This window comes from Chryseobacterium koreense CCUG 49689, from assembly GCF_001045435.1.
Taxonomy (GTDB): domain Bacteria; phylum Bacteroidota; class Bacteroidia; order Flavobacteriales; family Weeksellaceae; genus Kaistella; species Kaistella koreensis.
On record NZ_LFNG01000007.1, the window covers coordinates 1 to 57,671 of the forward strand.

The window sequence follows — 57,671 nt, forward strand, 5'->3', positions numbered from 1 at the left end:
TGCCACAAAAATGCTGCATATAAGGATTCATGATCCAGGCTTTTTCCAACGTCTCATCGCCCAAATTATACAAATGTTTCAGTAGCAAACAACCCACCATAAACCGAATCGGATGGCTCGGATTGCCCACTTTGGAATACAAGGGCGAAAATTCTTTCTCAAAATAATTCCAATCTATTTTTTCTGAAAGTAGAACAAGTTCATGCTCGTGGTCAATAAAATCCACCAACATTGGGCGGAATAATTCTGGCTTCTTTTCTGGATTTTTCCCCAACATATTTGCAAGGTTTTAAAGCTCTAAGATACAAATTCTTGCAATAAAAAACAAGCTATTTTAAACCCAAAATACTAATAATCAGTAAATTATAGGTGGTTTAAGGAGAGACCAATTAATACCCTTTGTTGAACATAACTTTCTTGTGGAATCACACTTTTATAAACTAACTCCAAATGATTAGGATCGCTAAGGTCGTCAACAACTTCTGAATATTTGATTTCATAATCGTTTTCAGAAATACCCAATTTCTTCAATTGAGATACTAATTCTTCTCTAAAATCAGAGATTACAAATTTTCCTGCGGTTTTACGCAGTTTCTTCATTTGTGTTTTCGTATCGGGATCTTCAGAAAATCCCAATAAATTTCTATCAATAATCAAATCAACATCTTCGGAAAAGCGTTCGATAATCTGATAGGCTTTACTCAAGGATGTCCCGCCTTTAAAAATTTATTGATTTTTAAATTTAGATTGAAAAACCGCACGCAACACCATACAAACCCACCAATCTTTTTCTATTGCAAACGGCATATAACCAGTAGATAAAGCTAACTGGTTTAAAGTTTCAATCCTTTGTTCCTTCGTAAGTTGCTGATGCCACATTTTATGATTGATGAATATTTTTTATTCTTTTTTGAATCCAAACCGGTGCAAATTTTAACTGAGAATTCAAGATATTGTCATCAATTCTTTTAATATATTGAATGAGTTTCTCTTCAAAGTCTTCTGAAATATGCTTTTCACCTGTAATTTTATATGCTTGAATGATCAATTGAAGCAATTCGTCTTTTACTGCTAAATTCCTTGGAGCGGTTTTCTTGAACTTAATTTTGCTTTTTCCTATATTGATTTCTCTTTGTGCACCATCTGTTAAATATACAGCGTGTAAAGGAATTTGAGTGGAAAGCCCTAAAAGGTACATTGCCATTACTCCTGTAGGTGCGATTCTGGCTTTATCTCTTTTTGCAATTTCTTCCGCTATTTTTTCTATGCTTGGATAAACAATTCCCAGAAGTTTATCTTTTTTTGGAACCAAATAAATTCCATGAGCCAAGCGAACTAAAACTCCTTGTCCTTCCAATCGACGAAGAACTTGACGGACGTTATCCGCACTACCAAATTTTTGAAAATCTTCTGCGAAAAATATTTTTCCCTTGGAAGATTTTCTTATTTTGGTTTGCATTTGACTGTGAGTGTTTTGCGTCACTTTTTTAAAAATTATTGTCACAAATTTAGTAAATATTTGTGACAAATTGTGATGAAATTTGCATCTTTTACCTACTCGTGCTAACTTTGCAACTACTGTTGCAAAGTTAGCACGAGTAGGTTATATCGAAGAATAACATTTAAATTACAAAACTACAATTTCCCAAAAGCATCTTCTACAACATTCGCAATCCTCTTTCTTCTTTCAGCTAGAAACTCTCTGTATTCCATTTCTTGCCAGTTTTCAGGCAAAGCATGCCAATATTTCATTCGTTCTAAATCAGATGCTACAAATCGCTCTTCATAAAATGGAAGATAAACTTTCGGCTCTTTATCACTAATGGCAATATTATCACTCCATTCTACCAAAGCAAAATTTGCAATTTGATTGTAGTCGCGCTGTTCGGTAATTCCATTTCGCATAAGCCAAGCTTTTGGAAACAAATGATGTCTTTCTAATGCAGATTTGTTTGCTCGTAAACCCGATTGAAGCAACTCATTTACTTTCAATTTTGAAAACAATCCGTAAGCATCATGAATATTTAGCGAAGCATAATACGCAAATAAAGAAGGTGAACGGAAAGATGATGTTGCTAAATCCATTGGTAAAGTAACTTCCCAAAAATCTTTCGTGAGTTGTGAATCAATGATTTCATTGATGGTGTGCAAAAATTCTTCTGCAGAATTTACAGAACGAAGTTTTGCCAAATCCATTTCCATCGCTGTTTCGGGTGAACCCGTGTAACGACCTGTAATGGAACACATGAAAAACCATCTTGCAATCAATTTTTTCAGCAAATACAAATCTACTTTGTAATCAATTCTTCCGATAAGGAAAAAAACATAGGAATATAGAATGTTGTTGTTGGAGCTTATAAAACTTTCATTGCTGTAACCTGCTTGTTTAATGGCTTTCAAGAATTCATGCCAATTAGTAATATCCAAAGCTTGGGCTTGAGAAACTTTCAACCTCTCAAACTGTTGATCTCTTCTTTCCTCGCTAAACAGACCTGTTTCCAAGTCTTTTCCTCTTAAGATACTATAAATGTATTGAAGTCTTGCTCTTCTAAAAGCCAAACCAACTGCAGCACGAAGCATTTGGTCTGGTTTCGGAACAATGATATAATTGAATGGAGTTCCATTTGTAGTTGAGGGAAGTCTTGCTGCACGACAAAATTCTTCTAAATTGGTTCTGCCTTCATCCCAAAACACACTCATCAAAGTCAAAATAAAATCTGCCTGATTTAGTGTTTTTCCTTGGGAATTGATTCTCACAAAAACATCTGCAACTTGTTCTTCATCAATTTCTTGTGAAAGTTCCAAAACTGAAAATGGATAAGTTTCCAGATTTTTTAGATTGTTGAAATTTCTTCGGATTGTTCTCACTTCGTCAGCCGACAATTCTCTCGACTTTCGCAGATTTTCAATATACTCGTCAGTGATTTCAAAAATATCAGCATCTGCTTTCCAAACTTCTGAAATGTTTTGAAAATATCGTGGATCTCTTCGTATTGCAGCATCTGGAACTTCAAATTTTTCTTCTAACGGATTGAAGGCGATAACAATTTTAGTTTTTGTATAATTCTCACGAATAACTTCCTGACCTTTAATCACCGCATAAAGTGAAGTCAATCGTTGTTGTCCATCAACGATAAGCAATTGTGCTGCTCTCTGTTTCTTTTCGGTTCCAATACTTTTGATCCCATTGATGTTTGCATTTTCCCAAAATAATAAATATCCAACCGGATAACCTTTGTACAAACTGTCGAAAAGTTGCCTCACCTTGGTATCGGGCCAAACGAATGGTCTTTGAATATCGGGAAGACCAATCGTTCCCATATCAATATTGTTGATTAATCCTTGAAGATTGTATTTTACGTCTTTGAAAAGTGTTGCCATAAATTATTTTCTTTTGCTTGCAGATTTTTTTGGAGTTCCATCAATAACTATAATCTCAGGTATTCTTTGATTTGGATTCTTGTTCAACATTACTTCTTGGACTTTTAGTAGGTTGTCAATTGAAGAACTTTTCTCCGTGGTTTTTATTACCAATAAAATGCTATGATCTGTTTTCTCAGCTCTATTATATGTCGGCAATTGTCGCTCAAACCCTTTCAGTAAATTTGGATTTGATGAATATTTTATTTCAACATTTACCTTTGCATTATATCCTTTAGAGATTTTGAAATCTAAGGAGCCAACACCTGCATTTGTTTCTCTGTTTAAATCCAAATTATTTGCTTCGCAATAAGCTTCAGATACTCCATAAAACAATAATTGCGATGCTCTCTCATGTTTGAGCTTGCCTTGTTCATTATATAAATATTCAAACCAACCATTATTCTCTATTAATGAACCAAATTGAAGACAGATTTTTTTCACAATATCAAATATGTTTTCAGATGTGAGATCAACCTGAATTAATAAAGGATATTTCTCTGCAACAACGCTTGATAAGTCAGCCCAAACAACTTCTCCCAATGGATCGTCTATAAAGTTATATGGATTTTTCGGCTTGTTTTTATAAGATTGAATTAAGTCTGATAAAACAATTGGATTATCAATGAGATATTTTCTCAAATCACTTTTGTGAATCTTCATTGCATCTTTCCATGTTGCACCGATGATTTCACTGACTTCTTTTCTTAATTGTTCATTATATGCACATACAACATCTATGTCCGACCATTTTTCTGCCATCGGCAAATCGTTTAGAATTGTTGTTGGGACAAAAATTAAGGGTTTTCGCAATTCACTTGGAAGCAAAAAAGTATCTTTACCATATTTAAATGTTGTTGTTTTTATTTGCAAATCCTTCGAAACTCTTTGAGTGTATTCTAGAAAATCACGAATCAATACGGCAAGTGTCATATCGCTAATTCGATCTGCGCCAACACCCTTCTCTAGTACCCCAATTAATTCAAAAATTTCTGGATCTTCAATTCCAGCATCTAATATTAATTTCGTAGTCGCTAATATATTTCCTGCCAAAACTTTTCCAATTGCGTTTCCTTTTGTTCCACTATCAGAATATCCAAGAGCGGTATTTCCAATCTCTTTGAAAGTAAGTCTTTTTTGACTATCCTTAAAGAACCTATCGTTAGGAAACTTTGAGAATTTTAGAATTTTTATTGTATCGGAAAAATACTTTCTAAACTTTTCATATGAACCAGAGAATTCGGGAATTTTACAATTTTTCAATAATGACGGATCAATATGTAATCTACTGTCAATATCTGTGAATCCATCAAATACTCCGTATTTAAGTAAATCCGAATGATTAACTCCCAATTTAACACTTAATCTTTTTGCCATGATTTTATATTTTGATACACATCTACCATTTCCTTAATACAATGATTAAGATTACAATTTAATAAAGCTTTTCCAAGGCTCAATTCTGTAATCCTATTTTAGTTTATCTTTATCCTTCCACCCCATCAATAAACACATTCACAAAATCCTGCACTTTTTGGATGATGCGTTTTCCAATATTATTTCGTTCGGTAATTTTCGGTTTTATTTCCAACAATTTCAATGCTTCACTAATTTTTGGCGTTTTGGCGGTAAAGAGAAAATCGTTGATGGTGTCCTGAAATTTTTCTTTATTTAAAGATTCTTCGGCGGCAATGCGTTCAAACGCTTCTACTTTTTCTTTGTTCCAAAAGCTTTCAAACTCATCGTTTACAGATTCGCTGTCGTTGATGTGAGGAAGGTTTTCATCGATGAATTTTTCAATCAGTTCTTTTTTGCTTCTTAACTGCACATCTCCCGAAATGATTTCCTTAATTTCTTTGATTTTTTGCGCCCGTTTTTCATCACTCGATTCTTTAAGATTTGCCAATAAAGAAAGGATGTACCGAACATTGATTTCATCTCGATGAATAAGTTCCAGCTCAAAATCAATATCATCTAAAATACTTACTTTATCCTTTGTTCCACCTGGTTTGATGGTTTGCCAAATATCAAGATACTTACTTTTATAACCATCAAATTCAAATTCAGTCATTTCCAATTGGTCAAAACTGAAATCTGAAAATGATTTCAAAACATTCAGCAAACGCATTAATTCACGGAAAGCAGTGATAAATTCAAACTTTTCTTCCTCCGTTTGATAACGGTCAACAGCTTCTATTTCAGGAGCAAGAAGTTTTAATTTTTGTAAAGCAAGATTAAAAAGTTCGATATAATCCTCAATCGGCTGAATGATGATTTCCTTAATCGCTTCTTTATTAGAGAAAAGTGTTACCGCATCGTCGGTTGCAGATTTTAGATTTCTAAAACAAACAATATTACCCTGGGATTTTTTCTCGTTCAAAATTCTGTTCGTTCTAGAAAATGCTTGAATTAAACCGTGATATTTCAGATTTTTATCTACAAAAAGCGTGTTGAGTTGCGGACTGTCGAAACCAGTAAGAAACATATTCACCACCAAAATCAAATCCAGTTCCCGATTTCTTACTCTCTTTGCAACATCATTGTAATAATTGTAGAAACTTTGTCCGTCTTTCGTAGTGAAATTCGTTCCGAACATTTCATTGTAATGTCCGATATATCGTTCCAAAACATCTCGGCTGTGCGTGGAAATGTATTCAGGTCTAGCTTCGGCAACCATTCGTAAATCATCGGGTTCTTCGTAATTACCGTCGGCTTCTTGGGAATCTTCGTTGGCAGCATAACTGAAAATCGTGGCAATTTTCAAATTGTGAGTTTCTTCCAATTTTTTCTGCTGAAACAAATCGTAATATTTTTTCAGAACATCAATACTGCTCACACAAAACATCGCATTAAAAGTTTTGTCGCCTGTTTTGCGGTTGTATTCGGAGATGATATAGTTTGAAATCTTATCTAATCGTTGCGGGCTTTCCAAAAGTTCCTGCGTATCAATTCCTTCAACTTCGGTATCGATATAGGTGTTGCTTCCCTCTTTTTCCTTGTAACGCCCAACATATTCTACTGAAAATTTCAAAACATTTTCATCACGAATGGCATCTGTAATCACATATTTATGAAGGCAATCTTCAAAAAGTCGGTTGGTTGTTGCAGGTTTTCCATCAATTTTACCTGTGGCATTCACTTCGGAAATTGGTGTTCCTGTGAAACCAATCATTTGAGCTTTCTCGAAATATTTCTTGATGTTTTGATGCGTTTCTCCAAACTGACTTCGGTGACATTCATCAAAAATGAAAACTACTTTTTTGTCTTTTAAATGTTCTATTCTTTTGCCGTGTTTTTCCTTTGTAACTGCGGTATTGAGTTTTTGCAAAGTCGTAACAATCAGTTTGGTATTATCCGAAAGTTGCTTTACCAAATGTCTTGTGTTCTCCGTCGCATCGACACTTCCTTTTTCAAAAGCATCAAATTCTTTTTGGGTTTGATAATCCAAATCCTTCCTGTCTACCACAAAAACCACTTTTTCAACCTTTGGAATTTCCCTTAAAATCTGACTTGCTTTAAAAGAAGTCAGCGTTTTCCCCGAACCTGTCGTATGCCAAATAAATCCGTTTTTATCAGTATTCCGAACTCTTTCCACAATTTTTTCAACGGCATAATATTGATACGGACGAAGAACCATCAATATTTTATAGGTTTGATTGAGGACGATGTACTTCGTAATCATCTTCGCGATGTGACACGGCTCCAAAAATTCGGGTGCAAATTTATCGAGTGCTTGAATGGTATTATTTTCTTCGTCGGACCAATAAAAAGTTTGTTTGAAAGATTGTTTCGCATTGTTAGAATAATATTTTGTATTCACACCATTGCTGATGACAAAAATCTGAACATAATTGAACAATCCGCTTCCCGAAGAAAAAGAATGTTTGTGATAACGGTTTACCTGATTGAAAGCCTCTTTCATCTCCAAACCACGGCGTTTCAACTCAATCTGAACCAAAGGCAGACCGTTGATTAAAATAGTGACATCGTAACGGTTTTTGTATTCACCGTGCTGCGAAATTTGATTGGTAACTTGAAATTGGTTTTGGCACCAATGTTCCTGATTAATGAACTCTATCCACTCCGAAGTACCGTCATCTTTTACAAAATGAAATCGGTCGCGAAGTATTTTTGCTTTTTCAAAAACATTTCCTTTCGACAAATGATTGAGGATTTTTTCAAATTCCTTATCAGAAAACGACTTTTTATTATGGATTTCAAGTTGGAATTTTAGATTTTTCAGTAAATCTTTTTCATCTTTTATGGTCACTTTTTTGTGTCCCAATTCTTGAAGTTGTTCTACAAGTTTTTGTTCTAAAATATATTCGGGTTGGCTTGACATGGATGGAGTTTTCAAGAAAATCTTTGTCAGATTACGAACCCGACAAAGATTTAAGGTTAATTACAAATTTAACAAAATTTACGCTTATTTCAGTGCCCGAAACATTTGGTCAATTGCTTTTTTCTTCTGTTCCAAATTGGGGTGCACATACAAATTCAAAGTTGTGGAAATATTGGAGTGCCCTAATAAAACGCTTACCGTTTTATAATCACATTTGCTTTCGATGCAACGAGTAGCAAAACTGTGTCGAAGTCCGTGAAACTTAATTTCAGGAATTTCCAATTGTCGCATCAGGTTTTTGTAATAACTGCGGTAGGTTCGAGGTTCCGTCGGTTTAGAATCGTTGGTTAAAACGAAAAAAGTTGGATTTACGATTTTCTTGAAAGGTTTCAACATTCGCAACAATTCTCTGCTCATCGGGATTTCACGGATGGAATTTTTTGTTTTTGGCGAATCCAAAAGCAATTCGGTTCTTCGTTCTCCATTTTCAATGACATAAATTCTTTGGATGGTTTTGCGAATATGTATAATTCCGTTGTCTGTATCAATATCTTCCCAAGTCAGAGCGCAAATTTCCCCAATCCGAATCCCCGACGAAAGACAAATATAAATTCCAAGATTTCGAAAAGTGAAATGCTCCTGAATAAAATTCATCACTTTTTTCTGATGCGTTCTGGAAAGCACTTCAATCTGTTGGTTTTCCCGAACTGTTGGGTATTGGATTTGAAAAGGCGAAAACTGAATCCACTTGTTTTTCGCTCCAAATTTGAGAATCATTTTCAGGACGATGAGAATGTCTTTCACTGTTTTCTGACTTAATCCCTGTTCCAATTTTTGGAAGACAAATTTTTGGACTTGTTCTTCTTCAATTTCAGAATTGCTTCCAAATTCGGGAATCAAGTGATTTTCAATCAGCAAGATATACGCTGAAAGTGTAGATTTTTTCACATACATTTTTTTGTCGGCTTTCCAAAATTCGACGATTTGGGAGATGGTTTTTTTGTTCATAAAGTTTGAATTAAGGTTTTAAATTGGAAAGTTAGTGGCTTTCCAAATTATCTTCTTCAAAACAAATTAATGGTGAAATTTCTCGCCAATTTCACACATTGAAGATAAAGTTTTCGACTCCCCAAATTCCCCAAATTATTTCCCTAAACTTCGTTTTCCTGAGTTTGTAGAGAATTGGGAGTCAAACAAGTTAGGTGATGTTTCTAATAACATAATGTATGGAATGAATGCAGCTGCAACAAATTATGATGGAGAAAATAAATATATAAGAATTACAGATATTGATGAAAGTACACGGCTATTTAATCCAAATCCCTTATGCTCTCCAAAAGGTAATTTAGAATCCAAATATTTGTTAAATGAAGGAGATGTTCTTTTTACAAGAACGGGAGCAAGTGTTGGAAAATCATACTTGTATAATAAAAACGATGGCAATGTTTTTTTCGCAGGTTTTCTTATTCGATTTAACATTAAAAATAACAATCCTTACTTTATTTTTTCACAAACATTGACTTATGAGTATGAAAAATGGGTATTATCAATGTCGATGCGCTCTGGTCAACCTGGAATAAATGCTGAAGAATATAAATCCTTACCGATTCATATTACTACAATTGAAGAGCAGAATAAAATAGCCAATTTTCTTTTTTTGTTAGATTCGAGAATTGAGTGTTCAATGAAAACGATTAATCAGTTAAACTCCCAAATCGAAATACTTGTTAACCTTTTTATGGAGGAAAAATTAAAATTGAAAGGGAGTTATGAAAAATGGAAAACTTTTAAATTAGCTGAAATAGGAGAAACATTTAATGGACTTACAGGTAAAAGCAAAGAAGATTTTGGTTCTGGAAAAAGATACATTCAATACAAACAAATTTTTGATTCGAGAACAATTGATATTAACGAATGTGGATTTGTAGAAATTGATGAAAATGAAAATCAGAGCAAGGTAAAATTTGGTGATGCTTTTTTTACAGTATCATCTGAAACCGCAAATGAAATCGGAATGTCTTCTGTTTTGCTACAGGAAGTTGACGATACATATATGAACAGTTTTTGCTTTGGTTTCCGAACATTTTCACATACAGCCCTAAATCCAAAATTTGCTAGTTTCCTTTTTAGAAGTAAAGTTTTTAGAAACACAATAGTGAAGCTTGCACAAGGAAGTACGAGATATAATATGAGCAAAAATGAATTCTTAAAATTAAAAATAAACTTACCTACTGAATCTGAACAAATAAAAATATCAAATATATTGGCAAGTCTCTCAGAAAAGCTTGAAACTGAAAAAAGAATTTTAGCGCTTCTCGAACAACAAAAAAAATACTTCCTTCAAAACCTTTTTATCTAAAAGGAATCTCAAAATAATTCAAAATTTCTTTATAACGATCTTGTGCAGATAAGCAAGTGTCCATCAAATATTCTTGAATATTTTGCCATTCTTGCAAACCGCGATAATAGAACATTTTGAGTTCGTCTGTTATGATGAAAGGAACAATATTGTTCGCAAGACATTCTTTAAACATAATCAATCTTCCAACACGACCGTTTCCGTCTTGGAACGGGTGAATCATTTCAAACCGATAATGAAAATCAATGATGTTTTCTAAAGTTTTATGTTTGATTATATGATATTCATAAAGAAGTTTTTTCATTTCGGAAGAAACATTTTTTGGAACACAAGTTTCATTTCCGCCAACTTCATTTGGAAGTTTTTTGTATTCACCTACATTAAACCAATCCTTTCGACTATCGGAAGTTCCCGATTTTAGAAGAAAATGTAATTCTTTAATAAGAGATTCTGAAAGTTTAGAACTTGCTTTATCAATAATGAAATCAATGCAACGAAAATGGTTTGAAGTTTCAATAATATCATCAACATTAATGCTATCTACAGACGCACCGATGGTATTGGTTTCAAAAATGTAGCGGGTTTGGTCTTGTGTTAATTTACTTCCCTCAATTCGGTTTGAGTTGTAAGTTAAATCAATTTGCGTGCGATGATAAATTCCACCTTTTAGTGTCATTTCTTTCTGCTCTTTCAAAATGTTGAGCAGAATACTTTTCTCTTTTTTATTAGATTTGTTTTTTTGAGGAGGAAGTGAATCTTCTGGAATATTCCATGTTTTTCCTGTAATAAAAGCACCTTTAATTTTTCCTAAAGCACAATAATTTCGAACCGTTCTTTCAGAAAGATTATATTTTCTCGCAAATTCGCTTACTGAAATATATTTCATTTTAAATCAAAATCTGCCGTTATCGGCAAAAGCAATACAAATATATAAATAACTTATATATTCATGCCGATAAAATTCTAAACGAAAAGATTTTGGAGGAAGAATTTCTTTTGCAAGTTGAGTTTTCCGAGGATTTGGGTTTCGATTTCTAGTTTCTTTTCGAGATTGCTGAACAACTGCACGATAAGTTTTTGCTTTTCTCCTTCGGGTATTGGAATTGAAATTGACTTTATAATATCAGCGGATAAATTTCCTTGTCCACCTTGAAGAAATGTTTTTAATATTTCTTCTTTTTTGAATTTTAGGTAATTTACGATAAATACAGGATTATATTCGGTTCGAATACATAAAATGGCTTGATTTATTGCACCTGAAATTTTGCTAACTCCTACTTCTCCGCTTGTAGCCCCATAAAGTGCAATTAAAACATCTCCTTTTTCTACTAATTTTGCCGATGAGTTCTTCAATCCTTCCAAGGATATAAATTGTTCTGTCGATTGAGAATTTATTTCGCCTGATTTAATAAAAGGAATTGTTCCTTCATAATAGTTTTTATTTGAGGTTAATGGAGTTCCTCCTGAAAAAAAAGTCCCAATTTCTTGAAGTTTCTTATTACCCAAAAACAAATCATTATCATTGAAAATTTTTGCTCTTACGCCATTCATTAGCGACTCCAAGTTTTGAATCGTTTTCTTTTGGGTTTCTATCCTGAAAATTATTTTAGATAAAAATGAAATAATCTTAATTTGTTCATCATTTTGTGGAACTTGCAAATCCATATTATAGAAATCATCGTTTTTGATATTCATTCTATCATCTCTCGCACCGTAGTTAGCAATTTCTCGCATATGACTGTGCCAATGCTTAGACTTGAAATAAATTTCTAAAAATTGAGGGGTTATTTTTGCAGATTTTATTCTGAAAACCGTATATAATGGGGAAACAAGTCCGGTTTTGAATGTGTTATTTATGTTCATTGCTCCGACTTCAGCATTTGCTGAAATCCTTGGATTATAAACAAAGTCTTGAGGTTTTACGATGTAATATCCTTGCAGATTATTTCTATTAGCAATACTCTTTTCAAAATAATCATTTTGTAAAACAATGCCTTGAACTGCAGAATTAGAAAAAACTAAGTCCAAATCATTATTTGTGTTTTTTTCATTTACTTTTTCAGAAATATCCCTCAATTTTAATGTCTCCCATGAATTTTGATATTCAGGAAATCTCAAATTTGGGGATTTTTTTACACTTTTATCTTTATCGCTCATCTTGACTTTTTTGAAAAATTAATTCTAAAACTTGAGGATTTTAAAAAACCAACCCCAATTCTTTTAAATACACATTAATTTCAGCATCAAGTTCGCTGCGTTTCGCCTCCAATTCTTTCAGTTCGTTCATCACCGCATGAATATCAATTTCTTCCTCTTCCTCAAAAGTATCCACATATCTTGGAATGTTCAAATTGTAATCGTTTTCTGCAACCTCTTCCAAACTCGCTTTATGACTGAATTTTTCAATTTCTGTTCGGTTTTGATAAGTTTCAACTATTTTGTCTATATGCTTGTTGAGCAACACATTCTGATTCTTTTGCTTCTCAAATTCCTTGCTCGCATCGATGAACAAAATATCCTCATCTTGCTCGCGACATTTCTTAAACACCAAAATACAGGTCGGAATACTTGTTCCATAGAAAATATTGGCAGGCAAACCAATTACGGCATCCAAATAATTTTTCTCTTTAATCAAATTTTTGCGAATTGTTAATTCCGCTGCACCTCTGAACAAAACTCCATGAGGCATTACCACCGCCATTATTCCGTTCTCGTCCAAATGATAAATCATATGTTGGATAAATGCAAAATCCGCTTTGGAAGCAGGAGCCAATTTTCCGTATTGCGAAAACCTCTCGTCAAGCAACAAAAGTTCATTGGAACTCCATTTTGCGGAAAAAGGTGGATTTGCAACAATGGCGTCAAAAGTTTTGTCCATGTGTTGCGGTTTCTCCAAAGTGTCTTCTTGCTTGATATCGAAATTACTGTAACTTACTCCGTGCAGAATCATGTTCATTCGTGCAAGGTTATAAGTCGTTCTGTTCATTTCCTGACCGTAGAAATCGCTCACTTTTGCTTCTCTCGCGACACGCAAAAGCAAAGAGCCACTTCCGCAAGTCGGATCATAAACCGATTTCAATTGATTTCTTCTACTGGTCACAATTCTCGATAAGATGGTGGAAACTTGTTGCGGAGTGTAAAATTCACCCGCTTTTTTTCCTGCACCACTCGCAAATTGTGCAATCAAATATTCATAAGCATCACCCAAAACATCGGCATTGGAATCGGATAAATTGAAATCAATTTCATCCAAATGATATAATACTTTGGAGATTAGAGTATTTTTCTCGTCTTCTGTTTTTCCAAGTTTGGAAGAAGTCAAATCCAAATCCTCAAAAAGATGTTCAAAATCGTCTTCACTACTTGTTCCAAGTGTAGATTGTTCAATATTGGTGAGGATTTTTGAAAGTTCAGGCAAAATAAAATTGGATTCTCCTTCAACCCTGTTGTAACCTTTTTTCGCAACATTGCTGAAAAGTTCAGATGGTTTCAGAAAATAACCCAAATCTTCTACGATTTCCTCATAAATTGCTTCTACAATTTCTTTTCCTTCTTCGGAATTTTCATCTACATCATTATAATCGGTTTCTTCTCCTGAATCGTGTAGTATTTTATTTGCAGTAAAATGGATTTTCTCGGAAAGATATTTATAGAAAATAAAACCCAAAATATAATCCCGAAATTCATCGGCATCCATTTTTCCGCGTAAAGTATTGGCGATATTCCAAAGTTGCTGCTGCAACTGTCTTTTCTGTTCTTCAGACATATTTTATCCTTAATGTAAAACCTCAAAGATAAAGAAAGTTGCTCGTCAAAGAAAAATTACTGGAAGAATGTTTTACAAAAAATTTTAATCTGTGTACATTCTATTTTAATCAAAATAAAAAATAATTTGCAATAGGTTTTCACATATTGAAAAAACAACTGTAAGTGAAATTTGTTTCCTTTAGCCAAATAAGATAATTATTCAGAATTAATCAATGTTTAAAATAGATATTTTTTGGGGTTCCAAAACAAAATGTCCAGTTTTTTAGTAAATAAACTGGACAAAATTGAACTTCAATTTTCATTTACTTTCAAACCCCTCTTTAAATTTCATAAACTTTTCCCCATCCCTCGGATTTTTCTTCATCCATTTGTTCATCAAATCTGTGTTGTATTTAAGTTGATTGTAGTCTTCAATTTTGTAAATCGCTTTTCCGCCTCTCTTGATTTCATCCAAAATTTCCTGCTTAATTTCACTTTTCGCTCGGATGCTTTCGGAGTACCATTGGAAAGCAAAATAATTTGTACCAAACAAAATGATTACTGCTAAAAACAAAACGCCGATGCTTCCAAAGAAAAAATTTTTCTGCGATTGAGTGCAATATTTAAATTCCTGCAATAAGTTCTTTAAATCTTGAAATAGTTTCGCCGAATCTTCATCGAGTTTCAATTCAACACTTTCGGGAATCTTATCTTGAAATGATTCAATTAATTTTTTGACTTCCAAATAAGAGGATTTTGCTTCATTTTGGGCTTGAACATTTGCTTCATTGGTTGCAATAGTTTTTCTAAGCAGTTCATAAATATCGTTTTGTGGTTCGTTTGGTGTTGTGTTTTGATTTTCCATTTTATCTAAATTTTCTTTTTTTGCGTTTTAATAATTCGTCGTCGGGAGCGGTATAAGTTGGTTTCAAGAATTCATCGATGGTTTTTCCGATTTCCTTTGATACTGCGGATTTCGAAGTTTCAATTTCATTTTCTTTATGCATCTGATTCATTTTTTCTTGAATGATTTCGTTTCTCTGATAATTCGATTCCAAAATCGATTTGATGTCCGCAATTTTCAGTTTGTTGGTAATTTCTGAGAGTTTGTAGCCGGGTTTGTATTGTCGTTCGGTTTGGTGATTGATGTCTTCATATCGCACAATCCGCATTCCCGAAATTCCGTCTTTCACATTTTGAGAAAGTGTTACTCGATAACCTTTCAGATGCATTTTCATCATTAGATCATCGAAGTTTTTGGCATATTTCAAAGAGTTTGTCAAAGCGTAATACATCATCTGTTTCTTCTCTTTTCCAATCTCGATGTCCGTTCTCAGATTCAGTTCCTGACAAACTTCACGGACTGCCTTTCCAAAAATTTCTCCGATTTTATGTGCGATAATCGTGTTCTCGCCAAAAGTATTTACTCGATTCACAATGAAATGAATGTGTTTTTGCTTCGTGGAAGAATGAATATCCAAACGAATTTGGTTATCATCCGTAACTCCGACTTTTCTTAATGCTTTTAATGCCAAATCGATCAGTTCTTCATTTGTCAATTTGTCCCCAATGGATTTTTCGGGAGAAATATATCCCGTCAAAGCCCAATTCTTCACATTCTTATTTCGGTTGGCGACGGCTTTCATTTCCTTGAACTGTAGTTCGGGATCCTCGCTCAAAAGATTGTTGCTGTAAACCATTTCCGCTGTTCCTTTATCGTTTCCGTTGTATTCCACAGCGATTTTGGAAATTCGTCTTGTGGTTGCACTGTTATTCATCTTCTTGAAGATTCTCTTGTGCTCTCGCATTCATCTTATTGTAGAGATAATCGTGGATTAATTTCGTCACCTCTTTAATTTTTTTCAAAATCACTTTTGTATGATCCAACTGTGAAAACTCCCGATGACGCAATAAATTTTTGATTCTGATGAAATTATTTCCGTATCCGAGTAAAGTTTCATCTTCCTTAAATTCATTAATTCTGAGTTCTTTTTCGGTGATCAGAAATCGAAAGTATTTTGAAAGTGGAAGTTTAGATCGTTTTGCTTTTTGTTCTACTTCCTCAAATTCTTTCTGCGTCAATCTCGTCGAAACCACTTTAGTAAATTGGTTGGACATCTTCTTCTTTAAACCTCCTTTTCTGCCAATTTCCTTGAAGTAATTTCTTCGTTTTTCCTGTGCAGTTTTCTTTTCCTGTTCTCTTGAAATTTGCTGTACAAATTGTCTTAATTGATCGTTTTCCATTTGATTTTTTTCTTTTCTGAAGCAAAAATTTCTATTTTTTGCCGTTAATATTTTTTGAATTTTGTCTGATTTTTGATTGAGATTTTCTTTGAAATTCAATTGAAAATTTCGCTGAATTTCAACTGAAATTTTGTCTCAATTTTTTCTAAATCAGCGTTCTGTTTTAAAGTTTTCGACGATAGGAGAAAACCAAAATGTTCCAATTTTACGATGAGCGGACACGCTTATTGTAAACATTGGGTACTTTTTGCACTAACTATCTGCCGATTTTGCGTGTAGTTATTTTACCCACCTCTTCACTTTCGACACCTGTATCTATTTTACGCAGGTCTGTTTCCTCTATACCTGTATCTATTTTGAGCATGCCACCTGTATCTGTTTTACGCAGGTTCCCACTGATTAAAAACTCATTTAAGTCTTTGTGATTTTTAAATAAAATCCGTTCGTCAGAAACATTGGAATTTTCCTTTTTTAGAATCTCAGTTACGGAATCTCCCGTTCTGTCATTGTCCAAATAGAGTTCAATTTGTTGATAGTTTTCGAATTGATTTTTGACTTTGGAAATCATCGAAACCGAATTCAAAATGATGTAATCCGAAGATTCTTTTTCGAGTGATTTTTCCAAAATTTTGAACGACAGATAATCTGAAAACCCTTCAAAAATTCTTAAAGTTTTGGAGTGATTATTTACTGAAGTGAGGTCTTTTTTACCAAGACAAAGTTTGATGTAGGGATTCCTAATCTCATATCCGTCCGAATCATTTTTGAATCCCAAACCGAAATAATTCTTTCCGTTCAATTCATAATGGATTTCTTTGAGTTCGGATTTCAGGGAATCGAGTTTTCTTGATTTTAAATATTCAATCAAGCTTGGATGTTCGACTTCTCTGATTTCTAAAATCTGATATCCTGATTTTGGTTTGAAATTATTGGTTTCAATTTCCAGTTTTGTCGGAAGTGAATAATCAAATCTTTTCAGATATTCCAATGCTTCGGAAACCAAGCATTTTTTAATTCCCTGAACCAAGGAAACATTATCGTATTTCATTCCTGTTCCGAAATCGAATGCAGTGTTTTGGTTAAAGTTTACCACCAAACTTGGTGTTCTTTCCTTTCGGTCGAAGGCATAATAAAAGGCGCTTTTACGGTTGTCTTTGCTCGGGAAAAGAGAAAAACTCTCCAATATTTCCCTGATGCTGATATTTTCGTTGGCTTGTTTACAATTCATAATAGTGTGTTTTTTGGTTTTGGGATTTTTGTGTTTTGTTTTATAAAATTTTTTGGTGTTTTTACCTACCTTCTTACCTAGGCCTTTAGCAGAAAGTGTTGAGAGTGATTTTCTTGACTTACCTCGACTTACCTTTCTACCTGCTTTTTTTTAAATATTTTCTAATTATTATTCTTTTATACTTAGGTAACTTTAGGTAAGTCTAATCATCAATTCTTACCTGTTATAAAAGTGTTTATTCATAATGGTTTCAAGTTGTTTTAGGTAAGCAGGTAATTAGGTAGGAGGATTTTTAATTATTTTTTCATTCATTTTTTTCATCCTCAATTTTCCGTTTGATTAAATAGCCGTAAACCTGCTTTTTGGAATGCTTGATCCTTTCAAAGTTTAAAGCGGTCAATGCTTTTCCGATTTTGACATTGTTCATCCGAACGCCCAAAGCATTGCTCATTGCAAGCATAATTTCGGTTGCGGTGAGGAAATCGTTTTTGTTTTCTGATTTTTCAAAGTGTGTGATGAGGATTTCCTGTTCAAGCGTTATTTGCTTGAATTTTTCGTTTCGTTTTTCATTCTCAATTAAATCCTCTGCGGTGAGTTCGGGATTGTAATCTTTCCTTTCAAAAGCATTATGATACGCTTGAGCCCAAACTTGGTTGATGTTGATTTCTTTGGAATAATTAAAATCAATTTCCAAGACTTCAAAAATGATCCATCGAACACTTCCTGTTTCATCGGTCAAGAAATCGGAACGGTTGGTTGAACCACAAAATGAAGAAGTTCGGTACATCAATGATGATTTTCTATCGTAAGGTAATCTTGCATTCACCGTATTCTTCGAAATAAATGCTTTTAAAATATTGACATCAGTTTTGGACATCACCGAAAGTTCATCGATATTGATGATGAAGTTTTTGCAGAGCGCAATGAGTCCGTCCTTGTCAACGCCAATATCTTCGGTATAATATTTCTCCAAACTTGGTGGAATCAGAAACCTCAAAAAACTTGTCTTTCCACTGTTTTGCTTGGTATTGTAAAGGACGAAGCATTGTTTGTTGATGTATCCTCTTTTCAATGCACACAACACTGACCTTGCCAACCATTTTTCAAAATGGATTTGGAAAGATTCCGTATCTGTTGTCTTGACAAAACTTGTCAATCTTTGGATATGGTTTTCGCCATCCCATTTTTCAAGGTTTTGAAAGTAGTTCTCGAATGGATTGAATACCGTAATCAAATGGCTTCGCATCAGTATTTCAAGTTTGTTGAAAGCGATGTTGATTCCCGCCTGAGTAAGTTCGATGTACAGCGAGTTCAAGTTCAACTCAGTCCAATCGCCCTTATCTGTCTTTATCTCGAATTCCAAGGCGATTTCGTTGAAGCGGAGGTGGTATTTCTTTCCGATATATTTTATTATTTTGTCGAAAACCGTGACCGAACCTTTACTGCTTTGATAGAGTTCTTCTTGCGAATTCATAATCAATTATTTTTTCCACTTTTCTAAAATATCTCCCTCAAAATCATCGTAGTCATTACTATCTTCGATATCCTCCGATGCACTATTGGAAATGAGATATTCTTCCAAATCTTCTTTCCGGAAATAAATTTTCTTTTGCCCTTTCTTTTTATACGCTTTCAACTTTCCGTGAAACTTCAATTGATAGAGATAATCGGGGTCAAGATTTAGAAACAATGCGGCTTCTTCTTTGGAGTAAATGGTCTTTGCACTAAGAGCTAGAAGTTGTAGCGCTTTGGATGTAAATTCCTTTTGGGAACTAACTAGGACTGAAACTTGGGCTTCAAGTAACTGTAGTCTTTCTTGGTCTTTCATATTGTTGAATTTTGTTGTGACCAAGATATTCTAGGAAGGAAACGCCACCTAAAAGCGACTAAAAAAGTTTTTTGTAAAATAAAGTAAAATAAAGAATTGAACTTATAGGAGCACTTTATTCTTTATGATGTTTTAGAATGGTTTGAACTAAACACGAAAAAATGTCGTGTTTATAAAACTGATAATCAACAAGATAATTTATGAGAAATTTTTGAGCTCGAATGAATTTTGATGAAATTTTCAACAAAAAAGTCAACTAAGAAAGGTATTTTGAAAAGTTTTTGCTATTTATTGGAATTTCTACAGGATTTCCGTGCTTATCATTTGCCAAAACAATTTCATTGATGATTTTTATGGCTTCCACTTGTGTAGTTATTTTTTCTTCATTAATTTCTTCGTTCTTGCACTTTTCAATCAAATCTGTATATTTTGAAAAGAAGTCTAAAATTGGTTGAACACTCACGCCATTTCTTGCAGTTTTTGTAAAGATTATTTTACCACTCTTTCTTTTTCTAAGCAAAAAATTTGAGAGATTTTCCTCAGAATCTTTGCTAATAAAATAATCTTCCATCACATCCGCCAAAATCAAATTAGCAGTATTCCGAATTTCAAAATTGAAATCTGAAGTTTTTAATAGTTGATTGTTTTCGGTAGCCAAATGATGAATTTCTTCACTGACGTTTTTATGTTGAAGTATTTCCTCTGATAAACTTTGTTTTGAGTTTTTTATTTCTTCCGTAATCTTTTTGGATTGTAGCAAGATAGTCTCTTTTGTTCCAATTTTCTTTGTGAAAACAAAACGCTCGGCATATTTTTCTTTATGAAACTTTTTATAGGCAGCATATGGTTTGAAAGAATGATCCATCTTTCCTTCTAAAAGAACGAAGCACAAACTCTGTAAAAAAATGTAGAAAAAAATCGATGTAATATCAATATCTCCAAATTTGATTTTTTCTAAAAGGGGTAAACCCCACAAAAAAGAAATCCCAAATGAAATTACGAATAATGTAAATACAATAATAAAACGAGTGCTATTCCAGTCATTATACCAACTCTTCTTCTCTGAAAAATATAGATTAATGACAAATGGACTTAGCGCAAACCACATTCTTCCTAATAAATATAATGGGAAAATTATGTTAAGGATTAAAACGACTATATAAACAACTAAATAAAAGGTGTCCATTTTTTTTACTAAAGTATTATAATGCTAATATATGGAGAAATAAAATTCAAATGTTCGTCAAATGTTCGTCAAAATAAAAAAGAAGGGATTTTACATTGCTGCAAAATCCCTTAAAAAGTGGCCCCACTTGGGCTCGAACCAAGGACTTGATGATTATGAGTCATCTACTCTAACCAACTGAGTTATAGGGCCTTATGAATTTTTATATCTAAAAAATTCTAAAAATTTGTTTCCTCTTTTTTTAACCTCGTTTTTCCCTTCAAAATGGCTTCGGGCTACTGATTATGAGTCAGTTACTCTAACCAACTGAGTTACAAGGCCTGAAACAGTAATGCATTACACTACTTTTTCCAATTGGTGTGCAAAAATAAGGCTTTTTCCCTTAACACAAAAAATAATTATGAGTTTTCCTGACAAAGTTCCACCAAAACGCCATTTGTGGACTTTGGGTGAAGAAATACGACCAGTTTGTTGTCGGCTCCTTCTTTTGGTTCTTCGGAAATAAAAATGAATCCTAATGCTTTTAAGCGGGCTATTTCGTCATAAATATTATCAACCCCAAATGCGATGTGATGAATTCCCTCCCCTCTTTTTTCAATGAACTTGGCAATCGGACTTTCAGGATTGGTGGCCTCCAAAAGTTCGATTTTGCTTTCGCCCACATTGTAGAAGGAGGTGGTCACTCCTTCCCTTTCCACGGATTCGTGCTTGTAATTTTGTTTTGATAAAAGCTTTTGGAACAGGTGGTCGGAATCTTGCAAAGATTTCACCGCTATTCCCAGGTGTTCTATTTTCATAAACGGTTTTTAAGGATTAATGACATAAGGTAATAAAATTTGGATCTAAGCACTATAGTTCCCAAACTTCCAACATTCACACAAAAATACTAAATTTGCGGCATGAACGAAAGCAACAGACAAAGAAAAGTCGCACAGATTATACACGAAGATTTTGCGGAATTATTCCGGAAACAGGCAGCCGAAAGCAAACAGAGCTTTTTGGTGAGTGTTTCAGAAGTGAAAGTGACCGCAGATTTGAGTATCGCAAAAATTTACCTGAGCATTTTCCCACAGGATTTCCGAAAGCAGATCATGACCGAAATCGAGGAAAACAAATCCCATTACCGAAACTTTATCGGACAGAAAATGGCGAAACAGGTGAGAATTATTCCGGAACTGCAATTTTATCTAGACACTTCGCTCGACGATGTGGAAAGAATTGAAAAAGAATTGCGTGGCGAAGGCGACAATCCTGTTTTGTAACTGATTACAAGGAGGATTCTCCTTCCATTCTGTATCCATAAAATTGATTTGAAGAACACCGCATTTTATATCGCTTCGCGTTACCTTGTTGCCAAAAAAGGAAGCACAGCAGTTACGTTCATCACGTGGCTTGCCGCTTTGGCGATGATGGTTGCGGTCACTGCTATGTTCATCATCATTTCGGTTTTTTCAGGATTGGAAGACCTTAATCAGGATCTGATCGCAAATCTGCATGCGGATATCACCATAAAAAGCAAGCAGGGAAAAACACTTCCAGACATTGATCAGGTTACCAAGATCTTAGACAAAAATCAGGATGTCGCCCATTATTCGAAGGTAATTGAGGAAAAAGTATATATCAATTTCCAGGAAAACGGCGATATTGCTAACCTTCGAAGTGTGGATTCCGCCTATATTTTTGTGAATCCTATTCAAAAAAATATTTTTTACGGAGCTTATCCATCCTATAAATATTCCAATGAGGTACTGATGGAAAACAAGCTCGATAACCGGCTCGCAATCCCGATTGGTGGCGATGGACAAACGGCGGCAGTATTGATGATGCCAAAACCGGGAACCGGAATCATCAGCAAGGAAGAGGATATCTTTAATAAAAAGGAGATTTTTGTTTCCGGAGTTTTTCCGGGTAATGACCAACTCGACAATGCCATCATTTCTCCGCTGGAACTGGCGCAGGAACTTCTGAACCTGCCAAAAAAATCAGCTTACCAGATCGTCATTAAGCTTAAAAATCCAGAAAATGCGGATCTCGTCAAATCAAAACTTTCCTCTCAGCTGGGAAGCAAATACGATTTGAAGACGAAAAGTGAAGAAAACGCTGCTTTTTGGAAGATGATCAATACCGAAAAATTTTTTATCTACCTGATTTTCGCTTTGGTCATTTTCATCACCACGTTCAATTTGGCGGGAGCGATCATTATACTGCAACTCGACAAAAAAGAGCAGGCAAAATCGCTGGTTTCCTTGGGAATGAACTTGAAATCGCTCAGAAACATCTACTTTTTCACCGGAATTCTAATCGTGACTTTCGGAATCATTTGTGGATTGGTGTTGGGAACAGCAATCAGCTATTTTCAGCTTGAAACCGGCATTTTCAAGGCCGGAGCGAACACAGACCTTCCTTTCCCTGTGAGAATCAGGCTGGCCAATTACCTGATTGTGGCTTCTACTGCCGCTTTATTTGGCGTGGGAATTTCCTGGATATTTTCCCGAGTTAATAAGTCTTACCTTAAAAATATTTAAGGAAATTTTAACCGGAATCCAAATTTGCCGCAATTCTTTTTTCTCTAAATTTGCTGCATAAATAATTATTTATCAATGAAAAAGAAAATTACCTTAATAATCGGTATTTTAACTGCTGCAATTACTTTTGCGCAAATTCCACCAGGTTATTATGATGCAACGGCGGGATTAACCGGCTATGCCTTAAAGACAAAGCTCAATGAAATCATTTCAAACGGAGCTTTGGATTTAGGTTACGGCAGTGGAACTGGCGGTTTATGGCTGACTTATCAGACTTCTGACAGGGACTATTTTTATGAAAACAACGGGACCATTCTGGATATGTATTCTGAAAACCCAAACGGACCTGATGCCTACGAATATATTTGGGGACAAGCCTCTGTAGGCGGAAACCAATGTGGAAATGGTGCTAACCACGAAAATTCATGCTACAATAGGGAACATACTTTGCCGAAAACCTATTTCGGCGGCCAGAATGCAGTTCCAATGGCAAATGACGCTCACTTCGTGATTCCGAGTGATTACTATGTCAACAGCATGCGCTCCAATTATCCTTATGGTGAAACCTCTACTCCAACCTGGACTTCCACCAATGGAACTAAAGTGGGAAGCTGTTCATTTCCTGGATATGCAGGCACAATTTTCGAACCGATCGATGAATTCAAAGGTGATATCGCAAGAATGCAGCTTTTCTTTGTGACCCGATATGAAGACAGACTCACCACTTTTACACCGTACCAAACTGCATCCAGTCCTTTGGACGGAACTGTAAACAGAGGCTTTAAGCAGTGGTATATCAATCTGCTTCTGAAATGGGCAGCACAAGATCCCGTTTCGCCAAGAGAGATTGCGCGAAATAATGCAGTCTATAACAGACAAAAAAACCGGAATCCTTTTATTGACCACCCGGAATGGGTAAATATGATCTGGACTTCCACCATGTCAACAAGTGAAACCGCTGCTTTGAACAGGTCGATTTCCGTCTATCCAAACCCGGTTAAAAATCAAATCACGCATCTGGCAGGTTATGGTTTGGATGAAGTGAAATCTGTGGAAATTTACTCATTGGATGGAAGGCTGGTTCAAACCATTAACCAAAATTTCAAAGCCTCTAAAACCATTCAGCTGAATAATTTGGAGAAGGGAACCTATATTTTGCGAACTGATACCAAGCAATCTGCCAAGTTAATCGTGCAGTAGATTCAAATTAATAACAGTATTCAAAACCATCGTGGAACGGTGGTTTTTTTATTTTAACGCTATGGAAAAACTGCTGAAATAGTGATTACGATTCATTTTCTTAATTCGATTTTTTTCTAATTAGATTTTATTGGCTTAGCAATTATGTTAAATTTTAAGCAAAAGAGGAAAAATAAGATTATGGATTTCCTTTTTTGAGTAACTTTGCCGTCCCAATTTTTATTTAGATATGAAGAATTTTACTACAATTATTTTGGCATTGCTCTTTTCTCTTGGATTTGCCCAGGAACCAGCAGGATATTATAATGGAACTGCAGGTTTGACAGGAGCTGCCCTGAAAACAAAACTTAACGCAATCATCACTGCCGGTCACAAAGACAATGGCTACGATGGGCTCTACAACGGATATCCAACCACAGATTCAGATCATTTCTATGAAAATGACGGCTCGGTGCTGGATATGTATTCCGAAAGACCCAATGCCGCTGATCCTTACAAATATGTACACGGACAAAAAAAATGTGGAAATTACAGCGTGGAAGGAGATTGCTACAATAGAGAGCACGTGGTTCCACAAAGTTTTTTCAATTCAAAAGCACCGATGGTTTCAGATATTCACCACATTCGTCCAACAGACGGAAAAGTAAACGGAATGAGGAGCAATTATCCGTACGGTGCAGTTGCGAGCCCCGCCTTCCTTTCAAAAAATGGAACTAAAGTGGGACCAAGTGTTTCCCCAGGATACAGTGGAACTGTTTGTGAGCCGATCGATGAATTCAAAGGTGATATCGCGAGAATGATTTTCTATTTCGTAACCCGATATGAAACTCAGCTTGCGGGATTTTCAACCGGTAACATGTTGGGCGGTTCGGCATTTCCGGGGCTTCAAACTTGGGAGAGAGACGTTCTTTTGCAGTGGTCGATACAAGATCCTGTTTCGCCTTCAGAAATCGAGCGAAATAATGCGGCTTTCGTTTTCCAGAAAAACAGAAACCCGTTCATTGACCATCCAGAGTGGGTTCAAGCCATTTGGGGAACTGCAGTCACCGATACCCAAGCTCCCACAGCTCCATCCAATTTGGCGGTAATTTCCACTTCCACCGCATCTGCAAGTTTGACGTGGAATGCTTCCACAGACAACGTTGCGGTGACTTCGTATAAAATATATGTGAATGGCAGTTTCAAGACCAACTCTATTTCCACATCTGCTACAGTTACAGGATTGAACCAGGGAACAACATATACATTCTATGTAGTGGCATCCGATGCCGCCGGAAACCTTTCCCCTCAAAGTAATAATGCAGTGGGAACTACTTTAACGGATAGCATTGCACCAACTGCGCCAACTAATCTTTCAGTAGTTTCAGTAGGATCAAATAATATTGCAGTGGAATGGACCGCGGCTACAGATAATATAGGGGTGGATTCTTATGACATTTATGCTAATGATGTTTTGATGGGTTCCACAAGCGCCGTTTCGACAAATATTTCCAATTTAAATCCTACAACCACCTACTCGATTTATGTGGTGGCAAAAGATGCGGTAGGAAATATCTCTCCACAAAGTAATCAGGTATCGGCAACTACTCTTGCTGTGGGAACTACTTGTGGCAACGAACATTTTGACAATCTGCTTGTCGTGCCAAACCAATACTCCACTTATAATTGGGTAAGCAATGGAATTTCATGGACTTCTGAAGATTCCAGAACCGACGAAACCATCAACGGAAAAGCATTGACCATTAGAAATGGGTCACTGACCGCACTTTCTGTGCCAAACGGAATCGGTGAATTGACGGTCACTACCCAGCTGAAATATTCAGGAAGCGCCGGAACACTGAAACTGTTTGTGAATGACGTAGATACCGGAAAAACAATCCCGTATGGCGCCGCTGGTTCGGCACCGATAACCACTACCATCACCGGCATCAATACTCCTGGAACAGTGGAAATCCGTCTGCAGCAAAACGGAGCGACTTCAAACCGTGTCGCAATCGACGATATCAGCTGGACCTGCTATGTTTTAATGGGAACAAATGAAAATGGATCTTCAAAAAGCACATTTTCCGTTTATCCAAATCCCGTCAAAAACGGTGAACTAAACGTTTCAGGAAAAGACTTGAACCTGGTTGAGAACGCATATATTTTTGATTTCAGCGGAAAACTGGTGCAGACCATTGCCCAACCTTTCAAAAATTCCAATAAGGTTTTCTTGAAAAACTTGCCGAAGGGAGTCTATGTACTAAAAGCGGGCACATCAACTGCTAAATTTATGGTGGATTAACCCATTCAATTTTAAACAAAAATTTTAAAAGACCGTTTTGCGACGGTCTTTTTCTTTGGATCATCCCGCCAAATACCATCTTGCGTTCACTTGATTTCTGGACTAGAATATTTTTTTCAACAAATTTGATTTTTTTATATCTTTAATCCCATAATTTTAAAAAAAGAATATGAAAATTTTCAAGACAATTTTAAGCATCGCAATGATTTCCACTGCTTCGGTGTACAGTTATGGTCAAACTGCTGATGAAATCGTGAGCAAATACCTGGAGACCATTGACCCGGGAAAAAAACTGAGCAAGCTGGAAGGCTTAAAAATGGATATGGTGGCAAAAGCACAGGGAATGGAAATTCCGGTTTCCCTACTCTCCGCGAAAAATGGAGAAATGCTGATGAACATTAACCTTCAGGGAAAGGAAATTACGCAGATAGCTTTTGACGGAAAAGAAATGTGGTCCACCAATTTCATGACCATGAAAGCGGAAAAAGCAGATGCAGAGACTACTGAAAACATGAAGCAGAATATAGACTTTCCGGATCCTTTTTTTAATTATAAAGCCAAAGGATATAAAATTGAATATTTAGGCAAAGAAACCAAAGACGGAGCAGATGCCTACAAAATCAAACTGACAAAAAAACCAATCAAAGTACAGGGACAGCCGCAGGAAAACATTTCCTTTTACTATTTCGATGTGGACAGCAATCTACCGATTGTAACCGAAGCAGAAATCCAAGAAGGACCCATGAAGGGACAGAAATCCATCTCCAAAATGAGCGATTACCAGGAAGTGGACGGCATTTATTTCCCATTCTCACTTCAAATGATGGGGCAGGAATTGAAGGTGAACAAAATTACCATGAATCCGACCATTGACAAGAAAATATTCGCATTTCCAATGCAGTAATTTTTTAAACAAATCCATGATGCCACGGCAATCGCTGTGGCTTTTTTTTAAAATAAAACTTAACAGAATGAAAATTATCAAATTAGCATTAGCAATTTCGCTGACTTTTCCAGTCTCCTTTTTTTCGCAGGGAGAAACCGGAATCTCCCTGAAAGGAAAGGAATTATTTGGCGATCTCAAAGCAAGGCACATTGGACCAGCTTTGATGAGCGGCAGAATTACAGACCTGGAAATGCACCCAACCAACAATAAAATTCTCTATGTGGGAACAGCGGGAGGCGGAGTCTGGAAATCCACCAATGGAGGAGCTTCCTTTACTCCCGTTTTTGATGAGGACCACATCCAATCCATCGGAACTGTGGCGATAGACCCGTCAAAACCTGACCAGAATATCTGGGTGGGTTCTGGCGAAACCTGGACCAGAAACAGCGTTTCTATTGGTGATGGAATCTATAAATCTGTCGATGGTGGGCAAACCTGGAAAAATATGGGGCTTGAAAAATCAGACCGCATCTCCTCCATCATCATCAATCCAAAAAACAGCGACGAAGTTTGGGTCGGTGTTTTGGGATCGCTTTGGTCAGATAGCGACGAACGCGGAATTTACAAAACATCCGATGGCGGTAAAACCTGGCAAAAAATATTTGGCATAGATAATAAAACCGGATGCTCGGATTTGACCATCGATCCAAAAAACCCGGATACCATGTATGCGAGTTTTTGGGAATTCAGAAGAACTGCGTGGTCCTTCAATTCCGGCGGGGAAAAATCTGCGCTCTACAAATCCACGGATGGCGGCAAAAACTGGAAAAAAATTCACAATGGATTTCCCTCTGGCAAATTGGGCAGAATCGCAATTGCGGTGGCTCCTTCCAATCCAAATATACTTTATTCCGTGTTAGAGGCAGAGAAACCCGAAACCAGTGGACTCTATCGCTCAGAAGACGGCGGAAACTCATGGAAACATCTCAACAGCGATTTCGGTTTGGTGGTACGACCATTTTATTTTTCAAGAATTGTAGTAGATCCCAAAAATGCTGATGTGGTGGCGAAAGGCGGACTTTTCGGTTCAATCAGCAGAGACGGAGGGAAAACCTTCAAAAACCTTGGTGCAATGCATGGCGACATCCACGATATTACTTTTGACAATTTGGATAGCGAAAGGATTTACGTGGGAACTGATGGCGGGGTTTACCGTTCATGGGACGGAGGAAACACCATGGATATCGTGAGAAGTTTGCCGGTTTCCCAATATTATCACGTAAGTTTGGATAACAAAGAGCCTTATAATATTTATGGCGGATTGCAAGACAATGGTTCCTGGTATGGACCCTCAAAAGGTGACGGCGGAATCGAATCACGTGATTGGCACCGGGTGGGATATGGAGACGGTTTTCGAGTAGTGAAACACCCCACAAAAAACATTATCTACAGCGAAATGCAGGGTGCGGAAAACATTTGGCGTTATAACATCGATACCAAGGAAATCGTGACCGTGCAGCCACTGCCGGTGAAAGGCGATCCGAAACTGCGCTTCAACTGGAATGCACCTATTCTAGCGAGTTTGCATCAACCGGACCGTTTTTTTGCAGGAAGCCAGTTCCTGCACAAATCCGAGGACATGGGAAAAACCTGGGTGAAGATTTCCCCGGATTTGACCACCAACAATAAGGCGAAGCAGAATCAGGAAAATTCCGGAGGACTGTCAAAAGACAATTCAGGTGCAGAAAACCATTGCACCATTTTCACCGTCGCCGAATCTCCTAAAAATGAAAAAATAATCTGGGTAGGAACTGATGATGGAAACGTGCAGGTCACCAAAGATGGAGGTCAAACCTGGAGCAATGTGACTCCGAATATTCCAAACCTTCCGAAAAACACCTGGGTTTACCATATTGAGGCAAGTTCATTCGCTGATGGTACCGCTTATGCAGTTTTTGACGGACACACCACCGGAGATTATAATCCATATGTCTATAAAACGAAAGACTTCGGCAAGACATGGACTTCGATTGCAACTTCGGATATCAAAGGATTTGCCAGAAACCTGCAAGAGGATTTCAAGAATGAGAATTTGCTTTTCCTTGGAACCGAAAAAGGTCTTTTCATCACCGTGGATGGTGGAAAAAACTGGTCACATTTCACGAACAACATGCCCAATGTGGCGGTTCACTATATCGATCTCCACCCCAAAACAAACGATTTGGTGATGGCAACCCACGGTCGTGGAATCGTCATCTTGGACGATATTTCTGTATTGAGGCAAATTACTCCGGAAGTTTTGGCCAAAGACGTCCATTTTTTTGAAACACCGGATGCGGTTATCGAAGAAAACTCCAGTTATGGCGGCAATGCGTCCGAATTGGAATTTGTAGGTGAAAACCCTTCTACCGATGCAAAAATCACCTACTATCTTAAGAAACGCCATGTTTTAGGAAAGATGGCTATCGAGGTTCAGGACATGGATGGAAAAAAAGTGACTACTCTTTCACCGGGAAAACAAAAAGGAATCAATGTGGTACACTGGAATTACAGCACGAAGTTTCCTAAAATTGCAGCTGCCAAAACCATCTCTTTTGCCGGCTTCAATTCACCGAAAGTGAATGCAGGAAACTACAAAATCGTCATGACGAAAGACAAAGAAACCTATATCAAAAACATTGTAGTCAAAAACGATCCGAAAAGCAAAATTAGCGCCGATGACCGAAAAAGACAGGCCGAATTGTCCCAAATTCTTTTTGATATGAACGAAAATTTGGCGTTCAAGGTTTATGAGTTGGATGAAACCTTAAAAATACTGGATCAGCTGGAGAAAAAAGACAAATCCTTTACCAAAGTGAAAGATGCGTTCCAGAAGCAGAAAGAAAAAATGGTGGTCACCACCGGAGATAATTATGTGGGTACCGCTGAACCCCAGTTGCGGGAAAAACTTGGTGAGCTCTACACTTCGGTAGTTAATCAGTTTGCGGCACCAACCAATGCACAGACTCAGAATTTCGAGAATGTGAAAGAACTTTACGACCAATCCCTGAAAGAACTGGACCAGCTTAATTCCAAAAACCGCAAAAAAATTGAGGATCAAGCAAAATCAGAAAATATTCCATTTGTCCTAAAAACCAAGGAGGAATTTATCAAAAGTTAGAAGCATAGAATCCACGATGTTAACTTTAAAAGACCGGTCTTTTTGACCGGTCTTTTTTGCTCATTCCGGTTTTCATAGACCGTATAAAGTCAGCGGGTTTTGTTTTTGATCCTCCTTCACTTCTCAAAAGATTTTTACAAGGTAAACAAAAAAAGAGACTCTGTTTCCAAAGTCTCTTATTTAGTAGCGGGGACACGACTCGAACGTGCGACCTCCGGGTTATGAGCCCGACGAGCTACCTACTGCTCTACCCCGCGATATTGTGGTGCAAAGATACAAATTTCGTGCAGAACTGCAAATTTTTTTTGAAAATTCTTTTATCATCAATTTTTCCTAAATTTGTATATGGCAAAAATCCTGAAAATTTATCCTGATAATCCACAGGAAAACCTGATCGACGAGGTGGTGAAAACGCTGAAAAACGGCGGATTGATCATTTATCCCTCCGATACGGTTTATGCTTTAGGCTGTAATATTTTCGATATTCGGGCAATGGAAAAACTGGCGCAACTAAAAAAAACCAAACTGGATAAAGCTCAGTTTTCCATCATCTGTAATGATTTGAGCCACCTTTCGGAATTTACAAGACCGATTGACTCCGCCACTTTTCGATTTCTAAAAAACAGGGTTCCTGGACCTTTTACCTTTATTTTGGAGGCCAACAAAAGTCTGCCTTTGGCATATAAAGGAAAAAAAACGGTCGGTATAAGAGTTCCGGACCATCCGATTCCAAAGTTGATCGTGGAAAAATTGGGACATCCGATTGCATCCACTTCAATTAAGGACGACGATGAAATTATTGAATACTCCACCGATCCCGAACTGATTGCCGAGAAATACGACCATCTTGTCGATATCGTCATCGATTCGGGTTATGGCGATAACGTGGCTTCTACGATTGTGGATTTGAGTTCCGGTGAGCCTGAAGTGATTCGGGAAGGAAAAGGGATTTTGTAAAATGTCAAAATCAAGTGGATTCGCGCCATGGTCAATTTCCCCTTAAGATTTAGTTTCCGAAGTGAACGCGTAGTTCATTACAATCCAAACAATTTCTAATCATATCCAAGAAAATAAATGAAAATCCTCACCTCTCCCGCAAAACTGATGAATATTGAGCATTCGACTGCGCTATTGAAATCCACTACCCCGAAATTCATCGAAGATGCGGCATTCATTCAATCTTATTTAAAAGAAAAATCTCCGAAATACCTATCGGATTTAATGGAAATTTCCCCAAAACTTGCAGATGAAAACTGGGAAAGGAACCAAAAATGGAAACCTAATCCCACCTCAAAACAATCTGCTCCTGCCCTTTTTGCCTTTACCGGCGAAGTTTACCGTGGTTTGGATGCGAAAACCCTGGACAAATTGTCCTTAACCTACCTTCAAAAGAATTACCGAATACTTTCCGGATTATACGGACTGCTGAAACCATCAGATAAGGTGATGCTCTACCGTCTGGAAATGGGCAGAAATTTTGAATTTGAACATTACAAAAACCTTTATGAATTCTGGAGAGAAAAAGTCACCCAACAGATCAATTCAGAATTAAAATCAAAAGACATTATCTTAAACCTTGCAAGCAAGGAATATTTCAAAGTGGTGGATAAAAAGAAACTGAACGCTCCGGTAATCGATTTTGATTTCTATGAAATGAAAAATGGGAAACCCCAAAACATCGTGGTTTACACGAAGCACGCAAGAGGTTTAGTGGTAAGGTTCTGCGCACAAACCAAAGCCAAAACACTGAATGAAGTGAAAGCTTTCAACCTGGAAAATTATAAAATCGACGAATCTTTGTCCACCAAAACAAATCTTGTTTTCACCCGTTAACTTAAAATTTGAAAATGGAAAACGGAAATTTTGAATGACACCGACCTAAAACCTTAGACTATTTGCCAAAAAGCTGGCTAAAACTAAAATTTAGAAATATGAATTACCATACCAGAAAATGGATCAAACCAGAAGATCTGAATCCAAACCACACTTTATTCGGCGGGCGACTGCTGCAATGGATTGATGAGGAAGCCGCACTATACGCCATCGTGCAACTGGAAACGCCACGCTGTGTGACCAAATATATTTCCGAAATCAATTTCGTAAGCTCAGCAAAACAGGGCGACATCATAGAAATTGGAATCGAGGCAACTGATTTTGGGAACACCTCCATCACTCTTCAGTGCGAAGTCCGAAACATGATGACGCGGCAAACCATCATTACCATTGACAAAATTATTTTTGTTGGAGTGGATGAAAGTGGAAAACCAACCAAACACGGAAAAACCAAAATTGAATTTATCAGTGACCGACTAAATAAGGACGAGTGAAAATCTTCATCAAAAACATGGTTTGCAACCGCTGTATCGAAGCCGTAAAAGATGTTTTTGAAGATTCAGAAACTGAAATCAAATCGATTTTGCTTGGAGAAGTGGAAACCGAAAATGAGCTTTCAAAACAGAGCCTGGAGCAGATTTCCGAAAAGTTAAAAAGTAAAGGGTTTGAAATTTTGGAGGATGCCACCCAAAAACTCCTCGAAAAAATAAAGAAAACCATCATCCAAAAAATTGCGGAACTCGATATAGCTGAAGACTTTTTGCTCTCCGAGTTTCTTGCCAATGAGCTGCATAAAGATTACAGCGCTCTCTCAAAGCTTTTTTCCCAAAACCACGAAATGACGCTCGAACAGTTTTTCATCCTTCAGAAAATTGAAAAGGTGAAGGAACTGCTTTTTTACAACGAGTTCTCTTTAAAGGAAATTGCTGGAAAACTTGGCTACAAAAGCATTCAGCATCTTTCAAGCCAATTCAAGGGCGTTACAGGATTCACACCAACCGAATTCAAGCGGAAGAAAGAAAAAAACCGTCAGCCACTGGATTTGCTCTGAATTTTGCAACTCTTTTCCCGAAATCTGTAACTGAATCCGGTTTGTAATGGCGAAATTTGTACCATTAAATTCAAAGACCATGGACCACGATCATCGCAGCCACGACCATCAACACAGTCATCACCAACAAGAGATTCCGCCTAAAGACCGCCTTTCTCCGAGTTCCGTCTATTATTGCCCGATGGAATGTGAAGGTGAGAAAGTCTATTTTCAGCAGGGAAAAAGATGCCCGGTTTGCAATATGTATCTGGTCCCCATCGAGGAAAAAGAGGAATACAAAAACAAACCGCAACAATACTCCAAAACGAATCTCCCCGAAAGTTTTAAGGATAAGCTTGGGCAGTATTTCTGTCCGATGTTCTGCGAAGGCGATAAAACCTACATTTCCGATACAGGATGTCCAGTTTGCCACATGCATTTGGAGAAAATCACTCCGGAAATACTGGCTGACAGCATGAAAATGAAGTCAGAAAGCACAGATCCCGAATCCCGAAGTTCCAATCTCGAACTTTCGGACAATGCGGGAAAATACTATTGCCCAATGTTTTGTGAGGGCGACAAAGTTTATGATTCCAATGTCGGTTGTCCGGTTTGCGGAATGGATTTGGTGAAAATCCCGGAAAAGAAGAAAGTGATGCAATACACTTGTCCGATGCATCCGGAAATCATTCGCGATGAACCGGGAAGTTGTCCGATCTGCGGAATGGATTTGGTTGCAGTCCCCTCCAAAAATGCTTCAGATGAGGATGAAACCTACAACATTTTGAAAAAGAAATTTTGGATCGCTGTAGCATTCACTGTTCCGGTCTTTATTTTATCAATGGGCGGAATGTGGTTCGACTTCCCCTTCTCCAACAAAGTTCAGGGATATTTGGAATTAATGTTTTCTGTTCCCGTTATCTTTTACTCTGGCTGGTTTTTGATGAAACGAGGTTGGATTTCCTTCAAAACCTGGAATCTCAATATGTTTTCATTGATCGCATTGGGTGTCGCTGCGGCATTTATCTTCAGTTTGATTGTGCTTTTTGTCCCCAATATTTTGCCTCACGAATTCATCCATGAAGGAAAAAATCCTTATTATTTTGAATCGGTTTGCGTGATTCTCACTTTGGTGATTATGGGACAAATGCTGGAAGCAGGAGCTCATCAACGAACAGGAAAAGCCATTGAGGAATTGATGAATCTTTCTCCTGACGAAGCCACTTTGATGATAGATGGAAACGAAAAGAAAGTTCCGCTTTCAGAAGTGAAAATCGGTGATTTATTACGGGTAAAACCGGGTGAAAAAATCCCTGTCGATGGGAAAATTACTGAAGGGAACTCCTCCGTGGATGAAAGCATGATTACTGGCGAACCGATTCCGGCGGAGAAAACGGTGAATGACAAGGTAACTTCGGGAACCATCAACGGAAACGGCGTGTTCACGATGCTTGCCGAAAAAGTGGGTGATGAAACGTTGCTTTCCCAAATCATTAAAATGGTTTTTGAAGCAAGTAGAAGTCGTGCACCGATCCAGAAATTGGTGGATAAAATCTCTGCTATCTTCGTTCCTGTGGTGATCGGCGTTTCAATTCTCACTTTTTTTGCATGGATGATTTTCGGCGGAGAAAATAAGATGATTTACGCTTTTGTGAACGCAGTTGCCGTATTGATCGTCGCTTGTCCATGTGCTTTAGGTTTGGCCACTCCAATGAGTTTGATGGTCGGAATTGGTAAAGGTGCAAAAAATGGAATCCTAATCAAAAATGCAGAAGCCTTGGAAGAAATGCACAAAGTAAATGTCCTGATTACCGATAAAACCGGTACTTTGACCGAAGGAAAACCGAGTTTAGATGAAGTGGAAACCATCTTGGATTCAGACCAGTATGAAGTGGTAAAATTGGCAGCATCTTTAAACCAAAATTCTGAACACCCATTATCTAAAGCTGTTTTGGAAAAATTCAAGAAAATGCTTTTCATTATTTCAGGCACACCTGAAAGTTCCTCTGATGAGTTCCAAATCCAAAAAGTGGAAGATTTTGAAAACATCACCGGAAAAGGAATCAGGGGAAAAATCAATGGTGAAGAGGTTTTGCTGGGAAATGAATCTCTGTTGGATCATTTCAAGATCCAGATTCCGGAAAATTTGAAAGCACAGGTCGTTCACCATCAAGACAAAGCGAGAACCATTTCTTATCTCGCAAAAAGCGGGAAAGTATTGGGATTCCTCACCTTTTCAGACCCTTTAAAATCTACTTCAAAAGAAGCCATTCAATATCTTCAAAAACAAGGAATTGAAATCATAATGATGACCGGTGACAATGAGCACACCGCAAAAAATATCGCTTTAGAATTGGGAATCAAATCCTATCAAGCTGGCTGTCTTCCCGAAGACAAAATGAATGAAGTGAAAAAATTACAAACCGAAGGGAAAGTGGTGGCAATGACCGGCGACGGAATCAATGATGCTCCTGCTTTGGCCCAATCAAATGTGGGGATCGCAATGGGTACCGGAACAGATGCCGCGATTGAAAGTGCAGGAATTACCTTGATAAAAGGCGATATCCTGGGAGTTGCGAAAGCAAAAATCCTTAGCGAAAAATTGCTGAAAAACATCAAACAGAATCTCTTCTTTGCCTTTATCTATAACACTTTGGGAATCCCAATTGCAGCAGGTCTGCTCTACCCTTTCTTCGGAATATTGCTCAGTCCGATGATTGCGGCAGCCGCGATGAGTTTTTCATCGGTTTCGGTAATTTTAAATTCTTTAAGGTTGAATGGTGTAGATTTGAAACTGGATTAGAACTTCCTTTCAATCACATAATCCAGCATCAGATGGAGCGAGTTTTTCGCCTGTGAATCAGGGAAATCGTTCAGAATGTCCTTCGCTTTCTGCTGAAAATCCTTCATCACGCCGATTGCATAATCCAGACCACCAGATTTTTTCACAAAGTCGATGAGTTCTTTCACTCGCTTCGTATCATTGTTGTAACGCTTGATGGTGTCAAAGAAATATTTGCGGTCGCTTTCATTGGCGGTTCTTAAGGAATAAATCAGCGGCAAAGTCATTTTTTGCTCCTTAATATCGATTCCGACAGGTTTTCCGATGATATTGGAAGCAAGGTAATCAAAAAGGTCGTCTTTGATTTGGAAAGCCATTCCGGTCAAAGTGCCAAATTCCCTCATTTTCTTCGCCAGATTTTCATCAGCGTGATTGGAAAGAACACCGATTTCGCAGCAAGCTGCAACCAAGGTAGCCGTTTTCTGACGGATGATTTCGTAGTAAACATCTTCTGTAATATCTAGTTTTCGGGCTTTTTCCAATTGCAGGAGTTCGCCTTCCGCCATTTCTTTGATGGTTCTGGAAATCACGGCAAGCAAATCGAATTCTTTGTGGTCAGTAGAAAGCAAGACCGCTTTTGACAAAAGATAATCGCCCACCAATACAGCAATTTTATTCTTCCAAAGCGCATTGATCGAGAAAAAATTCCTACGTTTGAAACTTTCATCCACCACATCGTCGTGCACCAAAGTCGCGGTGTGAATCAATTCAATCATAGAAGCGCCTCGGAAGGATTTTTCATTCACCTCTCCCACCAATTTAGAACACAGAAAAACAAACATCGGACGCATTTGTTTTCCTTTTGTGGTCACGATAAAACGGGTGACTTTATCCAGTAGCGGTACATTGCTCTGCATCGATTCGTAAAACTTTTGCTCGAAAAGTTTCATTTCCTGTGCAATAGGTTTCTTGATTTCTTCTACGATATTCGCCACTTTGTTATCAGTAATCAGTAATTAGTAATGAGCAATGCTTAAAGAGTAATTTGGTGGACAAATATAGTCAAAAAGGTGGAATTTGAGGGAAATAAATCATTGGCCAATTAAATGAAATGGGATCAAATATAAACGTTGCTTTATTCTTCCAAAAGGAGATCTGAACTCCTCTCCTGAAATATAAATTCCGTCTTCATTCACTGCAATTCCCTCTATTTGACCGATGGAAATGGATGATCCCAGGTAATATTTTTTCGGTTTTTCACTGAAGAAAATCCCTGGTTCGGTTTCAGTGAAAATGGCCAAAAATACCGCTGTTTTCTTGGTATAGCCTACCAAATAGAGTTTTCCTTTAAAATAGGAAGCATCAGTGACTACAAAATCTGTTTGAAAGCTTTCGATTTTCTGCGCCGGTTGCAGTTCGGAAATTTCGGGGTTAATCGTGTAATGCGTGGTTTTTCTTGAAACCCATTCCTTGGTGAAAAGGTGTATTTTCCCGTTTAGAAAAACCATGGCTTCCGCATCGAAATCATTATTGATGTTTTTTGGCGTGAAGTCGGTTTGTTCGGGATAATAAAATGGAATAACATTTTTAGCGTTGTTAGCGCTATCAACGCGCTCCAAATTTATTCGATAAATCTTCAAATCCTTCCTGTTTCCCGCATTATTCCCAAAATCACCAATATATACCGACACAGAATCGCTGGTCATCGCTTCCCAATCTTTGTTCTGGAGGCCGGTCTTAATCACGTTCAGAATCTTCCCCGTATTTTTATCGATTTCGAAAATATCGGGTGTATTTCCACTATCGTTGAAGGTGTAAAGTTTGTTTTTAAAAAATTTCAGACCGGAAGTTTCTCTAATTGAATCCGAAAGTTCAGCAACTTTATATGGGCGGATTTTCAGAAATTCGGCTTGTTGCGAAAATCCGGCTTGAAAAAACAGGACAGTGAAAAGGATTATAAGGTTCTTCATTTCAGATCAATCAGCTAAATTATGCCACTTTTTTCTTGATTCCATTTCGCTTTCTCGCCCAATATTCCTTTTGGAAGTTTCTGACGGTTTTTCCGGTACCATCATGTCTCCAACCAGGTGAATTAAACAGATAGTTGATCCGGTCCGCTAATTTCAAGTTGGGTTGCTTCATATCTTTCCATATCTTCCGCCATTCATAGAAAATCGTGGTGACTGGACCATTGTCGGGCATTTTCGGATAAATTCCGTATTTCACTGGAGTTTTTGGATCTTCTGGTTCAAAAGTTCCAAAAATTTTGTCCCAAACAATGAAAACCATCCCCATATTTCGATCCAAATATTTGATGTTGCACGCATGATGCACGCGGTGATGCGAAGGCGTGACCATGAAGTATTCCAAAAATCCCAATTTCTTGACCGTTTGAGTATGAACTAATGCTCCATAAATCTGTCCTAAAGAATACATCACCATGATATGCCAAGGATTGAATCCCACGAACGCAAGTGGCGCAAAAAACAAATAACGGTAAAGCGGTTGCAAAACCGGACTTCTGAAACCTGTCGTGATATTAAAATACTCCGAATTGTGGTGCGTGATGTGGACCGCCCAAAAAACCCGAGAGTGATGATCAACGTAATGATGCACAAAATAAGCAAAATCGGTCACCACAAAACAGGCGATGAAATACCAAATATTAAAATCGAAATCAAAAACCCGATGGTTGAAAAAGAAAAACATCACGAACATTGCAAATGCCTTCATCAGCAAATCAAGCCCGAAGTTGATCACTGCAAGAAAAACATTCATCGCTACATCTTTTCCTCTATAAAGTTGCTTGTTACCGAAATAACTGAAAAGCATTTCCGCAAAAATAACTACCGCAAAAAAGGGAATAGTAAAGAAATAAAGAATCGTTTGTCCGTGTTCAGATAGAATGTTGGAAAAATCTAGCATGGTCTATTTTTGGCGAAAAGGTATGGAAAATTTTGGTCGTGAAGAAATAGATTATTCCTCTGCAGTTTTATTCGCCAATTGTCCGCAAGCAGCGTCTATATCGCCACCTCGGCTCCTTCGGACCATCACAGTGATTCCAGCTTTTGTGAGTTCTCGAACGTATTTTTCTTCGGCAGCAATGCTTCTATGGTCAAATTTCCCCTCACCGATCGGGTTGTATTGAATCAGGTTGACTTTGCTGGGAACTTGTCGGCAATATTTAATTAATGCCTTGATGTCTTCGTCTTTATCATTAATTCCGCCCCAAACACAATATTCGAAAGTCACGACATTCCCCGTTTTTTCATACCAATATTTCAACGAGTCCATGATTTCTGTCAAAGGAAAATTCTCCGAAAATGGCATGATCTCGTTTCGTTTTGCTTCAATGGCGGTGTGAAGCGAAAGTGCCAGTTTCACCTTTAAATCCTCGTCAGCAAGCATTTTAATCATCTTCGGAATTCCGGAGGTGGAAACGGTGATTCTTCGTGGCGACATTCCCAAACCTTCAGGTTTTGTGATTTTCCGGATGGCTTCAACTACGTTTTTGTAGTTCATCATCGGTTCGCCCATTCCCATAAAAACAATGTTGGAAAGCGGTCGATCGAAATAAAGTTTACTTTGCCGGTCGATCAGCGCAACTTGATCCACGATTTCTGCAACTTCCAAATTACGCATTCTTTTAAGTTTGGCGGTGGCGCAAAATTCACAGTTGAGCGAACAGCCCACTTGGGAAGAAACGCATGCCGTGGTTCTGGTTTCAGTTGGAATCAGAACCGATTCCACTAATAAACCATCATGAAGTTTCACACCGTTTTTGATGGTTCCATCTGCTGATTTTTGAAGCAAATCAACCGCGATCGGATTAATGGTGAATTCTTGGGATATCCGCTCTCTTAGGTTTTTTGAAAGATTAGTCATCTCATCTATGGAATGGAGGTTTTTACTCCACAACCAGTCGTAAACCTGTTTCGCACGGAAAGGTTTTTCACCAAGAGTTACGAAGTAATCCTTTAATTCGTCTAGTGATAATGTTCGGATATCTTTCATAAAAAAATGGGGAGATGGAAGAAAAATGGACACTGGAAAATCTTCCAGCATCCATCTTTCTGCTTCCACTTTATAGAATCAGCATCGCATCACCATAAGAATAGAATTTGTATTCATTCTTGATGGCTTCCTCATACGCATGCATCACGAAATCTTTTCCGGCAAATGCTGCGATCATCATTAGTAAGGTTGATTTTGGCGTGTGGAAATTGGTAATCATTGCATTGGCAACCCCGAAATCGTGCGGCGGAAAAATGAACTTGTTGGTCCAACCGTGATAAGGCCCGATTTTTTTGTTGGATGAAACCGAAGTTTCCAGCGCCCTCATCGTGGTGGTTCCAACCGCGCAAACTCTTCTTTGTTCCTCAACGGCTTTGTTTATGATGTCGGCATTTTTCTGGTCGATGATGGCTTCTTCGGATTCCATTTTGTGTTTGCTCAAATCCTCTACCTCGATGGGGTTAAAAGTTCCCAAACCAACGTGCAATGTGATTTCCGCGAAATCGATCCCTTTGATTTCCAGCCTTTTCATTAAATGTTTTGAGAAATGCAGACCTGCAGTGGGAGCTGCAACAGCACCTTCAATTTTTGCGTAAATCGTTTGGTAGCGTTCCGCATCTTCCGGCTCCACTTCCCTTTTGATGTATTTAGGAAGCGGCGTTTCTCCCAACTCTTTCAGCTTCGCGCGGAATTCTTCATAGGATCCGTCATACAAAAACCTCAAAGTTCTTCCTCTGGAAGTAGTGTTGTCAATAACTTCGGCCACCAAAGATTCGTCCTCGGTGAAGAACAGTTTATTCCCGATTCGGATTTTTCTGGCCGGATCCACCAAAACGTCCCAAACTCTGGTTTCTTTATCGAGTTCTCTTAGTAGGAAAACCTCGATCTTCGCTCCGGTTTTTTCTTTGTTTCCGTAAAGTCTTGCCGGAAAAACTTTGGTATTGTTAAAGATAAAAAGGTCGTGTTCATCAAAATAATCGACCACATCTTTGAATAGTTTATGTTCTATGGTTTGATCTTTTCGGTTCAAAACCATCAGTTTTGCTTCGTCTCTGTGTTCACTTGGATGTTCTGCCAAAAGGTGTTCCGGCAAATGGAAATTAAAATCGGATGTCTTCATTTTTTTAAATTACGGTTTAAAAATTAAGTCCGAAAACCATGAAAATTTTCGGACTGCAAATATACAACTTAAAAAAGGGTTTGTCAAGTGCTTTATCTGTCAATAAATAACGAATTTTAGCTCCTTCGGGAGTTGCAAATCCAGCTCCACATTTTTATATTCGGCCAGTGTGATATCGCAATTACATCGCTTTTCGATGCAGATATCGATTGCCTTTTCCACCACGATATTTCTACCGAAGTCAACGGCAGTTGCTGCTTCATACGGGTGCATCATCACGATGCGTGCGATTGGAAAAAGGTTCTTATTTGCTTTTTTAAGTTTCAGAACGTATTCCCGTTCCGGTTTTGTAGCACTTTCATTCTTAAAAATTTTCAGCTTTACTGAGTCAGATGCCATTTCTTCATATTGAATTCGTACTTTCTTCAGATTTACGGGATGACCCGATAATTTCCGGGTTCCTGTGTAATTGAATGAAAACTCGACCTCCCCATCTTTCTGGTCTTCTGTCACGTCGAATTTATGCATCGTTTTTCTATTCTCATCAGTTAAATAGCCGTAAAATCCTGTTGAAGTTTTTCTAAGGGTGAGATAATAGCTGAAATCGTCTGTATTAAAATAAGTCACAAGATCCCTGGATTCCGTCATTTTCGGGTCACTGCTCGTGGAAATGTATTTCGTCAAAAAATCAAACGAATAAATCTGGGCATTTACAGAGGATATCCACAGCATCAATAATAAGACGGTTATTTTTTTCATAGCTTAAGGAAATAGTGTATCGCTCCTATTTGGCTTTTTCCGGGTAATGCCTGTTGATGCCCGTAATGATTTCATCAATTTTCGAGATGCATTCTCTATAATTTCCGATGATATGCTCCACTGACGCCAAGTACATATTGCTACGGTTTTTCACCTGGTCCGAACCCAAAATCTGAGGCAGGTTTCCCTTCGGATAATCCGTAGTTTTTTCAATTATAAAGTCATTCAGTTTCAATTTTTCATTTTTGTAGAAATCGGTACGCTGATTGAGGAGTGGAACACTTTCCTCGTATAAATCCAAAATATTGTTTTGCAAATCATCATCTTCGATAAATAAAATCTTGCCCGAAGACTTAAAACCTTCATAGCGGCCCCTATTTCCCATAAACCCAGTGAAAGTTGTTAAATCTTGAGCATAAACCTTCATACTGTCCGGATTGGCAGACTGCCCTTTTTCTAATTTAGAAAGGTATTGGAATGCTCTTCTCTGAGTCTCGTAACCATTGATGTCATCGCTCATTTCTTCTCGGTCTTTCTTCAAATCTTTTCTGAGACCGGTGAGAAATACCTTGACTTCATGCTGTTCATGCCTTGCTTCACTCAAGGAATGCAGCCCAATTGAAAGGGAAACCGCGAACATGATGATCAAGATTTCCAGGGAAATTTTTTTGAATTTGCCCCAGAAAGGTTCTTCTTTAGACTTTGCTGTGGTGATAATTTTTTTGGTAGATTTTGCAACCTCTAATTCGGCCATAATTTATTTTTGCGATAAATATAATGATTTTAGTGATTTCGAGCATTGTCCGAAAATAAAAAACGGACAGTTGAATGTCCGTTTTTGATATTTTTTTTGCGTGCTTCAATCGTCTTCTTCGCACCTCCATAAAAAGAGTTTACCTTTTTTCAAAAAGAAAGCTGAATGGCGGTTCGGTGCTATTGAAATAAATTTTCTAAAGCGTTTCTTTCAACCATTCAAAAAATTCTCTTTGCCAAACCAAGCCATTGTGCGCGTGAAGAACCCAGTGGTTTTCATTGGGGAAATAAAGGAATTTGGATTTCAAACCATGAAGTTTTGCCGCCTGAAAAGCTTCCTGTCCCTGTTCGTAAGGAACCCGGTAATCGATTCCACCCTGGATGATCATGATCGGCTTGTTCCATTTATTCACAAAATTGGAAGGATTAAATTCGGTGTAAGATTTCGGAACCGGGTTGTCATAAGGCGATCCGCCCAAATCCCAGTTCGCGAACCAAAGTTCTTCGGTCGTCAGAAACCAAGATTTCATATCGAAAAGTCCGTCATGCGCGATAAAGGTTTTGAAACGGTTTTCGTGGATTCCTGCCAACATGAAAACGCTGTATCCACCGTAACTTGCACCAACTGCCCCGAATCTGTCACCATCCACATAAGGCAAAGTTTTCGCAAAATCTGTGGCAGCCAAGTAATCCTTCATCACTTGTCCGCCCCAATCTTTGGAAATATCTTCATTCCATTTTGTTCCCCATCCCGGCATTCCTCTTCGGTTTGGCGCAACCACGATGTAGCCGTTTGCCGCCATTAAACCTAAATTCCATCTTGTGGAAAAGAATTGGGTCAAAGCCGATTGAGGTCCTCCCTGACAATAAAGAAGTGTCGGATATTTCTTTGCTGGATCAAAATCTGGCGGATACACAAACCAAACTCCCATTTCCTTTCCGTCAGTAGTTTTCACCATTTTAAGTTCGGTTTTTGCCGGAGAAAGTTTTGCATAATTGGCTTTATTAATATCCGTAACCTGCTTCATTTCGCCATTTTTTAAGTTTACGGAGAACAGATCCGGATTATGGTTCATGTCGTTTCTGGAAACCAGAAGGTTGTTTTTTCCCTGTGCATAAATCTCGTTCACATCAAAACTCCCGTTGGTAATCTGAGTGATTTTCGAGTTTTTCGGATCGAGGGTGAAAAGCTGTTTCGTTCCTCGAAATGCAGTGGTAAAATACATCGTTTTGGAATCCTGAGAAAAGAAAACATCACCTACGATACTTTCGTCCCAATTTTTGGTCAGATTTGTGGTGGTTCCGGTTTTCCAGTCCATCACTTTGATATCATTTTTATCGGCTTCATAACCATCGCGTTCCATAGACATCCAGGTCAGCGTTTTTCCGTCGGGAGAGAATTTCGGATTGGTATCATAACCTTTGTTGTTTGCGGTAAGGTTTCGAACATTTCCGGTCGCCAAATCGTAAGCGAAAATATCGGTATTGGTGGAAAGCGCGTATTCTTTACCGCTCAATGGTTTCATCACGTAAAGCAGTTGCGAGGAATCCGGGCTCCAAATAAAATCCTCAGTTCCACCAAAAGGTCTTTGCGGCGAATCCCAGGTTTTTCCGTCCAACAAATCTTTTGCTTTATCGACAGAGTCGGAAGTGTTGACCACAAAAATATGGTTGTATTTTCCCTCATTGAAATAATCCCAATGACGGTGATTCAGGTCGCTATAAATATGCGCTGTCGTTTTCGGCACATCAGTATATTTGTCTTTCCCCAAATTTTTATCCACCAAAACTTCTTTGCTGAAGGCTATTTTCTTGCCATCCGGAGCAATAACGATATTGTCCACTTCGCCAATGGTGTAAAATTCTGTCCAGGTATTTCCCGCGTCTTTCGAAACGTAGATTTTGTCCCCTTCAGTTGCGTAAATCCCGTTTTTATCCCACTGGACAAGCGATTTCTTCCCTAAGTCGAGGTTTGTTGTTGAACTGTCTTTAATATTGAAAAAGAAATTCTTTTTGTTGGTTTTTTCGGTTTTTAAATCCACTTTTCCAACGGAATAAATCAACGACGACTGATCAGGCGAAACTGCGGTAACACCAATTTTATTAAGGGTCCAAAGGGTTTCGGGCGTCATCACGTTTTGTGCGTTCATAAGGAATGGCGCGGCTAAGGCGATTAAGGTATGTTTAAAGTTCATTGAATTTGTTTGAAGTTTAAAGTTTGAGGGTTACGAAAATAGTCAATTTCCTGCAAAATCAGTTTGCGTTTTGATATATTCAATGAATTCATCAGGATTTTCCGGGGAAAGCATATAGACTTTTCCGGATTTCATTTTGATTTGTACTTTTTTTCTGCGATTCGTTACGTACCAAACATCGTTTCCATTAAAATAACCGAAATTCCCGAAAAGACCACCCACCCCGAAAGTCCGGAACACCAATTTAATTTTTTCAACCCTGCTGATCTCGGCAACATCCGAAAATTTTATCGGAAAATTCACGAAACTGTTTCTCACCAAGATTTCACGGGTGTTTACACTGATTTTCGGAATTAATAAATAGGAAGTAAGCAGTGCTGCCAAAACAATTGTGCCAGGAAAAAACATAAATTTTTCTCCATCCCGAATCGAGATGATGGATAAGATCAAAACACCAATGCATATTCCACCAAAAACAAGTGTTGAAATCAACATGACACGATCCATTTTTGCTGTTGGGAATTCTTTCATTAAAAAAAGTGTTAAGGTTTTTGAATACCGAAGTCAAATTTAATCATTTCGGAAAGAATAGTTTCACTTCCTATAGAGAAAATTTAGGGATTATGTTGGTATTCAGCTGGAAACATACATTGGCTTTCTTCTGCTTTAAATATTTTGTTTAACTTTATGTTCCAAAATAAAGTACTATAAAATCAACTCTATCCTTAATTTTCATGTTATTCGCCACCGTTTTATTTGCACAAGAAACCCTGTTCTCGCCTTATGAAGGCTGGATGGCAAATCCCGGAACCGTCACCATCGCGCAGCCAAATTCCATTATTTACTACACGATGGACGGAACTGTACCTAATCTATCATCACCTTCCGCAGGAAACAGTGTAAATATTTCTATTTCGACGAAAACGACCTTTAAGGCATTTTATGTTCAAAACGGCACTCCTTCACCAGTGGAAACCATGACTTATTACGTTGGAGCCTATTTCCGCCCAAAACTTTTCTTCAAACCTCCCACAACATGGTCTTCGTCCTGTGCTCATATGCAAATTATCGAACCAAGAACGATTGTGGATTTTTTCAAACCGGGCCCGGTCATGAACGATGCATGTGAAGGTTGGAAGCAGTATCCTGCTAATTTCGCAGTGGGATCCATTACCTTTAACAATTGTCTGATGTATCCACCAAATGTGCAGTATGCCCCGAATTTCATAGTGAGTGATCATTTCTTCTACGATTTTTCAAACGGAGTGATTAGCGATCCTCCTGCCTGCTTAATGTCAACTATTGAAAATCAAGGAAAAGCAGCCGTAATCAAGATTTTTCCAAATCCTGTAACGGAAATCCTAAATTTTGAAAGTGTGTTGACATTTAATTCCTACGAAATTTTGGATGCTTCGGGGAAAATCTTAACCCAAAACATGCTAAGCCAAAAGCAAATCAATGTCTCCAAACTTCCAAAAGGAGTGTATTTCCTGAAATTGTTTTCTGACCAGAAGAAAAATGAGCACTTTATTAGGTTCATTAAAAAATAAAAAAAGCGGCTTGATCATGAGCCGCCTTTCTATTTTTGAATTAGTCTAGTCTTTCGAAGCGAAAATCCCATTCAGCAAAGAAGTAATCAGCGAAAGTGCGATGCTGAAAATAAACGCCCACCAAAATCCGTCGATATGCATTCCGGAAACGAATTTCGCCGCGAGCAAAATAATCACCGCATTGATTACCAATGCAAAAAATCCCAGTGTGATGATCGTCAAAGGTAAGCCGAGAATGGAAAGAATCGGTTTGACAATCAGGTTTAAAACCGCCAAAACAATCGCGAATACTACTGCTGTGGAAAACCCGTCAAAATGAATTCCCGATAAGAGATGCGTTAGTGCATAAGCCACCACGGCAGTAATCAGAAGTCTAATAATCAAATTCATAATTTATTTTTTTGTAAAAGAGGATTCATTGATTTTTATAAAAGTCATGGTTTTCCCGATCCATTTGAATTTCCAGTATCCACGAACTTTCAGCAGTCCCGTCTTCGTGATCCTTGCCGATGAATCCCAATATCTTCCAGAGGTCGCATCGTAGATTTTACCGTTTTCCCAACTTTGGCTGCCGGGTTTGTATTTTAAACCTTCCAGAATTTCCATGCCGATAATTTTTCTGTGTCTCAGTTTAGGATTCGGATTGTCTGTATCTTTTCTTTCATGCATCGGTATTCCGCTACCCAATCTGTCGTCAAACCACACCACTTTTGCTCGAAAATTTTGATTGACTTTAAAAACTTCCACCGCCACAGAGCGGTCTTCCGCAATCCACTTCCCAAGTACGTCATCTTCAGAATATTGCGCAGAAATAGCGATAGAGCACAGAAGTAAAAATAAAAGCCAGTTCTTTTTCATCACCTTATTTTCCCTTCAATTTCTTTGCCAATTGAGGTCAATAAATCTGTACTTTTACTTTAAAGAGCACCAAAAGAAAGGTCATTTGCAACAGAAATTTCAACAATAACGGAATTCTACCACTTTTCCGAATTTCTTTTCCGGCTGATCATGGCATCCACAGAATATTTGCCCGGACCAAAAGCAAAAAGAAGCAGGAAAATAGAAAGATACAGCAGACTCATTTCCCTCTTATTGAAAGGATCCGACGAGTGAATTACAAATCCTGCCACTACCATGGTAAAGGCCAAGAAGAAGAGCGCAATTCTGGAAAAAAGCCCTAGAATAAGGAAAATGGAGCACACAAATTCCGCAAAAACCGCACAGAAAAGAGAAGCTTTCTCACCGATTCCCATAAAATTGTAAAACTGGATTTCTTCACCGGAAAGTAATTGCTGAAGCTTCGGGTAACCATGAGAAAGCATGGCGAAACCAACAAAAATCCTAACCAAAAGCAAAACAAGATCTACGATGTAAACATTGCTTTTAACAGAAGTGAAATAGCTCATTTTTAAAATTTTCAGCCAAAAATAACAAAAATCCCAATAATAATCACGTTTTTCGCCAGAAGTTTTTATCGATAACCGAAGTTTTTTAGATCCCTTTCATTTTTTCGCCAATCTTTTTTCACTTTCACAAAAATATTAAGGTGAATTTTTTTATTGAAAAACTTTTCCAAATCAATCCTGGCCTCGGTTCCCACCTTCTTGATCGCCTCACCTTTGTGCCCAATGATGATTCCTTTCTGGGTGTCTCTTTCCACATAAATGATCGAGTCAATGAAGATAATTCCTTCTTTTTCCTTGAACTGTTCGGTAACCACTTCCACAGAATAGGGAATTTCCTTTTCGTAGTTCAAAAGAATTTTTTCTCGGATGGCCTCATTCACAAAAAACCTTTCGGATTTATCTGTAAACTGATCTTTGTCGTAATATGGCGGGTTTTCCGGAAGGAGCGATTTCAGTTTTGGCAAAATCACATCGGTGTTAAAGCCTTTTAACGCAGAAATCGGGAGAATTTCAGCTTTGGGGATTCTCTCGTGCCACAATTCCATGGTTTTCTCCAGTTCCGCCTGGTTGGACGCGTCTATTTTATTGACTAAAATCAAAACCGGGACCGGAATTTTATTCAGCTTTTCCACCAGAAATTCAAAAGGTTCCGTTTTGTCTAAAATGTCCACGATGAAAAGGAAAACATCGGCATCCTGCAGTGAATCCTTCACAAAATCCATCATCTTTTCCTGCAACCCATATTTAGGGTCCAAAACTCCCGGGGTGTCGCTGAAAACGATCTGCAGATCATCCTCATTATAAATTCCAAATATCCGGTGACGCGTGGTTTGCGCCTTTTGGGTGACAATGGCCAATTTTTCGCCCATCAACTGATTGAGCAATGTGGATTTTCCCGCATTCGGTTTCCCCACTATATTTACAAATCCTGCTTTATGATTGTTCAAAACTCAAAGTTTAAAATTCAAAGTTTTGCAAAGGTAGGGATTTTGGATTTAGACCGGGCAAAGTCTGATATTTTCTTCGTTTTATGGAATGAAAGGATGTGTCACACCGAAATCCGATTTAATTCGAATGTGCTTCGAAAACAGTCCGTTTTACAATAGTGTTGAGAAAAGGTAATGCTATCTCTTGAAAACTACAGGTAAGATTTCATTCTCTAACAAACCAAATTTTTTGATTTCTTCTTTAGAAAACTTCTTTGAATAAAAGTTGATATCCACGTCAAAACCAGCGTCTTTCAATCGATCAAAATAATCCATCCCGTACCATCGGACATGGTCGTATTGGCCGAAATGTTTTTGCCTTTCCTTGGGATCCTTGATGGTGAAATCTTCATAGGATTTTTCCAAATCGTTCTTCATCGGAACCTGGAAAATTCCCCAACCTCCCTTTTTCATCACGCGGAATAGTTCGCTCATCGCTTTGCGGTCGTCTTCAATATGTTCCAGCACGTGGTTGCAAAAAATCACATCAAAAGATTCATCTTCAAAAGGCAGATCCAAAATATCGGCTTTCACGTCCACAATTGGTGAAAATAAATCCGCAGATGTGTAATCCAGATGATCCATTTTTTTGAATATCCGCAAAAACTCCTGTTCTGGCGCGATGTGCAAGACTTTGTATTTTTTGCTAAAGAAATCGGTCTCCTTCTGAAGATAAAGCCACATCTGTCGATGACGCTCCAAACTCAAAGTTCCTGGAGAAAGCGCATTATCACGCTGTTTTCCATAACCATAGGGTAGAAATTTGCGGTAAGATTTGCCATCTATGGGATCCACAAAATTACTTCCTTTGAAAAATTGATAAATCAGCGGGCGAAGCAAAATGCTGAGATTAATGAGCATTGGCCTCGGAATTTTGTTGAGAAAGAAATTGGCGAGTTTTTTCATTAAAAATCCATCGTAAATGGCGCCTCCTCATCACTCACAATTCCCAATGCCTCATAAATATATTTGAAAGTGGAAAGCAGTACAGGTTTCCCATTGATGATGCACACATCATGCTCGAAATGCGCGGAAGGCGAGTTGTCCTTAGAAGTGACGGTCCAACCGTCATTGTGAAAAACAACTTCGTGGGTGCCTAAATTAATCATGGGTTCAATTGCAAGCACTATTCCGTCTTTCAGGACTTTTCCGCTTCCTTTTCTTCCATAATTGGGAACTTGGGGATCTTCATGCATTTTTCTACCCAAACCATGTCCCACCAATTCGCGAACCACGCCATAACCGTAACTTTCACAATAAGTTTGGATCGCATTCGAAATATCTCCTACCCGTTTTCCACGAACACATTGCTCAATTCCTTTGTAAAGAGACTCTTTGGTGACTTTCAAGAGTTTTTTGATTTCCGGAGCCACTTCTCCCACTTCAAATGAGTATGCATGATCGCCATAAAAGCCGTTCATGTAAACGCCGCAATCCACGGACAAGATATCACCTTCCTTCAACGGTTTATCATTTGGAATGCCGTGCACCACTTGCTCGTTCGGAGAAATGCAAAAACTTTTCGGGAAATCATACAGACCCAAAAAACCTGGAACACCGCCATGGTCGCGGATAAATTCATCACCAATTTTGTCCAAATAATTGGTGGTGACTCCTGGTTTTATTTCCTTGGCAAGAATGCCCAATGTTTTGGACACGAGCTGTGCGCTTTCACGCATTAGACGAAGTTCGTCCAGTGTTTTAAGTATAATCATTTGCTGATTTGAAATATGTCATTTGAGATTTGAGGCATCAATTTTTAGCTAGTATTCTGTGACACGCCTCAAACGCCCAATTATCTGCTTACCAAAAAAGTCCTTTTTTTCTTTCTTTTTTCATTTTGGAATAAGGCAAAACCTCGTTTCCCTCCACCCGGAACTCTATTTTTTCATTGATGATGTTGTAGATTTCTCCCCAACCAGGGAAACCGCCAAGATTTCGATCGTCAATGAAAAGGTCGGCGTCGATTTTTCGGGAAGCCTCATTAGAATCAAAAATCTCTCCTTCGAAACTTGAGTTAACCGCATAGAATTCCACCCCTTTTTTTCGGCAGAACTCCACCGCTTCGTCTAAAGTTTTCCCGTGGCGATAAGTCCAGAGAATCAACCTGTAACCTTCTGATTGTAGCTTCTTTAGCGTTTCAAACGCAAAAGTCTTTGGCTTTCCAATTCCTGGATAAGCATCATCCACAATGGTTCCATCAAAGTCAATGGCTAGTTTTTTTGTGCTTTTCATTAAAAAAAATTTTGGCTTTGCAAAGATAATAAATTTAAAGAGCGGGTGAAAAATCCAGCCGCTCTTAGAAAATATAGTTTGATATAATTTGGTCCTATGATTTCACCCACTTGAACTGATATTGCAAATCCGGTGTCGCGAGCCGATCCGTAATTCGCTGCAATCTTGCCGGAAGTTTCATCAGGTATTCCTGCGCTTTCTGCGCCTGCTCGTTTAATCCGTTGATATGTTCGATTTTCCAGTCTTTTAAGAGTTCGCTTAGAATATTGATATAATCTTGGCCGGTATATACCATCGCTCTTTGAGCTGCATCGGAAAAATGGGACCAAAGCTCACCTGCTTTTTGTCCGGATTCGCGCATGAGGTGTGCAGGCATCACTATTTTTTTCTTCATCATATCTTCAAAAGCGAGCATCATCTCGGAAGGATCCAGTTCAAAAATTCTGGTTACGAAATGTTTGTAGGCTTTTGCGTGTCTTGCCTCATCTGCTGCGATCACTCCGCACATTTTAGCGAGTTTGTTGTTGCCGCTCTGTTTGGCGAGAGTCCCAACTCTTCGGTGGGAAATATTGGTCGCGGTCTCCTGAAAACTGGTATAAACGAAATTTCTGTAGGGATCCATAGAAGTTCCCAAATCAAATCCATCTTGAATCAGATATTGAGTGGTAATCTCAATTTCGCGCATGTTTACTCTTCCGCAGAGGTAGAGGTATTTGTTTAGCAAGTCGCCGTGACGGTTTTCTTCGGCGGTCCAACTTCTCACCCATTGCGACCAACCGGTTCTGTTTTCCTGGTCCACGCCGTCTATCCCCATAATCCAAGATTCGTAACTTGGCAAAGCCTCTTCCGTAATGCAGTCTCCAATCAAGGTCACAAATAAATCGTAACCCATTTCCCGTGCATAGGTCTGAAGTTCCTCAACATCATATCTAAAGTTCTCACTGGAAGGATCCGGAAGAAAATCGGTGGGTTGCCAAATTTTTTCTACCGGTGTTAAATATGAGGAAATGAAGTCACCTACTTCTTTACCTAGATTTCGCATCACTTCAGTCCTCACTAATTTGTTATACATTTTTTCTTATGATTTTCGGCAAAGATAAATTAAAAAAAAATTATTTATGGCATAATTTCGTATGTCAATAAAAAAACCGGAGCATAAACCCCGGTCGGAATTAGAAACTATTTGTTTATTATCGATTTCGATTCACAGATCTTTATTATATGCGCCTGTTTTTTTTTGACCGTTTAGTATGTTGCGAATATCGTTCCCTTCGATTTTTTCAACTCACCAAAATATCGCCGGTCATTACTTCTGGAACCGGAATTCCCATTACTTTCAAAATTGATGGTGCCACGTCGCCCAATTTTCCCGGTTTCAGATTCCAGGTTCGATCCTTATCCATCACAATCAAAGGAACCAGGTTTGTTGAGTGCTGCGTGTTCGGTGTTCCGTCCGGATTGATCATCACATCAGAATTTCCGTGGTCTGCAAGGATGAAGACGGCGTAACCATGTTCATAGGCGGCAGTTGCCACTTTTTGTATGCATTCATCGACCGTTTCTGCAGCCTTCACTGCCGCAGAAAAAACTCCGGTGTGTCCCACCATATCGGCATTTGCAAAGTTTAGACAAATGAAGTCTGCAGTTTCGTTTTTGATTTCCGGAACTATCTTTTCGGTAATGTCATAAGCGGACATTTCCGGCTTGAAATCATAAGTCGGTACGTCTTTCGGACTTGGGCAAAGGATTCTTTTTTCGCCATTAAAAGGTTCTTCTCTCCCACCGGAAAAGAAAAAAGTCACATGCGGATACTTTTCTGTTTCTGCGACACGGATTTGGGTTTTGCCATTTTTTTCTAATATTTCGCCCATCGTTTCCTGCAAAACTTCCTCATCAAAAACCACTTTCACATCTTTGAAATCTTTGTCATAATTGGTCAATGTGACATAATAAAGATTCAAATGTTTCATTCCGTAATCCGGAAAATCTTGCTGAGAAAGGACCTGTGTAATTTCCCGTCCCCTGTCAGTTCTGAAATTAAAACAGAACACCACATCGCCATCTGCAATCTGGGCAACCGGAAGTTTGTTGGTGTTTGTACCGGTGCAGACAATGGGTTTCAAGAATTCGTCAGTAATTCCTTCATCATAATATTTTTGAATGGCGTGAACCGGTTCCATGGTTTCCTGTCCGATTCCGTGCACCATTGCATCATAAGCCAATCTCACCCTTTCCCATCTTTTGTCGCGATCCATGGCGTAATATCTTCCAACCACTGTGGCCAACTTTCCGGTCGTGGATTTCATATGGTTAATTATTTGTTCAATAAATCGTTTCCCGGAGTGTGGATCGCAATCGCGCCCATCTGTAAATGCATGCACGAAAACGTTTTTGTTCAAACCGTATTCATGTGCTGCCGTCAAAAGCCCTTTTAAATGATTGATATGGGAATGAACTCCACCATCTGAAACCAATCCGATGAAGTGAACTTTTTTATTGTTTTCCAGTGCATATTGGAATGCTTCCGTGATGACATTTTCCTTGCCTAAAGTTGCATTTTCAACGGCCATATTGAGTTTTACCAGATTCTGATAAACCACTCTTCCTGCTCCCAAATTCATATGCCCCACTTCGGAATTCCCCATTTGTCCGTCCGGCAATCCAACCGCAATTCCACTAGCTTCAAGCGTGGTGTGCGGAAATTTTTCATAACAAGAATCGATAAACGGTGTGTTTGCTTGCGCGATGGCTGAAACTTTTGGATCTTTTCCCAATCCCCATCCGTCGAGTATGGCTAAAATGGCTCTTTTTGACATTTTGATTTTTTTTATTAGACAACAAATTTAGTGATTTACGCTGGTTTTTGCCACTTAATTTGGGTTAATGATTTTTTAAGGAATACTAAAGTTTTTTAAAGTTTTAGACAGGTGATCGCTTCAATGCTATTTTTGAAGAAAAAAAAAAGAAAAATCGCCGGAACATGGAAAAGAAATCACCGCATATCCTCAATGCCTCATCTAATTTGCTGGGTTTTTGTTTACTCATCATCACCTCTTTGAAAATATCAAAAATCAGTGGCTCCACTTATGTGGATGACATTGCGGCTGTGGCGAGCCTATCACTTGTGGTGAGCTGTTTCCTGTCATTTTTAGCCATCAGGACGGAAAATGATGTTTTGGAAAAAAAATATGAAAAATATGGTGACTATCTCTTTCTGTTTGCGCTTGTCTGCATTTCCTGCACGGTCATTTTCGTAAGTTTGAATTTGATCAAATAGATTTGTATTTTTAGGAAAAATTTGAAATGAAGAAAAAACTGGTAGTATTATCTGGAGCCGGAATTTCTGCGGAGAGCGGTGTAAAAACTTTTCGTGATGCTGACGGACTTTGGGAAAACCACAGGATTGAAGATGTAGCCAGTCCCGAAGGTTTTCAGCGTAATCCAAAACTTGTCTTCGATTTCTATAATGAAAGACGCCGGCAACTTAAGAGCGTTTTTCCGAATAGGGCGCATGAAATTTTGGCGGAATTGGAAGAGTATTTTGATGTAGAAATCATTACCCAAAACGTGGATGATCTGCATGAAAGAGCCGGCTCTACAAAGGTGACCCATCTGCACGGTGAGCTGAAAAAAGCAAGACCGGTAAACGCTGACAAAAAAGAAATTCCTTGGGAAGACGACCTGAATTTGGGAGATTTAAATCACGAAGGAATCCAACTTCGACCGCATATTGTTTGGTTTGGCGAGATGGTTCCGAATATGGACAAGGCATTATCTATCGTGGAAAAAGCAGACTTTTTTTTGGTGATTGGCACTTCTCTTCAGGTTTATCCGGCGGCAAGTCTGATTCATTACGTCCCAAAAACTTGTGATGTTTTTGCGATTGATCCAAATCTGGAAAATAATTTCGTGAGGGAGGAAAACTTTCTCAAAACTTCTGCCATTGCGGGAATGCAAAGATTAAAGGAAATTCTCACGAGTAAAGCCCAATAAATGATTTTTTTTAGAAGAACAGGCAGGATGTGGATTTGAAAACATTTCATTCCTAGAGGTCACAACAAATCCGGTTCGTATTAACCGGATTTTTAATTTTCCATCATTTGTGTTTTGTTTTGTCTTGCAAAATTAGCAAACATTAAAGCAAAATAAAAGGGTGAAATCACCCATTTTTTACAACAAATTATGTTTGATGGCGTAGAGTACAATTCCAACTCTACTCTTCACGTGCAGCTTCACAAACACCGAATCACGATAACCATCTATCGTTCTTGGACTTACACACATTTGGTCTGCAATTTCTTTATAGGTCATTTCTGAACAGGCAAGCTTTATGAATTCTAATTCCTTATCCTTCACATCCTGCAACAGATCTGTTAATTCTTTGTCTTCAATTCTGATTTTCAATAAAGTTTCCGAAACGATATCTGTATAGAATATCCCTTTCTCATGCACAATATTGATTGCGCTGAACAGCGTTTCGGGTGACATGTCTTTTAAAAGATAGCCTTTTGCCCCTGCTCTCAACATTTTAATTATGGTGTTTTCATTGTCCTCCATTGCGAGCGCAATTACTTTCAGGTGTGGGAATTCTTCGGAGAGAATACAGGTAGTTTCAATCCCGTTCTTGATAGGCATATTTACGTCCATCAAAGCTACATCGGGCAATTCATCGCTAGACCTTAAATACTGTAAAAACTCTTCACCATTAAAACTTGTATTGATTACTTCAAAATTGGAATTAAAAGAAATCATGTTCTCCAGTGCTTTGGACACCAACTTATGATCATCTACAATAGCGATTTTTATCTTGTCCATCTGTTATTTATTATAGATCAGTGTAACTTTCGTGCCTATATTTTCCAAAGAATTTATTTTGAGATCGGCGCGAATTAATTTTGCGCGATTCTCCATATTATTCATCCCAGTTCCACGAACGATTTCCTTCGTAATCATTCCTTTACCTTTATCTTCCACGATAATCCTGATCAGGTCTGACTCATTTTCAATTGCAATTCTCAGGACATTTGATTTGGAGTGCTTGATCACATTGGTGATGCTTTCCTGCACAATGCGAAACAGAATTAATGCGTGATCCGAATCAATTTCAAAGTTAGCATTATTTATTTGATAATCAACCTCTAGTAGATCCAGTCTTTTTATTCGTCGGATTTCCCTTTCAATAGAATCTACTAAGCCAAAATGTTCAATCTGGCCAGTGATAAAAACTTTTGAAAGATTTCTGATATCCTGAATACATTCGCCTACAAGCATGTTTATTTCCTTTGCAATTTGGACATTTTCCTTGCAGCCCGTCAAAGTGATTTTGCTGGTCATCAATCTGGCCACCGACAATTTTTGGCCCAAATCATCATGGAGCTCTTGCCCAATATAATTCAGGGTCTGCTCCTTGATTTCAATTTGGGAAACAGCTAACTCCTGTTCGAAGAGCGCATCTTTCTTTTGTTGCTGCAAAAGTAACTGGGATTTTTTCTTGATAAAAACACCATAAATCATCACCATCATCAAAACCGTGAAGAGGATGATGAAGGTAGTTGATATGATAAGAAAATCGTTTGCAGAGAGATTCATTTTTTAAGCCCGAATTTTGCGCTTGCAAAAAAGATTCCGGTGATCAAGATAGAATATCCAATAACATTCACCAAAAAAAGGATGATGAAAAACATATTGGCATTCATCATTTTATGTGAGGTGTTGCTCATGATCAGTAATGGCATTACCCCCAAATAAATTTCCATCAAGCCTACACAAATCCAAATTGGGTAGTATCCACTCAAATTTAGGATGATATCCGAATTGAAGGTCTGCGAAATCACCAGATAAATACTGCCGCTAAGCAACACCACCTGAATAAAATAGCTGAAGAAAGGAAAATGAGTGAAGAAACTCTCTATAAAAATTGCGGACAAAACATATTCCAAAAGAAACAATCCGATAAAGATTGAACTTATTACCCTAAGGGTCTTCACTTCCAGAATACTGTGGAAATAGATGAAAAACAACAGGAATACGCCTAGATTTGTCCCAATTACATACACAGTGACCGTGTTACTGACATGGAAAAACCACCAACCTACACTGATCATAATTTCGATAAAAGTACCCAGTCCTATTGCCAATATGAAATAAATGATTTTCTTGCCTAATTTTTTCCTGTAAATGATTAACAAAATGAATGTCAATAACATTAGGCATGTGATCACCAGTGACGCAATTTCTCGATTCCAATTCATATATAGATCAATTTTAATTACATAAAGGTGGACAAATATGGCCGTAGTTCATATTTGGAATTTCGCCGGTAGCGTCTGCACCAAATGAATCGCGCCCGATTTCATCTGGAATGGCAGAATCTGCAGAAGGGCGATCCAAATCCACTGGCGAAAAGAAAATGGTTTGGTATCCCCTATATCTCGGGTCAAAGTTGGGCGAAACATAATCTTCGGGATATTTTCCCATGGAGACTCTAATTCCTTTATTTTTCACTCCCCGCTTTTCCATTTCCGCTTCGATAAGCAAAATATATTCCTTCAAGACATCTAATTCGTAAGTATATTCTTTTGAATCTGGTTGCCCCGCTG

56 protein-coding genes and 2 tRNA genes (1 of these 58 running past the window's edge) are annotated in these 57,671 nt (G+C 37.9%); 15 read left to right on the forward strand and 43 right to left on the reverse strand.

Annotation, left to right across the window (positions count from 1 at the left end; translation table 11 throughout):
* From ACM44_RS06335 to ACM44_RS06365, 8 genes are all read right to left on the reverse strand, one after another.
* The coding region (locus tag ACM44_RS06335) for a transposase (protein WP_048499197.1) at positions 1-277 on the reverse strand (277 nt) is incomplete at its 3' end.
* 86 nt (positions 278-363) lie between these two features.
* Positions 364-726 (reverse strand): nucleotidyl transferase AbiEii/AbiGii toxin family protein, encoded by a 363-nt coding sequence (locus tag ACM44_RS06340; protein ID WP_083993660.1) that lies wholly within the window; start codon positions 724-726, stop codon positions 364-366.
* A complete protein-coding gene (locus ACM44_RS15460; RefSeq protein ID WP_168712019.1) occupies positions 727-879 on the reverse strand; it encodes a hypothetical protein in 153 nt (50 codons plus the stop codon).
* A 1-nt stretch (position 880) separates the two neighbouring features.
* On the reverse strand, positions 881-1,528 hold the full coding sequence (locus ACM44_RS06345) for a DUF6088 family protein (protein WP_241477150.1): 648 nt from the start codon (positions 1,526-1,528) through the stop codon (positions 881-883).
* Positions 1,529-1,635: 107 nt separating this feature from the next.
* Entirely contained in the window at positions 1,636-3,381 is a 1,746-nt protein-coding gene (locus ACM44_RS06350) for a GmrSD restriction endonuclease domain-containing protein (protein WP_048499199.1), read from the reverse strand.
* Positions 3,382-3,384: 3 nt separating this feature from the next.
* The gene (locus ACM44_RS06355) at positions 3,385-4,797 is read right to left on the reverse strand and encodes a hypothetical protein (protein WP_048499200.1); all 1,413 of its coding nucleotides are present in this window, start codon (positions 4,795-4,797) and stop codon (positions 3,385-3,387) included.
* A gap of 109 nt (positions 4,798-4,906) precedes the next feature.
* The gene (locus ACM44_RS06360) at positions 4,907-7,762 is read right to left on the reverse strand and encodes a type I restriction endonuclease subunit R (RefSeq protein ID WP_048499201.1); all 2,856 of its coding nucleotides are present in this window, start codon (positions 7,760-7,762) and stop codon (positions 4,907-4,909) included.
* 84 nt (positions 7,763-7,846) lie between these two features.
* Positions 7,847-8,770 carry a tyrosine-type recombinase/integrase gene (locus ACM44_RS06365; protein WP_048499202.1) on the reverse strand — a complete coding sequence of 308 codons (924 nt, stop codon included), beginning with the start codon at positions 8,768-8,770 and terminating at the stop codon, positions 7,847-7,849.
* A gap of 97 nt (positions 8,771-8,867) precedes the next feature.
* Here ACM44_RS06365 and ACM44_RS14850 point away from each other — a divergent pair, with 97 nt between their 5' ends.
* The gene (locus tag ACM44_RS14850) at positions 8,868-10,121 is read left to right on the forward strand and encodes a restriction endonuclease subunit S (protein WP_262486473.1); all 1,254 of its coding nucleotides are present in this window, start codon (positions 8,868-8,870) and stop codon (positions 10,119-10,121) included.
* Here the strand turns inward: ACM44_RS14850 and ACM44_RS06375 are convergent.
* The 12 genes from ACM44_RS06375 to mce all read right to left on the reverse strand — a co-directional run bounded on the left by ACM44_RS06375 (position 10,114) and on the right by mce (position 21,151).
* Positions 10,114-11,007, reverse strand: coding sequence for a Fic family protein (locus ACM44_RS06375; protein ID WP_048499203.1), 894 nt, complete (start codon positions 11,005-11,007; stop codon positions 10,114-10,116). The genes ACM44_RS14850 and ACM44_RS06375 overlap by 8 nt on opposite strands.
* A gap of 77 nt (positions 11,008-11,084) precedes the next feature.
* Positions 11,085-12,278 carry a restriction endonuclease subunit S gene (locus ACM44_RS06380; protein ID WP_048499204.1) on the reverse strand — a complete coding sequence of 398 codons (1,194 nt, stop codon included), beginning with the start codon at positions 12,276-12,278 and terminating at the stop codon, positions 11,085-11,087.
* A gap of 40 nt (positions 12,279-12,318) precedes the next feature.
* A complete protein-coding gene (locus ACM44_RS06385) occupies positions 12,319-13,887 on the reverse strand; it encodes a type I restriction-modification system subunit M (protein ID WP_048499205.1) in 1,569 nt (522 codons plus the stop codon).
* Between the two features lie 300 nt (positions 13,888-14,187).
* Complete coding sequence (locus ACM44_RS06390) at positions 14,188-14,733, reverse strand: hypothetical protein (RefSeq protein WP_048499206.1); 546 nt, start codon at positions 14,731-14,733, stop codon at positions 14,188-14,190.
* 1 nt (position 14,734) lies between these two features.
* Positions 14,735-15,646, reverse strand: coding sequence for a relaxase/mobilization nuclease domain-containing protein (locus ACM44_RS06395; RefSeq protein WP_048499207.1), 912 nt, complete (start codon positions 15,644-15,646; stop codon positions 14,735-14,737).
* Positions 15,639-16,112, reverse strand: coding sequence for a plasmid mobilization protein (locus ACM44_RS06400; RefSeq protein WP_048499294.1), 474 nt, complete (start codon positions 16,110-16,112; stop codon positions 15,639-15,641). Before ACM44_RS06400 ends, ACM44_RS06395 begins: the two co-directional genes overlap by 8 nt.
* 256 nt (positions 16,113-16,368) lie before the next feature.
* Positions 16,369-17,340, reverse strand: a complete 972-nt coding sequence (locus ACM44_RS06405) for a toprim domain-containing protein (RefSeq protein WP_083993661.1) — start codon at positions 17,338-17,340, stop codon at positions 16,369-16,371.
* Positions 17,341-17,644: 304 nt separating this feature from the next.
* Positions 17,645-18,814, reverse strand: a complete 1,170-nt coding sequence (locus ACM44_RS06410) for a VapE domain-containing protein (protein ID WP_048499208.1) — start codon at positions 18,812-18,814, stop codon at positions 17,645-17,647.
* 6 nt (positions 18,815-18,820) lie between these two features.
* Positions 18,821-19,168: a helix-turn-helix domain-containing protein gene (locus ACM44_RS06415; RefSeq protein WP_152669314.1), complete on the reverse strand. Its 348-nt coding sequence runs from the start codon at positions 19,166-19,168 to the stop codon at positions 18,821-18,823.
* Between the two features lie 256 nt (positions 19,169-19,424).
* Positions 19,425-20,354, reverse strand: a complete 930-nt coding sequence (locus ACM44_RS06420) for a hypothetical protein (protein WP_152669315.1) — start codon at positions 20,352-20,354, stop codon at positions 19,425-19,427.
* A gap of 118 nt (positions 20,355-20,472) precedes the next feature.
* Positions 20,473-20,546 (reverse strand) — tRNA-Ile (locus ACM44_RS06425).
* Positions 20,547-20,752: 206 nt separating this feature from the next.
* Entirely contained in the window at positions 20,753-21,151 is a 399-nt protein-coding gene (gene mce, locus ACM44_RS06430) for a methylmalonyl-CoA epimerase (protein ID WP_048499211.1), read from the reverse strand.
* A 102-nt stretch (positions 21,152-21,253) separates the two neighbouring features.
* On the opposite strand from mce, the gene rbfA reads away from it, so the two are divergent.
* From rbfA to ACM44_RS06460, 6 genes are all read left to right on the forward strand, one after another.
* Positions 21,254-21,616, forward strand: coding sequence for a 30S ribosome-binding factor RbfA (gene rbfA / locus ACM44_RS06435; RefSeq protein WP_048499212.1), 363 nt, complete (start codon positions 21,254-21,256; stop codon positions 21,614-21,616).
* A 48-nt stretch (positions 21,617-21,664) separates the two neighbouring features.
* Entirely contained in the window at positions 21,665-22,879 is a 1,215-nt protein-coding gene (locus ACM44_RS06440) for an ABC transporter permease (protein ID WP_048499213.1), read from the forward strand.
* Positions 22,880-22,954: 75 nt separating this feature from the next.
* Positions 22,955-24,079 carry an endonuclease gene (locus ACM44_RS06445; RefSeq protein ID WP_048499214.1) on the forward strand — a complete coding sequence of 375 codons (1,125 nt, stop codon included), beginning with the start codon at positions 22,955-22,957 and terminating at the stop codon, positions 24,077-24,079.
* Positions 24,080-24,308: 229 nt separating this feature from the next.
* Positions 24,309-26,363, forward strand: a complete 2,055-nt coding sequence (locus ACM44_RS06450; protein ID WP_053215446.1) for an endonuclease — start codon at positions 24,309-24,311, stop codon at positions 26,361-26,363.
* Between the two features lie 169 nt (positions 26,364-26,532).
* Positions 26,533-27,267 carry a hypothetical protein gene (locus ACM44_RS06455; RefSeq protein ID WP_048499215.1) on the forward strand — a complete coding sequence of 245 codons (735 nt, stop codon included), beginning with the start codon at positions 26,533-26,535 and terminating at the stop codon, positions 27,265-27,267.
* A gap of 67 nt (positions 27,268-27,334) precedes the next feature.
* On the forward strand, positions 27,335-30,409 hold the full coding sequence (locus ACM44_RS06460; protein ID WP_048499297.1) for a WD40/YVTN/BNR-like repeat-containing protein: 3,075 nt from the start codon (positions 27,335-27,337) through the stop codon (positions 30,407-30,409).
* 184 nt (positions 30,410-30,593) lie between these two features.
* Here the strand turns inward: ACM44_RS06460 and ACM44_RS06465 are convergent.
* A tRNA-Met gene (locus ACM44_RS06465) sits at positions 30,594-30,666 on the reverse strand.
* An 88-nt stretch (positions 30,667-30,754) separates the two neighbouring features.
* Here ACM44_RS06465 and ACM44_RS06470 point away from each other — a divergent pair.
* The 5 genes from ACM44_RS06470 to ACM44_RS06490 all read left to right on the forward strand — a co-directional run bounded on the left by ACM44_RS06470 (position 30,755) and on the right by ACM44_RS06490 (position 36,075).
* On the forward strand, positions 30,755-31,366 hold the full coding sequence (locus tag ACM44_RS06470) for an L-threonylcarbamoyladenylate synthase (protein ID WP_048499216.1): 612 nt from the start codon (positions 30,755-30,757) through the stop codon (positions 31,364-31,366).
* Positions 31,367-31,483: 117 nt separating this feature from the next.
* Positions 31,484-32,242, forward strand: a complete 759-nt coding sequence (gene yaaA, locus ACM44_RS06475) for a peroxide stress protein YaaA (protein ID WP_048499217.1) — start codon at positions 31,484-31,486, stop codon at positions 32,240-32,242.
* Positions 32,243-32,340: 98 nt separating this feature from the next.
* Positions 32,341-32,736, forward strand: a complete 396-nt coding sequence (locus tag ACM44_RS06480) for an acyl-CoA thioesterase (RefSeq protein WP_048499218.1) — start codon at positions 32,341-32,343, stop codon at positions 32,734-32,736.
* The gene (locus tag ACM44_RS06485; RefSeq protein WP_048499219.1) at positions 32,733-33,293 is read left to right on the forward strand and encodes a helix-turn-helix domain-containing protein; all 561 of its coding nucleotides are present in this window, start codon (positions 32,733-32,735) and stop codon (positions 33,291-33,293) included. Before ACM44_RS06480 ends, ACM44_RS06485 begins: the two co-directional genes overlap by 4 nt.
* A 79-nt stretch (positions 33,294-33,372) precedes the next feature.
* Positions 33,373-36,075 carry a copper-transporting P-type ATPase gene (locus tag ACM44_RS06490; protein WP_048499298.1) on the forward strand — a complete coding sequence of 901 codons (2,703 nt, stop codon included), beginning with the start codon at positions 33,373-33,375 and terminating at the stop codon, positions 36,073-36,075.
* Here ACM44_RS06490 and ACM44_RS06495 read toward each other — a convergent pair.
* The 9 genes from ACM44_RS06495 to ACM44_RS06535 form a co-directional block, all read right to left on the reverse strand.
* Entirely contained in the window at positions 36,072-37,049 is a 978-nt protein-coding gene (locus ACM44_RS06495; protein WP_048499220.1) for a polyprenyl synthetase family protein, read from the reverse strand. The two genes, ACM44_RS06490 and ACM44_RS06495, sit on opposite strands and share 4 nt — an antisense overlap.
* Before the next feature lie 96 nt (positions 37,050-37,145).
* The gene (locus ACM44_RS06500) at positions 37,146-38,024 is read right to left on the reverse strand and encodes a YncE family protein (RefSeq protein WP_048499221.1); all 879 of its coding nucleotides are present in this window, start codon (positions 38,022-38,024) and stop codon (positions 37,146-37,148) included.
* A 19-nt stretch (positions 38,025-38,043) separates the two neighbouring features.
* Positions 38,044-38,979 (reverse strand): sterol desaturase family protein, encoded by a 936-nt coding sequence (locus tag ACM44_RS06505; protein WP_048499222.1) that lies wholly within the window; start codon positions 38,977-38,979, stop codon positions 38,044-38,046.
* Between the two features lie 51 nt (positions 38,980-39,030).
* Complete coding sequence (gene rlmN / locus ACM44_RS06510; protein WP_048499299.1) at positions 39,031-40,068, reverse strand: 23S rRNA (adenine(2503)-C(2))-methyltransferase RlmN; 1,038 nt, start codon at positions 40,066-40,068, stop codon at positions 39,031-39,033.
* Positions 40,069-40,138: 70 nt separating this feature from the next.
* On the reverse strand, positions 40,139-41,188 hold the full coding sequence (queA, locus tag ACM44_RS06515) for a tRNA preQ1(34) S-adenosylmethionine ribosyltransferase-isomerase QueA (protein WP_048499223.1): 1,050 nt from the start codon (positions 41,186-41,188) through the stop codon (positions 40,139-40,141).
* 99 nt (positions 41,189-41,287) lie between these two features.
* On the reverse strand, positions 41,288-41,947 hold the full coding sequence (locus ACM44_RS06520; RefSeq protein WP_152669317.1) for a hypothetical protein: 660 nt from the start codon (positions 41,945-41,947) through the stop codon (positions 41,288-41,290).
* A 25-nt stretch (positions 41,948-41,972) separates the two neighbouring features.
* The gene (locus tag ACM44_RS06525) at positions 41,973-42,701 is read right to left on the reverse strand and encodes a hypothetical protein (RefSeq protein WP_048499225.1); all 729 of its coding nucleotides are present in this window, start codon (positions 42,699-42,701) and stop codon (positions 41,973-41,975) included.
* 196 nt (positions 42,702-42,897) lie between these two features.
* Positions 42,898-44,895 carry a S9 family peptidase gene (locus ACM44_RS06530; protein ID WP_048499226.1) on the reverse strand — a complete coding sequence of 666 codons (1,998 nt, stop codon included), beginning with the start codon at positions 44,893-44,895 and terminating at the stop codon, positions 42,898-42,900.
* 42 nt (positions 44,896-44,937) lie between these two features.
* On the reverse strand, positions 44,938-45,426 hold the full coding sequence (locus tag ACM44_RS06535) for a PH domain-containing protein (RefSeq protein ID WP_048499227.1): 489 nt from the start codon (positions 45,424-45,426) through the stop codon (positions 44,938-44,940).
* Between the two features lie 203 nt (positions 45,427-45,629).
* Between ACM44_RS06535 and ACM44_RS06540 the strand changes: the two genes are divergently transcribed.
* Positions 45,630-46,445: a T9SS type A sorting domain-containing protein gene (locus tag ACM44_RS06540; protein ID WP_048499228.1), complete on the forward strand. Its 816-nt coding sequence runs from the start codon at positions 45,630-45,632 to the stop codon at positions 46,443-46,445.
* A gap of 45 nt (positions 46,446-46,490) precedes the next feature.
* Here the strand turns inward: ACM44_RS06540 and ACM44_RS06545 are convergent, their stop codons facing one another.
* From ACM44_RS06545 to gpmI, 9 genes are all read right to left on the reverse strand, one after another.
* On the reverse strand, positions 46,491-46,835 hold the full coding sequence (locus tag ACM44_RS06545) for a phage holin family protein (protein ID WP_048499229.1): 345 nt from the start codon (positions 46,833-46,835) through the stop codon (positions 46,491-46,493).
* A gap of 3 nt (positions 46,836-46,838) precedes the next feature.
* Complete coding sequence (locus ACM44_RS06550) at positions 46,839-47,303, reverse strand: DUF2147 domain-containing protein (protein WP_048499230.1); 465 nt, start codon at positions 47,301-47,303, stop codon at positions 46,839-46,841.
* Positions 47,304-47,419: 116 nt separating this feature from the next.
* Positions 47,420-47,851: a DoxX family protein gene (locus ACM44_RS06555; RefSeq protein ID WP_048499231.1), complete on the reverse strand. Its 432-nt coding sequence runs from the start codon at positions 47,849-47,851 to the stop codon at positions 47,420-47,422.
* Positions 47,852-47,916: 65 nt separating this feature from the next.
* Positions 47,917-48,798, reverse strand: coding sequence for a GTPase Era (gene era / locus ACM44_RS06560; protein WP_048499232.1), 882 nt, complete (start codon positions 48,796-48,798; stop codon positions 47,917-47,919).
* 177 nt (positions 48,799-48,975) lie between these two features.
* Positions 48,976-49,743, reverse strand: a complete 768-nt coding sequence (locus tag ACM44_RS06565; protein WP_048499233.1) for a class I SAM-dependent methyltransferase — start codon at positions 49,741-49,743, stop codon at positions 48,976-48,978.
* On the reverse strand, positions 49,743-50,552 hold the full coding sequence (gene map / locus ACM44_RS06570) for a type I methionyl aminopeptidase (protein ID WP_048499234.1): 810 nt from the start codon (positions 50,550-50,552) through the stop codon (positions 49,743-49,745). The genes ACM44_RS06565 and map overlap by 1 nt, the downstream gene beginning before the upstream one ends.
* A gap of 88 nt (positions 50,553-50,640) precedes the next feature.
* The gene (locus tag ACM44_RS06575; RefSeq protein WP_048499235.1) at positions 50,641-51,072 is read right to left on the reverse strand and encodes a BT0820 family HAD-type phosphatase; all 432 of its coding nucleotides are present in this window, start codon (positions 51,070-51,072) and stop codon (positions 50,641-50,643) included.
* A gap of 94 nt (positions 51,073-51,166) precedes the next feature.
* On the reverse strand, positions 51,167-52,144 hold the full coding sequence (locus tag ACM44_RS06580; protein ID WP_048499236.1) for an acyl-ACP desaturase: 978 nt from the start codon (positions 52,142-52,144) through the stop codon (positions 51,167-51,169).
* A gap of 208 nt (positions 52,145-52,352) precedes the next feature.
* The gene (gene gpmI, locus ACM44_RS06585; RefSeq protein WP_048499237.1) at positions 52,353-53,888 is read right to left on the reverse strand and encodes a 2,3-bisphosphoglycerate-independent phosphoglycerate mutase; all 1,536 of its coding nucleotides are present in this window, start codon (positions 53,886-53,888) and stop codon (positions 52,353-52,355) included.
* Positions 53,889-54,052: 164 nt separating this feature from the next.
* Between gpmI and ACM44_RS06590 the strand changes: the two genes are divergently transcribed.
* Positions 54,053-54,349, forward strand: coding sequence for a hypothetical protein (locus ACM44_RS06590; protein ID WP_048499238.1), 297 nt, complete (start codon positions 54,053-54,055; stop codon positions 54,347-54,349).
* Positions 54,350-54,375: 26 nt separating this feature from the next.
* Positions 54,376-55,065, forward strand: a complete 690-nt coding sequence (locus tag ACM44_RS06595; protein ID WP_048499239.1) for an SIR2 family NAD-dependent protein deacylase — start codon at positions 54,376-54,378, stop codon at positions 55,063-55,065.
* A 177-nt stretch (positions 55,066-55,242) separates the two neighbouring features.
* Here ACM44_RS06595 and ACM44_RS06600 read toward each other — a convergent pair whose 3' ends face one another.
* The 4 genes in view from ACM44_RS06600 to ACM44_RS06615 are tightly spaced (at most 58 nt apart) and all read right to left on the reverse strand, a layout consistent with a single transcriptional unit that may run on beyond the window.
* A complete protein-coding gene (locus ACM44_RS06600; RefSeq protein ID WP_048499240.1) occupies positions 55,243-55,887 on the reverse strand; it encodes a response regulator transcription factor in 645 nt (214 codons plus the stop codon).
* Between the two features lie 3 nt (positions 55,888-55,890).
* Complete coding sequence (locus tag ACM44_RS06605; RefSeq protein ID WP_048499241.1) at positions 55,891-56,661, reverse strand: sensor histidine kinase; 771 nt, start codon at positions 56,659-56,661, stop codon at positions 55,891-55,893.
* The gene (locus ACM44_RS06610) at positions 56,658-57,278 is read right to left on the reverse strand and encodes a hypothetical protein (protein ID WP_048499242.1); all 621 of its coding nucleotides are present in this window, start codon (positions 57,276-57,278) and stop codon (positions 56,658-56,660) included. The genes ACM44_RS06605 and ACM44_RS06610 overlap by 4 nt, the downstream gene beginning before the upstream one ends.
* A gap of 58 nt (positions 57,279-57,336) precedes the next feature.
* A protein-coding gene (locus ACM44_RS06615) for a hypothetical protein (RefSeq protein ID WP_048499243.1) crosses the window boundary here: on the reverse strand, positions 57,337-57,671 show its 3' portion. 100 nt of this gene lie beyond the right edge of the window; 335 of the gene's 435 nt are visible here — the last part of the coding sequence; its start codon lies off the right edge, out of view; it ends in the stop codon at positions 57,337-57,339.

Bases quoted from the DNA above. Each gene is read 5' to 3' on its own strand.
- ACM44_RS06500 (WP_048499221.1), bottom strand. From the start codon at position 38,024: ATGAAGAACCTTATAATCCTTTTCACTGTCCTGTTTTTTCAAGCCGGA.
- rbfA (WP_048499212.1), top strand. From the start codon at position 21,254: ATGAACGAAAGCAACAGACAAAGAAAAGTCGCACAGATTATACACGAA.
- ACM44_RS06530 (WP_048499226.1), bottom strand. From the start codon at position 44,895: ATGAACTTTAAACATACCTTAATCGCCTTAGCCGCGCCATTCCTTATG.
- ACM44_RS06555 (WP_048499231.1), bottom strand. From the start codon at position 47,851: ATGAGCTATTTCACTTCTGTTAAAAGCAATGTTTACATCGTAGATCTT.
- ACM44_RS06375 (WP_048499203.1), bottom strand. From the start codon at position 11,007: ATGAAATATATTTCAGTAAGCGAATTTGCGAGAAAATATAATCTTTCT.
- ACM44_RS06470 (WP_048499216.1), top strand. From the start codon at position 30,755: ATGGCAAAAATCCTGAAAATTTATCCTGATAATCCACAGGAAAACCTG.
- ACM44_RS06410 (WP_048499208.1), bottom strand. From the start codon at position 18,814: ATGAATTCGCAAGAAGAACTCTATCAAAGCAGTAAAGGTTCGGTCACG.
- ACM44_RS06385 (WP_048499205.1), bottom strand. From the start codon at position 13,887: ATGTCTGAAGAACAGAAAAGACAGTTGCAGCAGCAACTTTGGAATATC.
- ACM44_RS06545 (WP_048499229.1), bottom strand. From the start codon at position 46,835: ATGAATTTGATTATTAGACTTCTGATTACTGCCGTGGTGGCTTATGCA.
- ACM44_RS06590 (WP_048499238.1), top strand. From the start codon at position 54,053: ATGGAAAAGAAATCACCGCATATCCTCAATGCCTCATCTAATTTGCTG.
- mce (WP_048499211.1), bottom strand. From the start codon at position 21,151: ATGAAAATAGAACACCTGGGAATAGCGGTGAAATCTTTGCAAGATTCC.
- ACM44_RS06420 (WP_152669315.1), bottom strand. From the start codon at position 20,354: ATGGACACCTTTTATTTAGTTGTTTATATAGTCGTTTTAATCCTTAAC.
- ACM44_RS06365 (WP_048499202.1), bottom strand. From the start codon at position 8,770: ATGAACAAAAAAACCATCTCCCAAATCGTCGAATTTTGGAAAGCCGAC.
- ACM44_RS06565 (WP_048499233.1), bottom strand. From the start codon at position 49,743: ATGAAAAAACTCGCCAATTTCTTTCTCAACAAAATTCCGAGGCCAATG.
- map (WP_048499234.1), bottom strand. From the start codon at position 50,552: ATGATTATACTTAAAACACTGGACGAACTTCGTCTAATGCGTGAAAGC.
- ACM44_RS06390 (WP_048499206.1), bottom strand. From the start codon at position 14,733: ATGGAAAATCAAAACACAACACCAAACGAACCACAAAACGATATTTAT.
- ACM44_RS06400 (WP_048499294.1), bottom strand. From the start codon at position 16,112: ATGGAAAACGATCAATTAAGACAATTTGTACAGCAAATTTCAAGAGAA.
- ACM44_RS06460 (WP_048499297.1), top strand. From the start codon at position 27,335: ATGAAAATTATCAAATTAGCATTAGCAATTTCGCTGACTTTTCCAGTC.
- ACM44_RS06350 (WP_048499199.1), bottom strand. From the start codon at position 3,381: ATGGCAACACTTTTCAAAGACGTAAAATACAATCTTCAAGGATTAATC.
- ACM44_RS06600 (WP_048499240.1), bottom strand. From the start codon at position 55,887: ATGGACAAGATAAAAATCGCTATTGTAGATGATCATAAGTTGGTGTCC.
- rlmN (WP_048499299.1), bottom strand. From the start codon at position 40,068: ATGAAAGATATCCGAACATTATCACTAGACGAATTAAAGGATTACTTC.
- ACM44_RS06455 (WP_048499215.1), top strand. From the start codon at position 26,533: ATGAAAATTTTCAAGACAATTTTAAGCATCGCAATGATTTCCACTGCT.
- ACM44_RS06395 (WP_048499207.1), bottom strand. From the start codon at position 15,646: ATGAATAACAGTGCAACCACAAGACGAATTTCCAAAATCGCTGTGGAA.
- ACM44_RS06380 (WP_048499204.1), bottom strand. From the start codon at position 12,278: ATGAGCGATAAAGATAAAAGTGTAAAAAAATCCCCAAATTTGAGATTT.
- ACM44_RS06575 (WP_048499235.1), bottom strand. From the start codon at position 51,072: ATGAAAAGCACAAAAAAACTAGCCATTGACTTTGATGGAACCATTGTG.
- ACM44_RS06490 (WP_048499298.1), top strand. From the start codon at position 33,373: ATGGACCACGATCATCGCAGCCACGACCATCAACACAGTCATCACCAA.
- ACM44_RS06355 (WP_048499200.1), bottom strand. From the start codon at position 4,797: ATGGCAAAAAGATTAAGTGTTAAATTGGGAGTTAATCATTCGGATTTA.
- ACM44_RS06405 (WP_083993661.1), bottom strand. From the start codon at position 17,340: ATGAATTGTAAACAAGCCAACGAAAATATCAGCATCAGGGAAATATTG.
- gpmI (WP_048499237.1), bottom strand. From the start codon at position 53,888: ATGTCAAAAAGAGCCATTTTAGCCATACTCGACGGATGGGGATTGGGA.
- ACM44_RS06535 (WP_048499227.1), bottom strand. From the start codon at position 45,426: ATGAAAGAATTCCCAACAGCAAAAATGGATCGTGTCATGTTGATTTCA.
- ACM44_RS06450 (WP_053215446.1), top strand. From the start codon at position 24,309: ATGAAGAATTTTACTACAATTATTTTGGCATTGCTCTTTTCTCTTGGA.
- ACM44_RS06520 (WP_152669317.1), bottom strand. From the start codon at position 41,947: ATGAAAAAAATAACCGTCTTATTATTGATGCTGTGGATATCCTCTGTA.
- ACM44_RS06445 (WP_048499214.1), top strand. From the start codon at position 22,955: ATGAAAAAGAAAATTACCTTAATAATCGGTATTTTAACTGCTGCAATT.
- ACM44_RS06605 (WP_048499241.1), bottom strand. From the start codon at position 56,661: ATGAATCTCTCTGCAAACGATTTTCTTATCATATCAACTACCTTCATC.
- queA (WP_048499223.1), bottom strand. From the start codon at position 41,188: ATGAAGACATCCGATTTTAATTTCCATTTGCCGGAACACCTTTTGGCA.
- ACM44_RS06580 (WP_048499236.1), bottom strand. From the start codon at position 52,144: ATGTATAACAAATTAGTGAGGACTGAAGTGATGCGAAATCTAGGTAAA.
- ACM44_RS15460 (WP_168712019.1), bottom strand. From the start codon at position 879: ATGTGGCATCAGCAACTTACGAAGGAACAAAGGATTGAAACTTTAAAC.
- ACM44_RS06525 (WP_048499225.1), bottom strand. From the start codon at position 42,701: ATGGCCGAATTAGAGGTTGCAAAATCTACCAAAAAAATTATCACCACA.
- yaaA (WP_048499217.1), top strand. From the start codon at position 31,484: ATGAAAATCCTCACCTCTCCCGCAAAACTGATGAATATTGAGCATTCG.
- ACM44_RS06550 (WP_048499230.1), bottom strand. From the start codon at position 47,303: ATGAAAAAGAACTGGCTTTTATTTTTACTTCTGTGCTCTATCGCTATT.
- ACM44_RS06610 (WP_048499242.1), bottom strand. From the start codon at position 57,278: ATGTTATTGACATTCATTTTGTTAATCATTTACAGGAAAAAATTAGGC.
- ACM44_RS06480 (WP_048499218.1), top strand. From the start codon at position 32,341: ATGAATTACCATACCAGAAAATGGATCAAACCAGAAGATCTGAATCCA.
- ACM44_RS06595 (WP_048499239.1), top strand. From the start codon at position 54,376: ATGAAGAAAAAACTGGTAGTATTATCTGGAGCCGGAATTTCTGCGGAG.
- ACM44_RS06540 (WP_048499228.1), top strand. From the start codon at position 45,630: ATGTTATTCGCCACCGTTTTATTTGCACAAGAAACCCTGTTCTCGCCT.
- ACM44_RS06415 (WP_152669314.1), bottom strand. From the start codon at position 19,168: ATGAAAGACCAAGAAAGACTACAGTTACTTGAAGCCCAAGTTTCAGTC.
- ACM44_RS06360 (WP_048499201.1), bottom strand. From the start codon at position 7,762: ATGTCAAGCCAACCCGAATATATTTTAGAACAAAAACTTGTAGAACAA.
- ACM44_RS06505 (WP_048499222.1), bottom strand. From the start codon at position 38,979: ATGCTAGATTTTTCCAACATTCTATCTGAACACGGACAAACGATTCTT.